This is a genomic window from Herbaspirillum sp. GW821-FHT09A12, assembly GCF_059418325.1.
Map to the genome: position 1 here is coordinate 1 of NZ_JBWKPR010000018.1, position 56110 is coordinate 56110.

At 64.7% G+C, this 56110-nt stretch carries 53 protein-coding genes (1 of these 53 cut by a window edge); 28 read left to right on the top strand and 25 right to left on the bottom strand.

Annotated elements, in window-relative coordinates; all coding sequences use genetic code 11:
• Window positions 1–175 precede the first annotated feature (175 nt).
• Entirely contained in the window at window positions 176–2638 is a 2463-nt protein-coding gene (locus tag AC07N6_RS23115; protein ID WP_494783519.1) for an acyl-CoA dehydrogenase, read from the bottom strand.
• 347 nt (window positions 2639–2985) lie between these two features.
• Here AC07N6_RS23115 and ypfJ point away from each other — a divergent pair, with 347 nt between their 5' ends.
• The 12 genes from ypfJ to AC07N6_RS23175 all read left to right on the top strand — a co-directional run bounded on the left by ypfJ (window position 2986) and on the right by AC07N6_RS23175 (window position 11485).
• Window positions 2986–3873 (top strand): KPN_02809 family neutral zinc metallopeptidase, encoded by an 888-nt coding sequence (ypfJ, locus tag AC07N6_RS23120; RefSeq protein WP_494783520.1) that lies wholly within the window; start codon window positions 2986–2988, stop codon window positions 3871–3873.
• Between the two features lie 19 nt (window positions 3874–3892).
• Window positions 3893–4177 (top strand): hypothetical protein, encoded by a 285-nt coding sequence (locus AC07N6_RS23125; RefSeq protein WP_494783521.1) that lies wholly within the window; start codon window positions 3893–3895, stop codon window positions 4175–4177.
• A 24-nt stretch (window positions 4178–4201) separates the two neighbouring features.
• Complete coding sequence (locus AC07N6_RS23130; RefSeq protein WP_494783522.1) at window positions 4202–4423, top strand: RNA-binding S4 domain-containing protein; 222 nt, start codon at window positions 4202–4204, stop codon at window positions 4421–4423.
• 2 nt (window positions 4424–4425) lie between these two features.
• Window positions 4426–5049 carry a DUF924 family protein gene (locus tag AC07N6_RS23135; RefSeq protein WP_494783523.1) on the top strand — a complete coding sequence of 208 codons (624 nt, stop codon included), beginning with the start codon at window positions 4426–4428 and terminating at the stop codon, window positions 5047–5049.
• Window positions 5050–5166: 117 nt separating this feature from the next.
• Window positions 5167–5688 carry a type IV pilus modification protein PilV gene (gene pilV, locus AC07N6_RS23140; protein WP_494783524.1) on the top strand — a complete coding sequence of 174 codons (522 nt, stop codon included), beginning with the start codon at window positions 5167–5169 and terminating at the stop codon, window positions 5686–5688.
• A gap of 9 nt (window positions 5689–5697) precedes the next feature.
• Window positions 5698–6600 (top strand): PilW family protein, encoded by a 903-nt coding sequence (locus tag AC07N6_RS23145; protein WP_494783525.1) that lies wholly within the window; start codon window positions 5698–5700, stop codon window positions 6598–6600.
• A complete protein-coding gene (locus AC07N6_RS23150; protein ID WP_494783526.1) occupies window positions 6597–7193 on the top strand; it encodes a pilus assembly PilX family protein in 597 nt (198 codons plus the stop codon). Before AC07N6_RS23145 ends, AC07N6_RS23150 begins: the two co-directional genes overlap by 4 nt.
• 12 nt (window positions 7194–7205) lie before the next feature.
• Complete coding sequence (locus AC07N6_RS23155) at window positions 7206–7646, top strand: type IV pilin protein (RefSeq protein ID WP_494783527.1); 441 nt, start codon at window positions 7206–7208, stop codon at window positions 7644–7646.
• A 4-nt stretch (window positions 7647–7650) separates the two neighbouring features.
• Window positions 7651–8118 (top strand): GspH/FimT family pseudopilin, encoded by a 468-nt coding sequence (locus AC07N6_RS23160; protein ID WP_494783528.1) that lies wholly within the window; start codon window positions 7651–7653, stop codon window positions 8116–8118.
• A gap of 145 nt (window positions 8119–8263) precedes the next feature.
• Window positions 8264–9385: a bifunctional diaminohydroxyphosphoribosylaminopyrimidine deaminase/5-amino-6-(5-phosphoribosylamino)uracil reductase RibD gene (ribD, locus tag AC07N6_RS23165; RefSeq protein WP_494783529.1), complete on the top strand. Its 1122-nt coding sequence runs from the start codon at window positions 8264–8266 to the stop codon at window positions 9383–9385.
• Between the two features lie 39 nt (window positions 9386–9424).
• The gene (locus tag AC07N6_RS23170) at window positions 9425–10036 is read left to right on the top strand and encodes a riboflavin synthase (protein ID WP_494783530.1); all 612 of its coding nucleotides are present in this window, start codon (window positions 9425–9427) and stop codon (window positions 10034–10036) included.
• 159 nt (window positions 10037–10195) lie between these two features.
• Complete coding sequence (locus AC07N6_RS23175; RefSeq protein ID WP_494783531.1) at window positions 10196–11485, top strand: O-acetylhomoserine aminocarboxypropyltransferase/cysteine synthase family protein; 1290 nt, start codon at window positions 10196–10198, stop codon at window positions 11483–11485.
• Between the two features lie 61 nt (window positions 11486–11546).
• Here the strand turns inward: AC07N6_RS23175 and AC07N6_RS23180 are convergent, their stop codons facing one another.
• The 4 genes from AC07N6_RS23180 to AC07N6_RS23195 form a co-directional block, all read right to left on the bottom strand.
• A complete protein-coding gene (locus tag AC07N6_RS23180) occupies window positions 11547–12641 on the bottom strand; it encodes an LLM class flavin-dependent oxidoreductase (RefSeq protein ID WP_494783532.1) in 1095 nt (364 codons plus the stop codon).
• Between the two features lie 30 nt (window positions 12642–12671).
• Window positions 12672–13682, bottom strand: a complete 1011-nt coding sequence (locus tag AC07N6_RS23185; RefSeq protein ID WP_494783533.1) for an NrtA/SsuA/CpmA family ABC transporter substrate-binding protein — start codon at window positions 13680–13682, stop codon at window positions 12672–12674.
• Between the two features lie 90 nt (window positions 13683–13772).
• The gene (locus AC07N6_RS23190; protein ID WP_494783534.1) at window positions 13773–14513 is read right to left on the bottom strand and encodes an ABC transporter ATP-binding protein; all 741 of its coding nucleotides are present in this window, start codon (window positions 14511–14513) and stop codon (window positions 13773–13775) included.
• Window positions 14513–15376 carry an ABC transporter permease subunit gene (locus AC07N6_RS23195; RefSeq protein WP_494783535.1) on the bottom strand — a complete coding sequence of 288 codons (864 nt, stop codon included), beginning with the start codon at window positions 15374–15376 and terminating at the stop codon, window positions 14513–14515. Before AC07N6_RS23195 ends, AC07N6_RS23190 begins: the two co-directional genes overlap by 1 nt.
• A gap of 188 nt (window positions 15377–15564) precedes the next feature.
• Between AC07N6_RS23195 and AC07N6_RS23200 the strand changes: the two genes are divergently transcribed.
• Entirely contained in the window at window positions 15565–16467 is a 903-nt protein-coding gene (locus AC07N6_RS23200) for a LysR family transcriptional regulator (protein ID WP_494783536.1), read from the top strand.
• A gap of 94 nt (window positions 16468–16561) precedes the next feature.
• On the opposite strand, the gene AC07N6_RS23205 is transcribed toward AC07N6_RS23200, so the two are convergent.
• The 5 genes from AC07N6_RS23205 to AC07N6_RS23225 form a co-directional block, all read right to left on the bottom strand.
• The gene (locus AC07N6_RS23205) at window positions 16562–17683 is read right to left on the bottom strand and encodes a porin (RefSeq protein ID WP_494783537.1); all 1122 of its coding nucleotides are present in this window, start codon (window positions 17681–17683) and stop codon (window positions 16562–16564) included.
• A gap of 163 nt (window positions 17684–17846) precedes the next feature.
• Window positions 17847–18374, bottom strand: a complete 528-nt coding sequence (locus AC07N6_RS23210; protein WP_494783538.1) for a hypothetical protein — start codon at window positions 18372–18374, stop codon at window positions 17847–17849.
• A gap of 234 nt (window positions 18375–18608) precedes the next feature.
• Complete coding sequence (ligK, locus tag AC07N6_RS23215; RefSeq protein ID WP_494783586.1) at window positions 18609–19292, bottom strand: 4-carboxy-4-hydroxy-2-oxoadipate aldolase/oxaloacetate decarboxylase; 684 nt, start codon at window positions 19290–19292, stop codon at window positions 18609–18611.
• 17 nt (window positions 19293–19309) lie between these two features.
• Window positions 19310–20335, bottom strand: a complete 1026-nt coding sequence (locus AC07N6_RS23220) for an amidohydrolase family protein (protein ID WP_494783587.1) — start codon at window positions 20333–20335, stop codon at window positions 19310–19312.
• An 8-nt stretch (window positions 20336–20343) separates the two neighbouring features.
• Window positions 20344–21483: a 4-oxalomesaconate tautomerase gene (locus tag AC07N6_RS23225; protein ID WP_494783539.1), complete on the bottom strand. Its 1140-nt coding sequence runs from the start codon at window positions 21481–21483 to the stop codon at window positions 20344–20346.
• A gap of 136 nt (window positions 21484–21619) precedes the next feature.
• On the opposite strand from AC07N6_RS23225, the gene AC07N6_RS23230 reads away from it, so the two are divergent.
• The 3 genes from AC07N6_RS23230 (at window position 21620) to AC07N6_RS23240 (ending at window position 25727) form a co-directional block, all read left to right on the top strand.
• Window positions 21620–22825, top strand: coding sequence for a LysR family transcriptional regulator (locus AC07N6_RS23230; RefSeq protein ID WP_494783540.1), 1206 nt, complete (start codon window positions 21620–21622; stop codon window positions 22823–22825).
• A gap of 223 nt (window positions 22826–23048) precedes the next feature.
• A complete protein-coding gene (locus AC07N6_RS23235; RefSeq protein WP_494783541.1) occupies window positions 23049–24377 on the top strand; it encodes an MFS transporter in 1329 nt (442 codons plus the stop codon).
• A gap of 18 nt (window positions 24378–24395) precedes the next feature.
• Window positions 24396–25727 carry a gallate dioxygenase gene (locus tag AC07N6_RS23240; protein ID WP_494783542.1) on the top strand — a complete coding sequence of 444 codons (1332 nt, stop codon included), beginning with the start codon at window positions 24396–24398 and terminating at the stop codon, window positions 25725–25727.
• An 81-nt stretch (window positions 25728–25808) separates the two neighbouring features.
• On the opposite strand, the gene AC07N6_RS23245 is transcribed toward AC07N6_RS23240, so the two are convergent.
• Complete coding sequence (locus tag AC07N6_RS23245; RefSeq protein WP_494783543.1) at window positions 25809–26849, bottom strand: Lnb N-terminal periplasmic domain-containing protein; 1041 nt, start codon at window positions 26847–26849, stop codon at window positions 25809–25811.
• Between the two features lie 166 nt (window positions 26850–27015).
• On the opposite strand from AC07N6_RS23245, the gene AC07N6_RS23250 reads away from it, so the two are divergent.
• Window positions 27016–27360 carry a DUF3088 domain-containing protein gene (locus AC07N6_RS23250; protein WP_494783544.1) on the top strand — a complete coding sequence of 115 codons (345 nt, stop codon included), beginning with the start codon at window positions 27016–27018 and terminating at the stop codon, window positions 27358–27360.
• A 19-nt stretch (window positions 27361–27379) separates the two neighbouring features.
• Window positions 27380–28723, top strand: a complete 1344-nt coding sequence (locus AC07N6_RS23255; RefSeq protein ID WP_494783545.1) for an LLM class flavin-dependent oxidoreductase — start codon at window positions 27380–27382, stop codon at window positions 28721–28723.
• 28 nt (window positions 28724–28751) lie between these two features.
• Here AC07N6_RS23255 and AC07N6_RS23260 read toward each other — a convergent pair whose 3' ends face one another.
• From AC07N6_RS23260 to AC07N6_RS23270, 3 genes are all read right to left on the bottom strand, one after another.
• Entirely contained in the window at window positions 28752–29573 is an 822-nt protein-coding gene (locus AC07N6_RS23260; RefSeq protein WP_494783546.1) for a MetQ/NlpA family ABC transporter substrate-binding protein, read from the bottom strand.
• A gap of 125 nt (window positions 29574–29698) precedes the next feature.
• Window positions 29699–30904, bottom strand: coding sequence for an acyl-CoA dehydrogenase family protein (locus AC07N6_RS23265; protein WP_494783547.1), 1206 nt, complete (start codon window positions 30902–30904; stop codon window positions 29699–29701).
• 92 nt (window positions 30905–30996) lie between these two features.
• Window positions 30997–31908, bottom strand: coding sequence for a LysR substrate-binding domain-containing protein (locus tag AC07N6_RS23270; RefSeq protein WP_494783548.1), 912 nt, complete (start codon window positions 31906–31908; stop codon window positions 30997–30999).
• A 123-nt stretch (window positions 31909–32031) separates the two neighbouring features.
• On the opposite strand from AC07N6_RS23270, the gene AC07N6_RS23275 reads away from it, so the two are divergent.
• Entirely contained in the window at window positions 32032–32511 is a 480-nt protein-coding gene (locus AC07N6_RS23275) for a GlcG/HbpS family heme-binding protein (protein ID WP_494783549.1), read from the top strand.
• Window positions 32512–32562: 51 nt separating this feature from the next.
• Window positions 32563–34137 carry an MFS transporter gene (locus AC07N6_RS23280; protein WP_494783550.1) on the top strand — a complete coding sequence of 525 codons (1575 nt, stop codon included), beginning with the start codon at window positions 32563–32565 and terminating at the stop codon, window positions 34135–34137.
• Here the strand turns inward: AC07N6_RS23280 and AC07N6_RS23285 are convergent.
• A complete protein-coding gene (locus AC07N6_RS23285; protein ID WP_494783551.1) occupies window positions 34064–34951 on the bottom strand; it encodes an NAD-dependent protein deacetylase in 888 nt (295 codons plus the stop codon). The two genes, AC07N6_RS23280 and AC07N6_RS23285, sit on opposite strands and share 74 nt — an antisense overlap.
• 238 nt (window positions 34952–35189) lie before the next feature.
• Here AC07N6_RS23285 and AC07N6_RS23290 point away from each other — a divergent pair, with 238 nt between their 5' ends.
• Window positions 35190–36905 carry a DUF3300 domain-containing protein gene (locus AC07N6_RS23290; RefSeq protein WP_494783552.1) on the top strand — a complete coding sequence of 572 codons (1716 nt, stop codon included), beginning with the start codon at window positions 35190–35192 and terminating at the stop codon, window positions 36903–36905.
• Between the two features lie 103 nt (window positions 36906–37008).
• On the opposite strand, the gene AC07N6_RS23295 is transcribed toward AC07N6_RS23290, so the two are convergent.
• Complete coding sequence (locus AC07N6_RS23295) at window positions 37009–37935, bottom strand: LysR family transcriptional regulator (RefSeq protein ID WP_494783553.1); 927 nt, start codon at window positions 37933–37935, stop codon at window positions 37009–37011.
• A 390-nt stretch (window positions 37936–38325) separates the two neighbouring features.
• Here AC07N6_RS23295 and AC07N6_RS23300 point away from each other — a divergent pair, with 390 nt between their 5' ends.
• Entirely contained in the window at window positions 38326–39174 is an 849-nt protein-coding gene (locus AC07N6_RS23300; RefSeq protein WP_494783554.1) for an alpha/beta fold hydrolase, read from the top strand.
• A gap of 27 nt (window positions 39175–39201) precedes the next feature.
• Window positions 39202–40215 carry a TRAP transporter substrate-binding protein gene (locus AC07N6_RS23305; RefSeq protein ID WP_494786288.1) on the top strand — a complete coding sequence of 338 codons (1014 nt, stop codon included), beginning with the start codon at window positions 39202–39204 and terminating at the stop codon, window positions 40213–40215.
• A 173-nt stretch (window positions 40216–40388) separates the two neighbouring features.
• Here AC07N6_RS23305 and AC07N6_RS23310 read toward each other — a convergent pair whose 3' ends face one another.
• Together AC07N6_RS23310 and AC07N6_RS23315 are read right to left on the bottom strand one after the other, a co-directional pair.
• Window positions 40389–41534 (bottom strand): MFS transporter, encoded by a 1146-nt coding sequence (locus AC07N6_RS23310; RefSeq protein ID WP_494783588.1) that lies wholly within the window; start codon window positions 41532–41534, stop codon window positions 40389–40391.
• A gap of 11 nt (window positions 41535–41545) precedes the next feature.
• A complete protein-coding gene (locus AC07N6_RS23315; protein WP_494783589.1) occupies window positions 41546–42736 on the bottom strand; it encodes a serine hydrolase domain-containing protein in 1191 nt (396 codons plus the stop codon).
• Window positions 42737–42863: 127 nt separating this feature from the next.
• Here AC07N6_RS23315 and AC07N6_RS23320 point away from each other — a divergent pair, with 127 nt between their 5' ends.
• Window positions 42864–43757, top strand: a complete 894-nt coding sequence (locus AC07N6_RS23320; RefSeq protein WP_494783556.1) for a LysR family transcriptional regulator — start codon at window positions 42864–42866, stop codon at window positions 43755–43757.
• Between the two features lie 267 nt (window positions 43758–44024).
• On the top strand, window positions 44025–45341 hold the full coding sequence (locus AC07N6_RS23325) for an aspartate carbamoyltransferase (protein ID WP_494783557.1): 1317 nt from the start codon (window positions 44025–44027) through the stop codon (window positions 45339–45341).
• Window positions 45342–45417: 76 nt separating this feature from the next.
• Here the strand turns inward: AC07N6_RS23325 and AC07N6_RS23330 are convergent, their stop codons facing one another.
• The 4 genes from AC07N6_RS23330 to AC07N6_RS23345 all read right to left on the bottom strand — a co-directional run bounded on the left by AC07N6_RS23330 (window position 45418) and on the right by AC07N6_RS23345 (window position 49595).
• Window positions 45418–46611 carry an acetyl-CoA C-acyltransferase gene (locus AC07N6_RS23330; protein ID WP_494783558.1) on the bottom strand — a complete coding sequence of 398 codons (1194 nt, stop codon included), beginning with the start codon at window positions 46609–46611 and terminating at the stop codon, window positions 45418–45420.
• Window positions 46612–46674: 63 nt separating this feature from the next.
• The gene (locus tag AC07N6_RS23335; protein WP_494783559.1) at window positions 46675–47439 is read right to left on the bottom strand and encodes an SDR family NAD(P)-dependent oxidoreductase; all 765 of its coding nucleotides are present in this window, start codon (window positions 47437–47439) and stop codon (window positions 46675–46677) included.
• Between the two features lie 21 nt (window positions 47440–47460).
• Window positions 47461–48810: an MFS transporter gene (locus AC07N6_RS23340; RefSeq protein ID WP_494783560.1), complete on the bottom strand. Its 1350-nt coding sequence runs from the start codon at window positions 48808–48810 to the stop codon at window positions 47461–47463.
• 62 nt (window positions 48811–48872) lie between these two features.
• Window positions 48873–49595 (bottom strand): nitroreductase, encoded by a 723-nt coding sequence (locus AC07N6_RS23345; protein ID WP_494783561.1) that lies wholly within the window; start codon window positions 49593–49595, stop codon window positions 48873–48875.
• A 276-nt stretch (window positions 49596–49871) separates the two neighbouring features.
• Here AC07N6_RS23345 and AC07N6_RS23350 point away from each other — a divergent pair, with 276 nt between their 5' ends.
• Window positions 49872–51527, top strand: coding sequence for an acyl-CoA synthetase (locus AC07N6_RS23350; RefSeq protein ID WP_494783562.1), 1656 nt, complete (start codon window positions 49872–49874; stop codon window positions 51525–51527).
• A gap of 61 nt (window positions 51528–51588) precedes the next feature.
• Here the strand turns inward: AC07N6_RS23350 and AC07N6_RS23355 are convergent, their stop codons facing one another.
• On the bottom strand, window positions 51589–52281 hold the full coding sequence (locus AC07N6_RS23355) for a Crp/Fnr family transcriptional regulator (RefSeq protein WP_494783563.1): 693 nt from the start codon (window positions 52279–52281) through the stop codon (window positions 51589–51591).
• 194 nt (window positions 52282–52475) lie between these two features.
• Here AC07N6_RS23355 and AC07N6_RS23360 point away from each other — a divergent pair, with 194 nt between their 5' ends.
• Window positions 52476–53123: a LysE family translocator gene (locus AC07N6_RS23360; protein WP_494783564.1), complete on the top strand. Its 648-nt coding sequence runs from the start codon at window positions 52476–52478 to the stop codon at window positions 53121–53123.
• Window positions 53124–53154: 31 nt separating this feature from the next.
• On the opposite strand, the gene curA is transcribed toward AC07N6_RS23360, so the two are convergent.
• Together curA and AC07N6_RS23370 are read right to left on the bottom strand one after the other, a co-directional pair.
• Window positions 53155–54186 carry an NADPH-dependent curcumin/dihydrocurcumin reductase gene (gene curA / locus AC07N6_RS23365; protein WP_494783565.1) on the bottom strand — a complete coding sequence of 344 codons (1032 nt, stop codon included), beginning with the start codon at window positions 54184–54186 and terminating at the stop codon, window positions 53155–53157.
• A gap of 75 nt (window positions 54187–54261) precedes the next feature.
• A complete protein-coding gene (locus AC07N6_RS23370) occupies window positions 54262–55545 on the bottom strand; it encodes an MFS transporter (protein WP_494783566.1) in 1284 nt (427 codons plus the stop codon).
• A gap of 124 nt (window positions 55546–55669) precedes the next feature.
• On the opposite strand from AC07N6_RS23370, the gene AC07N6_RS23375 reads away from it, so the two are divergent.
• Window positions 55670–56110, top strand: partial view of an AraC family transcriptional regulator gene (locus AC07N6_RS23375; protein ID WP_494783567.1) — the start only. 552 nt of this gene lie beyond the right edge of the window; only the first 441 of its 993 coding nucleotides appear in the window; it begins with the start codon at window positions 55670–55672; its stop codon lies off the right edge, out of view.

Below are 56110 nucleotides of genomic sequence, written 5' to 3' on the forward strand. Positions count from 1 at the left end.
CTGGGCGGTAGCGGTCGCCTTCTTTTGCTTACTTTTCTTGGCGAGACAAGAAAAGTGAGCGGCTGCCGGGCCGCCCCGGCGCTCCCCTCCGACCGGAGAAAGATAAGCATAGAGCCAGTCCATCTGCACGAAGCAAGATCAAACTACCCAACCAATCAACAAACAAACACCCTCATCAAGGCAACCGCCCCAATATCTCATTACGATCCAAATCCGCAGAAAAATCATCCACCTGCACACTCAAATCACCCTCACGAGCAAACTCATCCAACGCCGCCTTCTCCTGCTCGCTGATAAACCCACGCTCAAGCGCAACCGCATTCCAGCCCATCAACTCAATCAAGCTCTGCGGCATGGCCGGCAACTCCCCATCCTTGACCACCTGCTTCAAGCGCTGCTCAAGCTGCTGCACTACCGGCGTCAGCGCAAACGCCCTCTCGCCGCAAGCCAGCGGATCGTCGCCCCGCGGCAGATACGCATCCGAAACCAGCCGGTCCCGGCTCGCCCCCGGCTTCTGCATGGCCCTGGCCACCAGCGTCCCCAAGGCATCCGACGGCTTGCGGTAAATCAGCCCGATCGGGAAGATCGCCAGCCGCAAGCCGAAAGCCACCCACGGATTGGGAAAGTTATGCAGCACGTCGACGATCGCCTCCTGCGCCCGATGCAAGGCATCCTGCACCGACCATTCGACATAGGGCAAGTCGTCTTCCTGCCGCCCTTCATCCTCATAGCGCTTGAGCGTAGCCGAGACAAGATAAAGCTGCGACAGCACATCCCCCAGCCGACCCGAAATGCGCTCGCGGAACTTGAGCGACCCGCCCAGCACCGCCATGCCGGCATCGGCCAGCAAGGCGAACGCCGACGACAGGTGGACCACGGAGCGGTAATAGCGCCGGGTCTGGCGCGCCGCGTACCCGGTCGACGGCAACAGCCAGCCGCAACTGATGCCGCCGACGAAAGCGCGCGCCTTGTTGGCGGCGACGAAGGACAGGTGCGAGAACAGCAGCTTGTCGAACTCCTGCACGGCCCGTTCATGGTTGTCGTCCGCCGCCACCGCCATCTCCTTGAGCACATAGGGATGGCAACGGATCGCCCCCTGGCCGAAAATGATCAGGCAGCGCGTCAGGATGTTGGCGCCTTCGACCGTGATGGCGATGGGGATCTGCTGGTACGCGCGCGCCAGGAAGTTGCCCGGCCCCATGCAGATGCCCTTGCCGCCGATCACGTCCATGCCGTCGTTGACGATGATGCGGCCGCGTTCGGTCACGTGGTATTTGGAGATGGCCGAAATCACCGACGGCTTCTCCCCCGCATCCACTGCCGAGGCCGAGAGCCGGCGCGTGGCGTCGATCATGTACAGGTGGCCGCCCATGCGCGCCAATGCCTCCTGCACGCCCTCGAACTTGCCGATCTCGATCTTGAACTGGCGGCGCATCGCGGCATAGGCGCTGGTGCCGCGCACCGCCAGCTTGGAAAAGCCGACGCTGGAAGATGGCAGCGAAATTGCCCGGCCCGCCGCCAGGCATTCCATCAGCATGCGCCAGCCGCGGCCGACCTGGACGATGCCGCCGATCACCCATTCCATGGGAATGAACACATCGCTGCCCTGCGTCGGGCCGTTCTGGAATACCGCATTCAACGGCCAGTGGCGGCGACCGATCACCACGCCCGGATGGCGGGCGGGAATCAGCGCGCAAGTAATGCCCGGTTCGGGGTTGTCGCCCAGCAGGCCGTCCGGATCGCGCGCGCGAAAGGCCAGCCCCAGCACGGTCGCCACCGGCGCCAGCGTAATGTAGCGCTTGCTCCAGCTCACCCTGAAGCCGAGCGTCTCGCGGCCTTCGTGCATGCCTTTGCAAACGATGCCGATATCGGGAATGGCGGCGGCGTCCGAGCCCGCATACGGGCTGGTCAGCGCGAAACACGGGATTTCCTGGCCGGTCGCCAGGCGCGGCAGGTAATGGTTCTTTTGCGCCTCGGTGCCGTAATGCAGCAATAGTTCGGCCGGCCCCAGCGAATTGGGCACCATCACCGAGATCGCCGCCGCCGAACTGCGCGAGGCCAGCTTCATCACTACCTGCGAATGCATGTAGGCGGAGAACTGCTTGCCGCCGTATTGCCTGGGGATGATCATCCCGAGAAAACCCTTGTCCTTAATGAATTGCCAGGCCTCGGGCGGGATGTCCTGGTGCTTCACGGTGCTGTCCCAGTCGCTCACCATGGCGCACAGGCGCTCGACCTCATCGTCCATGAAGGCTTGCTCTTCGGCCGTCAAGCGCGGCGGCGGGATTTCGAACAGGCGGCGCCAGTCCGGCTTGCCGGAAAACAGCTCGGCATCCCACCACACCGTGCCGGCTTCGATGGCATCGCGCTCGGTGGACGACATGCCGGGCATGATCTTGCGGAAGGCATCCAATGCCGGACGACTGATCAGCGCCTGGCGCACCGAAACCATCGCCACCAGCACGGTCGGGGTGAACAGCAGGATCGCCAGCAACACCATCACCGGCAGTTCGACGCCGGCCAGGGAACCGCCCAGCCAGATCCAGACAGCCTCGGCCAGCAGCCACATCCATGCATTGGCGCGCGCCATCATCAATACCAGGCAGCCGGCCAGCAGAATGATGAGCCATAAGATCATGTCAAGCCTCCAGTTCTGTTTATTGTTCGAATATTGTTCGAAAGGCGGCAGCACGGCTGCAACACCATACCAATCGCATACCCATCGCCGATTGCACGCTGCTTTATAGTCCCACCAAATTGCCTTGCTGGAAAGATTTTCTGTTTTTACCCTGCAACATACCGCGCCGCATCGGGCCTGGGCAATCGGACACCATCGCCACCGCGCCGTCAGACAAAACCGACAAGACGGCGCGGGATCGCAACGCATCCCGCCAAGTTCAGCCGCGCGGCCGCGCCGTCCATTACAATCCCTGCATTGCATGCAAACGCGGCACAGGAACGAACAAGATAGAAAAAGGAAACATCATGAAATGGGACGGCAACCGCGAAAGCGACAACGTTGAAGACCGCCGCGGCGATGGCGGCGGCGGTGGAGGCGGCCTGCCTTTCGGCGGCCGCTCGATCGGGCTGGGCACGGTGGCGGTGGCGCTGGTGGCATCCTATTTCCTCGGCATCAACCCGCTGACGATGCTGGATATGCTCTCCGGAGGCAGCGGCCAGGCGCCGCTGCAACAACAGCAGCAGGCGCCGGCCCACAAACCGCCGCCGGAAGACCAGATGGCGCGCTTCGTCTCGACCGTGCTGGCCGATACCGAAGACACCTGGGGGCCGTTGTTCGCCGCCAGCGGCAAGCAATATGTCCGTCCCAAGCTGGTGCTGTTCTCCGGCCGTACAGCGACCGCCTGCGGCACCGGCCAGACCGCCACCGGCCCCTTCTACTGCCCGGGCGACCAGAAGGTCTACATCGACCTGTCCTTCTATGAGCTGATGAAGCAGCGCTTCAAGGTCTCGGGCAACTTCGCCCAGGCCTATGTCATCGCGCACGAGGTCGGCCACCACGTACAGCACCTGCTGGGCATTTCCGACAAGGTCGACGCCGCCCGCCGCAATGCGACGGAAAAACAGGCCAACGCCATGTCGGTGCGACTGGAACTGCAGGCCGACTGCTTCGCCGGCGTCTGGGCCTACCACGCCAACCAGGCGCGCCACATCATCGAAGACGGCGACATCGAGGAAGCCCTCAACGCCGCCTCGGCCATCGGCGACGATGCCCTGCAGCGCCAGGCGCGCGGCGAAGTCGTGCCGGACTCCTTTACCCACGGCACCTCGGCCCAACGCGTGGCATGGTTCAAGCGCGGCATCACCGAAGGCCAGGTCAGCGCCTGCAACACCTTCGCCGCGAAGCAACTTTAAAAAAACAGGCAAACACCCCATGTCCAACCACCTCAACCAGAGCCTCGACGCCATGCGCGCCGCACTGCGCCAATTGCAGGACGGCGAGATCGGCATCGCCGCCCTGTGCGCCGCCTGGCGCGCCCAGAGCGCCGTGCTGGCGGCACTGCCGCCGCGCTACGAACAAGTCGCCGAAGACCTGCTCGGCCGCCTCGAAGCCGGCAGCCTGTTTACCGAAGAAAGCTGCTCGTTCAGCCAGCACGACCTGATCGACAGCCTCAACACCTGGCTTGATAAAGCTACCCATACTCTGGCGCCGGCCTGATGCTGCGCCGCTGAAAGAATCACCATGCAAAAAATCACCTTCCCGCTGCAAGGCCATCCCCATGTGGAACTGAACCAGCTGCTGAAACTGTGCGGCCTGTGCGACAGCGGCGGCGCCGGCAAGCAACTGGTGGCCGATGGCCGCGTCAAGGTCAACGGCAAACCCGAGTCGCGCAAGACCTGCAAGATCACCGCCGGCCAGAAAGTGGCGCTGGGCGACGTCCAGATCAGCGTGATCGAAGCATGAGCATGGACGCGACATCGCAACAACAGGCCGAAGCCGTCCTCGACTTCTGGTTCGGCCCCGGTTTTGCGCAGGCCCCCGCCGCCGAAGTCGCCGCACGCCAGAAAGCGCTCTGGTGGAGCAAGAATCCCGACATCGACGCCGACTGCCGCAACCGTTTCGAACCGCTGCTCCAGGATGCCGCCGCCAACCGGCTGGCCGGCTGGGCTGACGCGCCGCGCTCGATGCTGGCGCTGCTCGTGCTGCTGGACCAGTTTCCCCGCAACATCTACCGCGATACCGCGCAGGCATTCGCCTTCGATGCACTGGCGCGCCAGCACAGCCACCTGGCGCTGGCGATGGGACTGGACCAGCAGTTGCCGGCCATCGCCCGCGTATTCGCCTATCTGCCGCTGGAACATTCGGAAGACATCGACGACCAGCAATACGCGCTGGAGCTGTTTCGCACGCTGGCCAAACAGGCCGACGCAACCGACCGGAAAACCTTCGACGGCTTCGCCGACTATGCGAAACGTCACCATCAGGTGATCGAACGCTTCGGCCGCTTCCCGCACCGGAACAAGCTGCTCGGGCGCGCCTCCAGCGCCGAGGAAAGCGCCTTCCTGCAACAGCCCGGTTCCTCGTTCTGAAATTCGACCCGGCCAATGAAGTAGTTCGATAGCGCCGCAAAAATAAGCGCCTTCCATGCGAAGGCGCTTTTTCTTTCCCTACACTCGCCGCTTGCCCTGTCCTTCCGCAATCCGGCCATGCCCAACCGCTCCTCCGGCTTCACGATGATAGAAGTGCTGGTCGCCCTGCTGGTCATCGGCACCGGCGCGCTGGCCATGCTCATGCTGCAATTGCATGCCTTGCGCAGCAGCCGCGACAACGGCCTGCAGGCCCGGGCCGCGATCATGGCCGCCGAACTGGCCGAACTGCGGGCGGCGCACCGCGCGGTTGCGGCCGACAGCGCCGATCCCTACCTGTTCGCGTTCGATGCCGCGAAAAACCCTCCGTCCACCAGCGCCGATTGCGCGTCCTCACCGTGCGACGCCGCCGGCTTCGCCCACGCCGCCATCGCCGACTGGCACGCAAGGCTGGCGCGCGATTTTCCCGCCGCCCGCGCCACGGTCTGCCGCGATAGCGGCGCCGGCACGCCACCCGACTGGCGCTGCGACGGCAACCCGGCGTCGCCGGTGATGCTCAAGCTGGGCTGGCGCCGTGCCGATTCGGCAGCCGGCAACACGCCCGACGCCGCGCCGCTGATGCAACTTTTCATCGGCCGCTGACACACCGCCATGAAGACGCCCCAACACCATCGCCAACATGGCCTGACACTGGTCGAAATGATGGCGGCATTGGCGGTCGGCCTGCTGGTCATATTGGCCGCCACGGCACTGCTGCACAATGCGCGCGCCGCGTACCAGGACATCGACGACGCCGGCCGCGTGCAGGAAACCGGGCGCATGGCGCTGGCGCACCTGGCCGACGCCGTGCGCCAGGCCAACCACCTGCCGTGGGAAACGGCACTGGCAATGGAAAAACCGCCGGCACTGGCGCCGGGCCTGCGCGGCATCGACAACAGTAGCCAGGCCAACCGGCTCGATCCCGCGCAAGGCAATTTCAGCGCCGGCGCCGGCAACGGCTTCAACCGAAGCGACATCCTGATGCTGGGCTTTTTCGGCGCGCCGGCCCATGCCGCCGGCAGCATCGCCAACTGCAGCGGCGCTAGCGTACCGAACGGCCCGCTGGAAGAACGCGCGCGCAGTTGGGCCATCTACTACATCGCGCCGGGGACCGGCAACGAGCCCGAACTGCGCTGCCGCTATCAGGGCAAGTCCGGCGCCTGGACCTCGGATGCGCTCGCGCGCGGCGTGGAAGCGATGCAGTTGCGCTATGCCGTGGACAGTGACGGCGACGGCCGCCCCGACCGCTGGCTCGACGCTTCCGCCATCGACGCCGCGCTATGGCAGCGCGTGGTGCTGGTACGCATCGCCCTGCTGGTGCGCGGCAACCAGCGGCGTCCCTCCACGCCCGGCGCGCCGGCGCGCAGCTACGATCTGTTCCTCACCGATTCCGGCGATGCCGGCTACCGGTTTGTAGAAAAGGAAGGCGACCGGCGCCTGCGCGCGGTCTTTCAAACCACGGTGTTGCTGCGCAACACCGCCTCGATTCCACCGCTTCCGACGCTTCCGCCATGAACTTCCCGCCATCGCGCCAGCGCGGCGCCACGCTGATGATTGCGCTGATCATGCTGGCCGTGATCCTGCTGCTGGGCATCGCCTCGGCATCATTGCTGATGCTGGACGAACGCGCGGCGAGCAACCACCGCGCCCATGAGCAGGCGCGGATGGCGGCGCAGGCGGCGCTGGACGATGCTTGCGAAGACATCCGGCGCGGCATACGCATCGAAGCGGCGCATGCCTTCCCCGCCAAACACGGCTGCCATACCGACCGCGAAAGACTGGGGCTATGTTTGGGCAGCGCGCAAGCCGCCGGATGGAAATCCGCGCAATTGGCCGGCGCTGAAGAGGGTTCTGCCATCTATGGCCAATTCACCGGAAACCGGCCGCCAGCCCCCGGAGATGGGCTGCAAGCGCCGCGTTACCTGATCGAACTTGTCGCCGGCCCAACCGCCACGCCACCCGCCACTGCCGCCTACCGGCTCAGCGCCATCGGTTTCGGCCGCGACGGCGCGCAGGCGCTGCTGCAAAGCATCGTCCTGCGGCGCGTCGATGCCGCGGGCGTGGCTCAGTGCATGCCGCTCGGATGGCGTGCACTGCCTGCCGCATGAAAGGAACACACGATGATGACATCCCGCACACAACACGGCTTCACCCTGATCGAGCTGACAGTGGCGCTCGCCATTGTCGGCATCCTCGCCACGCTGGGCTGGAGCGGCTACAGCCAGCACCTCCTCAAGACCCGGCGCGCCGAAGGGCGTGCCGCGGTATTGCAGGTATTGCTGCAGCAGGAACGACAATTCTCCTACCGCCACAGTTACCACGCCTTCGTCCCCGGCACGCAGGAAACGGAATTCAAATGGCACTCGGGCGAACGGCCGGAAACCAGCGCCTACAGCATCTCCGCGCAAGCCTGCGACGGCGAGGACCTGCACAGCTGCGTGCGCGTGACGGCCACGCCCGGCGGCGCGCTGGTCAACCCCGCCTACCGCGATGAGCGATGCGGCGCGCTCTACGCCGACAGCCGCGGCCGGCGCGGCGCCGACGGCAATGACTGCTGGTGAGGCCATGCGCCCGAACAACGTCATCCGCGGCTTCACCCTGGTCGAACTGATGGCGGTGCTGCTGATCGCCAGCGTGTTGCTGGCAGCGGGCGTGCCGGCGCTGCAGAATTTCATTGCCGAGCAACAGCTGATCGGCGCCGCCAATGCCTTCTTCCACGGCGCCAGCCTGACCCGTACCGAAGCCCTGCGCCACGGCCGCCGCGCCGACATGACGCCGGCCGACGGCCGCGACTGGAAAAGCGGCTGGCGCATCGAAGTCGGCAAACGCGAGGTGACGACCCACTCCGCGCTGCCGCCCGGCATCGCCGTGACCTATACCCGGGGCGGCGAAACGGTGGCTTTCCAGCCGAACGGACAACCGGGCACCAGAGGCAGCTGGCATTTCAGCGCCGCCGGCATGACGCGGGTGGTGGTCATCAACTTCCTCGGCCGCGTGCGCGTCTGCAATCCCGCCAGGGACAATAGCTGCTAGTTGCACGGCTGGCCGAGCCATGCATTCGCGCCGGCCGCGCCTGGGGCGCCAAGCCCGGACGGGAGCGGAAAGCGGCCGCAAAGCCGTGTATATTGACGGGCATCCGGCGCGCGCCCGGCCGCGCCCATCCTCACACGGCGACACCATGACCCAGACAGAAGACCCGCTCTACCAATTCGACGTCGGCAACGACCAACAAGCCATGGCGCTGGCGCTGATCCAGGCCGGTTTCGGCATGCTCAACACCACCCCCAATCCGCGCGTGGGCTGCGTGATCGTCAAGCAGCGCCGCGTCATCGGCGCCGGCTTCACCCAGCCGCCCGGCGGCAACCACGCCGAGATCCAGGCCCTGGCCGATGCCGCCGCGCGCGGCCAGGATGTGCAAGGTTCCACCGTCTACGTCACGCTGGAACCCTGCAGCCACTTCGGCCGCACCCCGCCTTGCGCCGATGCGCTGGTGCGCGCCGGCGTGGCCCGCGTGGTGGCCGCCATCGCCGACCCCAATCCGCTGGTGGCCGGCCAGGGCCTGGCCAGATTGCAGGCCGCAGGCATCGACGTCACCTGCGGGCTCCTGGAAGAAGAAGCGCAGGAAATCAACATCGGCTTCCTGGCCCGGATGCGCACCGGCAAACCTTGGGTACGCATGAAAAGCGCCGCCAGCCTGGATGGCAAGACCGCCCTGCACAATGGCCTGAGCCAGTGGATCACCAGCCAGGCCGCGCGCGACGACGGTCACGTCTGGCGCGCCCGCGCCTGCGCCATCATGGCCGGCATCGGCACCATCGCCAAGGATGACACCCAGCTCACCGTTCGCGCCATCGACACGCCGCGCCAGCCGCGCCGCATCGTGGTCGACAGCAAGCTCGCCGTCTCGCCGCAGGCGCGCGTGATCCAGGGCGGCGGCACCTGGATCTTCACCGCCGCCGACGACAAGGAAAAAACCGCCATGCTGGAAAGCCAGGGCGCCGAAGTCATCGTGCTGCCCAACGCCGAGGGCAAGGTCGACCTGCCCGCGCTGGTGCGCGAACTCGGCCGGCGCCAGATCAATGAATTGCATGTGGAAGCGGGTTCCAAGCTCAACGCTGCGCTGATCCGCGCCGGCTGCGTCGACGAACTGCTGCTCTACCTCGCGCCCAGCCTCCTGGGCGAAGGCCGCAACATGTTCGACCTGCCGCCGCTAGAAGACCTGTCCGGCAAGATCGACCTGAACTTCTACGAGGTCAAGCAGATCGGTCCGGATTTGCGTATCCTTGCACGGTTCAATTAATTTCCCGGCCCAGCCCGGCGTTCTTACAGAGGCTGCAACATGTTTACAGGTATCGTCGCCGCCATCGGCAAAATCACCTCCGTCCAACCGCTCGCCGCCGGCCCCGATGCCGGCGTGCGCCTGACCGTCGATGCCGGCGCCCTGTCGATGGACGACGTCGGCCTGGGCGACTCGATCGCCTTGAACGGCGCCTGCATGACCGTGGTGGAAAAAAGCGCCAGCGGCTTCACCGTCGACGTCTCGCGCGAAAGCCTGAACCTCACCGCCGGCCTCGATGCCCCCGGCGAAGTCAACCTGGAAAAAGCCCTGACCCTGGCCGAACGCCTGGGCGGCCATCTGGTCTCCGGCCACGTCGACGGCCTGGGCCGGGTCCACTCCTTCGAACCGGTCGGCGAATCGCGCGAACTGATCGTCGACGCGCCGAAAGCGCTGGGCAAATACCTGGCCTACAAGGGTTCGATCGTGGTCAATGGCGTCTCGCTGACGGTCAACCGCGTCGAAGACCTGACCGATGCCTGCCGCTTCTCGATCAACCTGATCCCGCACACGGTGGAAGTGACCACCTTGAAACACCTGAAGGCGGGCAGCAAGGTGAATCTGGAGATTGACCTGATTGCGCGCTATGTCGAGCGCATGCTCAGCGCCAAATAAACAGGTTGTACCGGGCAGCAAACGACGGTCGGGATCTCCCGGCCGTTTTTCTTTCCCCGTGTATATCGATATGCGAAATCATTCCTTCGCTGCCGCTGCCTCGCGCGCTACGGTCTTCATGCAATACCTTCCCTCACAGACCGACAAGCGAGACACACCATGGCAGACACCCCCAACTGGAAATTCGAAACCCTCTCCGTCCACGCCGGCTATACGCCCGACCCGACTACCCGCGCGGTGGCGGTGCCGATCTACCAGACCGTAGCATTCGCTTTCGACGACACCCAGCATGGCGCCGACCTGTTCGACCTGAAGGTGCAAGGCAATATCTACTCGCGCATCATGAACCCGACCCAGGACGTGCTGGAGAAGCGCCTGGCGGCATTGGAAGGCGGCATCGCGGCGCTGGCCGTAGCCTCGGGCCAGGCTGCCGTCACCTATGCGATCCAGACCATCGCCGAAGCCGGCGACAATATCGTTTCGGCCTCCACGCTGTATGGCGGCACCTACAACCTGCTGGCCCACACGCTGCCGCAATTCGGGATCGAGACCCGCTTCGCCGATCCGCGCCAGCCGGCCTCGTTCGAACCGCTCATCGATGCGCGCACCAAGGCCGTCTTTATCGAATCGATCGGCAACCCGCTGGGCAACATCACCGATATCGCCGCCGTGGCCGAGATCGCGCACCGCCACGGCGTGCCGCTGATCGTCGACAACACGGTCGCCACACCCTACCTGCTGCGCCCCTTCGAGCACGGCGCCGACATCGTGGTGCATTCGCTGACCAAATACCTGGGCGGCCACGGCACCACGCTGGGCGGCGCCATCGTGGACTCCGGCAAGTTCCCGTGGGCCAGGCACAAGGAACGCTTCAAGCGCCTCAACGAACCGGACGTGAGCTACCACGGCGTGGTCTATACCGAAGCCTTGGGTGAAGCGGCCTATATCGGCCGCGCGCGCGTGGTGCCGCTGCGCAATACCGGCGCCGCCCTGTCGCCCTTCAACAGCTTCCAGATCCTGCAGGGCATCGAAACGCTGGCGCTGCGCCTGGAGCGGATCACCGCCAATACGCTGGCCGTGGCGCAATACCTCAAGCGCCACCCCAAGGTGCGCTGGGTCAACTACGCCGGACTGGAAGACCATCCCGACCATGCGCTGGCGCGCAAGTACTTCAACGGCAAGGCGTCCGGCGTGCTCACCTTCGGCGTGGCCAATGGCCGCGAAGGCGGCGCACGCTTCCAGGATGCGCTGAAATTGTTCACCCGTCTGGTCAACATCGGCGATGCCAAGTCGCTGGCCACCCACCCGGCCTCCACCACGCACCGGCAACTGTCGCCGGCAGAACTGGAAAAAGCCGGCGTCACCGAAGATACGGTACGGCTGTCGGTCGGCATCGAACACATCGACGACCTGCTGGCCGACCTCAAACAGGCGCTGGAATCGGCCTGAAACAAGACGGCCGGCGCTGCGCCAAAGGCGCATGCCGGCCGCATCCCTTCAGCCAAGGCAGTCAGGCCGCCTTTTTCTTCCCAATCCGCTGCGCCACCAGCTCCCGCGTACGGGGGATCAGCTCGCGCCCGTAATCGATCGCGTCTTCCAGCGGGTCAAAGCCGCGGATGAGGAAATTGGCCACGCCCAGGTCGTAGTAATCCAGCAGCGCTTCGGCCACCTGTTCCGGCGTGCCGACCAGCGCGGTGGAGTTGTAGCGGGCGCCGGTTTCCTTGGCGATCGCGGTCCAGAGGCGCTTATCCACGCGGGCGCCCTTGTCGGCCGCGGCCAACAGGCGGCGCGCGCCTTCGCTTTGTTGCGGGCCGGTATAGGCCGGGTGCAGCTTGGCGTTTCCGGCGCGCAGGCGGCGGGTTTCTGCGAGGATGCTTTCGGCGCGCGCCCAGGCCTTTTCCTCTGTATCGGCCAGGATCGGGCGGAACGACACCGAGAAGGCGATCTCGCGTCCGTGGCGCGCCGCCTCGGCGCGCACGCGGCCGGTCAGGTCGCGCACCTGGTCGAGCGATTCGCCCCACAGCGCGTAGATGTCGGCATGCCGGCCGGCCACGGGAATGGCCGCATCCGAGGCGCCGCCGAAGAAGATCGGGATGTGCGGCTTTTGCACCGGCTTGACTTCCGAGAATGCCTGCTCGAAACGGTAATGCGCGCCCTGATGGTCGAACGGCTTCTCTTCAGTCCATACCCGGCGCAGGATCTCCAGGTACTCGTCGGTGCGCGCATAGCGCTGGTCGTGGTCGAGGTAGTCGCCGTCGCGCCGCTGCTCGGCATCCGAACCGCCGGAGATGATGTGCACGCCCAGCCGCCCGCCGCTGAACTGGTCGAGCGTGGCAAGCTGGCGCGCGGCCAGCGTGGGCGCGACGAAGCCGGGGCGATGCGCCAGCATCAGCTTGATGCGGCTGGTGGCGGCGGCCGCCTGGGCGATGGTCAGGATGGCGTCCGGCCCGGTCGAATGGTAGGGCACCAGCACGCGGTCGAAACCGGCGTCCTCATGCGCCCTGGCAAAGCGCAGCAGGTAGTCGTGATCGATCGCGGGGCCGGTCGAGGGATGGATTTCCGAGTTCTTGTGGCTGGTGATCATGCCGATGAAATCGACGCTCATGATGTGCCTTTCGGTAGATGATGCGGGTTCTCAGACGTTGACGATGTAGTCGGTGACTTTCACTTTTTGCGGCAGGATCTTGCGCTCCGAGAGCCAGTCCGCCGCGCCCTGGAAGGTGGCGATGAATTTGGCGTCGCCGGCGCCGTGGAACTCCCAGCGGCGCTGCAGCCGGATCAGCGAATCGCGCACGGCGTCGGAATAGCCGGCGTCCTTCTGCACCAGCGTTTCCGCCTCCTTGGTGTTGTTCGTGATCCACTCCCCTTCGGCACGGTAGGCGGCGTTGACGGCGCGCACGATGTCGCCGTTCTCTTCGGCGAACTTGCGGTGCGTGACGTAGGAATTGAAGTCGATCAGGAAGTCGAGGTCGCGCCCTTCGAAGAACACGTCATGCGCCTTGTATTCCACGCGCGCGATGTCCACGCCCGGGCTCCACATCGACCAGGCGTCGACCTTGCCCTGCGAGAATGCCGGGCCGGCATCGGGCGGGTTGAGATAGACGAACTTCACCTTGCTGCGGTCGATGCCATGTTTCTCCAGCGCCGCCACCAGCAGGAACTCTCCCAGGCCGGAACGGTTCACCGCCACGCTCTTGCCCACCAGGTCGGCGACCTTGTCGATGCCGGAACCGTCGCGCGCGATGATGGCGGTGCTGCGCGGTTCGACCACGGCGAACTGCGTAAACACCAGCGGCGATCCGGCGATCATCGCCGCCAGCGCCGGCGTGGTGCTGCCGCCGAAACCGAAATCGGCGCTGCCGCCGGTGACCGCCTGCAGCGACGGCGCATGGTTGGGGAACGGGCCGATCCATTGCACCTTGATGCCGTCCCTGGCCAGGATCTTTTCAAATTCGCCGCGGGTGCGGGCGATGCCGGGCAAGCCGCCCTTGCCCCATGCCAGGCGCACGGTATCGGTATTGCGCGACTTGCCCGCGGCGGCCAGCGCCGTGCCGGCAAGGCCGGCGGCGCCAAGCGCGGCGCCGGCGAAGGCGGCCTGGATCAAGTTGCGTCGTTGAAAATTGGCAGGCTTGTCGTGTTCGCTCATGATGAATGCTTGGTTGAGAAATGAAAGGAAAAAGAAGGCCCATGCCGCCGCTCGAGCGGCGACACGAAAACGCCCGGCCGGGAAATGCGTTCAGGCTTCGGCCGCCACCCCCAGCTCGGCCAGCAACTGCGCGCGCAAGGCCTCGGCGGCCGGATGCGAACGGTTGTGCGCGGCCTGCGGCGCGACCGTGTAGTCGCTGGCGATGGCGCCGTCGCGCATGACCAGGATGCGGTCGGCCAGCACGATGGCTTCGTCGACATCGTGCGTGACCAGCAGCACGCCGGGCCGGTGGCGCGCCAGCAATTGGCGCACCAGCGCATGCATGCGGATGCGCGTCAGCGCGTCGAGCGCGGCGAAGGGTTCATCCAGCAACAGCAGGCGCGGTTCGCGCACCAGCGCGCGGGCCAGCGCCACGCGTTGCGCCTGGCCGCCGGACAGGTTGCGCGGCCAGTCGTCGATGCGCGCGCCCAGGCCCACTTCTTCCAGCGCCGCCTTGGCCAGCGGCTTGCCGGCCTGGTCGTCCAGCCCCAGCGCGACGTTGCGCCACAGCGGATCCCACGGCACCAGGCGCGGTTCCTGGAACACCACCGCCGGTTGCGCCGGGCCGTCGATGCGCCCGCCGTCGGTGGCATCCAGCCCGGCCAGCGCACGCAGCAGCGTGGTCTTGCCGCAACCGCTTTCGCCGAGCAGGGCGACGAACTCGCCGCGCGCGATGCGCAGGTTCAGGCCCTTGATCACGCTACGCTCGCCATAACGACGCTGCAGGCCGCTGACGCTGACGGCGGTTTCCTCGAAACCTGCCGGATGCATGGTATGGGTGGGGAGCGTCATCATCGGCCGCCCTTGGCGTAGTTGGGATGCCAGGCCAGCAGCCGGCGCTCCAGCGCCCGCGCGATGCCGTCCGAGACGACGCCGATGCCGGCATAGATGACGATGGTCAGCACGATCACATCGGTCTGCAGGAACTCGCGCGCATCCATGGCCAGGGAACCGATGCCGACATTGGTGGCGATGGTTTCGGCGATCACCAGCGCCAGCCAGGCCACCGCCAGCGCATAGCGCACGCCGGCCAGGATCGACGGCAAGGCGCCGGGCAGGATGATGCGGCGGATCAGCGCCCAGTCCGACAAACCCATGACGCGGCCCAGCTCGACCAGCTTGGGGTCGACCTGGCGGATGCCGAGCACGGTATTGATATAGATCGGGAACAGCACGCCCAGCGACACCAGGAACACCTTGCCGCCCTCATCCACCCCGAACCACACGATCACCAGCGGCAACGCCGCCAGGAAGGGAACGGCGCGCACCATCTGCACGCTGCGGTCGAACAGCGCTTCGGCCAGGCGCGAAAAACCGACCAGGGTGCCCAGGGCGAAACCGATGCCGCCGCCGATGACAAAGCCGGAGACGGCCCGCAGCAGGCTGGCGGCGAGATCGCTCAGCAGACGGCCCTGGCCGACCAGGTTCCAGGCGGTGACGGCAACCTTGCTGGGCGCAGGCAATACCTGGGGCGACAAAAAACCGAGGCGGGCGAAAATTTCCCACGCCACCAGCGCGACCACCGGCGCCAGCCATGAAATGGCCAGCAGCGCATTTGGATCCGCCAGCCGCGATGGGCGCGCCGCGCTTGTCGACGGCGGCGGCCCGGCCGCTGCCGCCTTGGGCAAGGACAGGCGATTGACCACTTCTGGCATGGGTGCTTCCTCCACATTGGCTGGCGGCGAAGTGCCGCGATGTGGAAAATCCTAAACAAATTTCATGCATTATTTAAATAATGATTTCGATCTAACATATCCAATAAACATATTTGTGCAATACCTGCTGGCAGCGCAAGCTAATGCCAAAAACCGCCATGCCGGAAAAATGGAGAACGCATCAGCCGATGAAAACCGATGACCTCGAAGCCTTCGTGACGGTAGTGCGCTGCCAGTCGATCAGCCGCGCCGCGCAGCAGCTGGGCATCGCCCAGCCCTTGCTGAGCCGGCGCCTGCAGGGGCTGGAAAGCACCTTGGGCATCGCCCTGTTCGACCGCCAGAGCAAACCGGTGCGGGCCACCGCGGCCGGGCTGCGGCTGGCCGAGCAATGCCGCAACGTGTTGCATGAAGTGGATGTGCTGCGCGACATGGCGGCCGCCGACCTGCCGCCCAACGGCAACCTGCGCCTGGGCGTGACGCAAGGCATCGGCGAACTGGTGCTGGGTTCGCTGCTGGGGGAACTGCGCCAGGCCTGGCCGCAACTGCAGCCGCAAGTGAGCACCGGCTGGGGAGCCGCGCTGCTCGAACGGGTCGAGCGCGGCGAACTGGATGCGGCGGTGGTGCTGCAAGGGAGCGGCAAGCTGATGCCCGCCAACGTGGAGGCGCGGCTCCTGCACCGTAGCGAGGTGGCGATCCTGGGCCGCCGCGGCGACTGGCCGCGCAAACGCTACGCGCTGGCCGACTGCGCCGGCGCCGGCTGGGTGCTCAATCCCGACGGCTGCGGCTTTCGCGCCACGCTGGCGCGCGCGCTGGCAAGCCTGGGATTGCCGCTGCAAGTGAAACTGGATACCTATGCCAGGGAGCTGCAACTGCAAAGCGCGGCCGACGGCGTCGGCCTGTGCCTCTTGCCGCAACCGCTGTATGCCGGCAGCAGCCATGCCGGACGGCTGGCTGAACTGAAGCTGAGCGACTTCCGTCCGCAAGCTGAAGCCTGGCTGGTCCACCGCAAAAGCGCGGCGCACCTGCTGGCCCCCATCGAACGCATCGCGCAATCGGTGCAACAGGCGCTGCGCCAGCCCGGCGCCGCCTGAATGGCCGCATGCGCCCACCCGCGGCGGCCGGCAAACTGAACCGGCAATCGCGGACGGGCATCATGCCCTCCCCTCGCGGGGAGGCCTCAAGACATCAGAAAGTATGGCGGATGCCGACCTGCACGCCGGTCTCGCTGGCGCCGGCGTCCGGGCTCAACGCCTGGCTGGCGGTGAAGCTGGCGCCGGTCATCTTGTAGGCGGCCGTGTTCTCGTTGATCAGGCGCGAGGCCACGGCATACAGGCGGGTGCGCTTGGACAGGTCGTAGTTCACGATCAGGCTGAACTGCTTGGCGTTGTTTTTGTAGCTGGAACTGTCCTGGATGTAACCGCCGCCGGCGCCGATGGTGGTCCGCGCGCCGATACGGTAATCGGCCGACAGGCTGTAGGTATTGTGGTAATTGCCCGGCGTGTTGCCGACCACGCTGCCGGTCGGATCGTACTTGCCGGCCGGGTTGGTCAGCGCGTTGCCGGTAGTGGCGGAAATGACTTCATTGGTGCGGAAGAAAGCCAGGTAGAACTTGCCCGCGCCGTAGTCGTAATTACCGCCCAGCATGAACTGTTTCACGCTATTGGTGTTGGTGGCATTGTTGGCGTTCAGGTAGGCGCTGCCGACATACAGCGGACCTTGCTGGGTCTGGAAGCCGATCTGGTACACCGCGTTGGACGGTGTGCTGCCGGTGCGCTCGCCCACCGAGTAATGCAGCTCGATGTTGGAATTGGCGAACTTGGGCGAGATGTAGCTGATGTCGTTGTCCACTCGCGCCAGCCAGTTGGAGAAGTTGTTGTAGGCCGAGCCGTAAGTGGCGGCGCCGAACGCGTCCATGTTGCCTGCGTAGAGGAACATCGGCGTATTCTGCCGGCCTGCGCGCACCTCGCCGAAACCGCCGCCCAGGCCGACCCACGACTGGCGGTCGAAGAAACGGTAGCTGTTCTGCAAGCCGCCGGTGCTGGGATCGAAGCCGGTCTCCAGGTTGAACGTGGCGCGGTAGCCGCCGCCCAGGTCCTCGCTGCCCTTGAAACCGAGCCGGCTGGTCATCTCGCCGTTGTTGCCCATGGCCCAGAGCGAAGTGTTCTTGCCGCCGACGGTGCTCTTCTGGTAGCCGGTGTAGACGTCCAGCACGCCGTAGATGGTGACCGAACTCTGGGCGAATGCCGCCGGCGCGGCCGCCAGCAGCAGCGTCGCGGGCAACAGTTTGATCTTGGTATTGGACTTCATCGGACCTCCTCCTTAAGGTGTATGGATCTATGTAGATGTTGTAGATGCTGCGGGTTAAAACCTTGCTTGCCGCGCTGAAAAAGGCCAAGCCGCTCCCCTCCGCCATATCCGGCGGATATTTGTCAGGCTCGCAGCTCGGATGCCGGATGCCGGATGCCGGCGCTCAGGCCTGCCGTTCGAAGTGCTTCTTGACGATCAGCGCCAGCGGAACGGTAAAGAAAATGTGCGACATGAAGCCGCCGATGATCACGCCGGGGTCGTAGTAGTTGGGATGGTTGTCGGAGGCGATCATGATCGCCACATGCATGACGATCCAGGCCACCACCGCATAGAACAGCGCGATGAAGGTCGCCTCATAGCCCTTGCGGCGGAAGTACGGCCAGATCGCCGCGAACAGCACGCCCCAGACGATTGTGAAAAAGAAGTGGATGCCGGTGCCGACGAAGTAAGCGACCAGGCCCAGTGCCTCCTGCACGTCCTTGCCGAACACCAGCCCGGTGGCATTGCGCGGGATGCCGGCCAATGGCATCAGGTGCTGGGCGCCGACCCAGACCAGCGCTTCGTAGATCCAGATGATGATGCCGCCGCTCAGGCCGCCGATGATGCCGGCCCGGATCATTGCTCCCCGATCCTTCCAGCCGGCCGGCGACGATGCCGCGCCCAGGGCGGCGGTGCTATGTGTGGTTTGCATGGTGTCTTCCTTTCACTCCTTGGATTGGCGATATGCACGGATGGCCGTGCATTCTTTTTCTGCTTGTTCTTATTGCTTTTTGCTTATTGCTTTTTTCTTGTTGCGCTTGCGCGTTCTTGTTGCCGTGGCTTTTTTATCTTTTTCCGTGTCTGGCCTGCTGCCATCGCCTGCGGCGACGGCGCCTCCTTTCCTCATCCTCACGGCCGCCGCAAAAGCGCCGGCCGTGCCGGCCATTCAGTCGATGTATGTCAGCCCGGCCGCTTCCAGCGGTCCGCGCATGTCGTACATATCCAGGCCAAGCACGCCGGCGGCCAGCTTCGCGCGCTTCTCGCCTTCCAGGTCTTCGCGTTTTTGCGCGGCCTGCGCCACGCGCGCGGCGTCCGATGCCGGCACCGCCACCACGCCGTCGTCATCGGCCACCACCACATCGCCCGGATTGACCAGGGCGCCGGCGCAAACCACCGGGATGTTGACCGAGCCCGGCGTCGCCTTGATCGTGCCCTTGGCGCTGATGGCGCGGCTCCACACCGGAAAGCCCATTTCCTTGAGCACCTTCACGTCGCGCACGCCGGCATCGATCACCAATGCCCTGGCGCCGCGCGCCATGAAGCTGGTCGCCAGCAGGTCGCCGAAGTAGCCGTCGGTGCATTCGGCGGTGATGGCGGCCACCACGATGTCGCCCGGCCGGATCTGCTCGGCCGCCACATGCAGCATCCAGTTGTCGCCCGGATGCAGCAGCACGGTCACGGCGGTGCCGGCCACCGTCGCGCCCGGCCAGATCGGGCGCATGTAAGGTTTCAGCAGGCCGGTACGGCCCTGCGCCTCGTGCACGGTGGCCACGCCGAATTTCCCGAGGTGCTCCACCACGCCGGCATCGGCGCGTTCAATATTGCGCTTGACGATGCCCAGTTGATTGATCAGGGGTGTGCTCATGTTTACCGTCCTTGGCTCTTGAGTGTGGCATCCAGTCGCGGATACACGCGGCGCGCATTGCCTTCGAAGATCTTGCCGCGTTCCTCGTCGCTCAACGCCGCCGCCTGGATGTAGCGTTTGGTGTCGTCGTAGTAATGCCCCGTCTCCGGATCGATGCCGCGCACCGCGCCGATCATCTCGGAAGCGAACAGCACGTTGTCCACCGGAATCACCTTGGTCAGCAAGTCGATGCCCGGCTGGTGGTACACGCAGGTGTCGAAGAAGATGTTGTTGAGCAGGTGATCCTTCAGCAACGGCTTCTTCATCTCCTGCGCCAGTCCGCGGAAACGCCCCCAGTGGTAAGGCACCGCCCCGCCACCGTGCGGGATCAGGAACTTCAGCGTCGGGAAGTCCTTGAACAGGTCGCTGGTCAGGCATTGCATGAAGGCGGTGGTGTCGGCGTTCAGGTAGTGCGCGCCGGTGGTGTGGAAGCAGGCGTTGCAACTGGTGCTGACGTGGATCATCGCCGGCACTTCCAGCTCCACCATCTTCTCGTACAGCGGGTACCAGGACTTGTCGGACAGCGGCGGCGAACTCCAGTGGCCGCCGGACGGGTCCGGGTTCAGGTTGACGCCGACAAAGCCGTATTCCTTGACGCACTTCTCCAGCTCGGCGATCGAGGTGCGGATGTCCGCGCCCGGCGACTGCGGCAGCATGGCCGCGCCGATGAAGTGCTGCGGGAACAGTTGCGCCACCCGGTGGCAGAGTTCATTGCAGATCGCCGCCCAGGTCTGGCTGGTCTCCAGGTCGCCGATGTGGTGCGCCATGAAGCTGGCGCGCGGCGAGAAGATGGTCAGGTCGGCGCCGCGCTCCTTCATCAGGCGCAACTGGTTGCCTTCGATCGATTCGCGCAGTTCGTCGTCGCTGATCTTGAGCTCGGACGGCCTGGGCCCCAGCGCCGGCGTCTTCAGGTTGGCGATCTGCCGGTTGCGCCAGTCTTCCAGCGCCTTGGGCGCCGTCGTGTAGTGGCCGTGGCAATCGATGATCAGGGGATCTCTCATGGTTCTTTCTCGTTGAAGATGGCAGCGGGGAGCAGCACTTCCCCGCGCATGATGGGACGCGCCGTGCGCAGCAGCGCGGCGCGGATGATCTTTTGCTGATCGTGGGCGTCGAGCTCCAGCTCGACGCTGAATTCGCCGCTCGGATGCTCCACCGAGACCATGCGCTGCAGGCCGCCGCCGGCTTGCGCCAGGCCTTGCGCGACAGAACCTTCCAGCACGCAGGCCGTGGCCACGGTCACCGCCGCCAGCACGCCGATGGCCTCGTGGCAAACGTGCGGGATGAAGCAGCGGGTGGAGATGGCGCCGCCGGCCGCCGGCGCCGATAACAGGCACATCTTGGGATAGTTCTTCGCCGCCACGTCGCCCAGGCCCATCAGCGGGCCGGCAACCAGGCGCAAGGCTTCCAGCTTGTGCTTCAGATCCTGGTTGCCGTTGAGTTCGGCAACGCTTTCGCGGCCGCTGATGCCGAAATCGGCGGCACGCGCCAGCACCATGGGCATGCCGTTGTCGATCAGCGTGACGCACACCGACTGCGCAGCGCCGTCGGACGTGGAAAACGCAACCTGGTCCAGTAGGCGGCCGCTGGGCAGCATGGCCGCACAGACCGAACCGGCGGTGTCGAGAAAATTGATCTTCACCGGCGCCGCACTGCCCGGCACGCCGTCGATGCGGGTGTCGCCGCCGTAGCGCAGATGGCCGCCCGGCGTCTGCACCGTCACCTCGCATTGCATGCCGGTGTTGAGCGTGAGGATGCGGGCGCTGGTAACCGGGTCTTGCGCCGCCACCAGACCGCGCTCGATGGCGAACGGCAGCACCGCCGCCAGCATGTTGCCGCAATTGGGCGTGGTATCGACCTGGTCGGAATCGGGCTGCAACTGGGCGAACAGGAAATCCAGGTCGACGCCCGGCACGGCGCTGCGGCTGACGATGGCGGCCTTGCTGGTCAATGGATGGGCGCCGCCCAGGCCGTCGATCTGGCGGCGGTCGGGCGAACCCAGCGCGGCCAGCAAGGCCCGGTCGCGGCCCGCGGTATCGGCCGGCAGGTCGCCGGCGAGGAAGAACGGCCCGCGCGAGGTGCCGCCACGCATCAGGGTGCAGGGAATGGAAAGCAAGTCCTGGCTGGAAGGGGTTGGCACGCTCTTTACCTTTGCAAATCGTTGCGTCTGTTCAGGGCACCACTATGAGTGAGTAGCCGCTGCGCTTGGTTGCGTTGTATCCTCTCCTCTGTTCTAATTTTCTAATCGAAGTGGTTTTACAACATCGGTCCGGCTGATGCCCCTGCTCAATCTCCGCCACCTGCACGTGTTCAACGTGGTCGCCACCACCGGCGGCGTGCGCCGCTCGTCGGACACGCTGCTGCGTGCTTCCTCGGCGGTGGCGCGCTCGGTGGCGGCGCTGGAACAGAGCCTGGATGTCCGGTTGTTCGAACGCAAGGGTCGCGGCATGCTGCTCACGGCCGCCGGCGAGGCGGTCAAGCTGCGCGTGGAGCGCATCGAGGCCGAACTGCGCGAGGTGCGCGACGACGCGCTGCGCCTGCGCGAGCGCACCGGCAGCCAGGTCGCCAGCCTGGACGCGCTGTTCAACGAACGCCGCCTGCAAGCCACCACGCTGCTGGCCGAAACCCATCACATGCCCAGCGTGGCGCGGCTGATGGAGGTATCGCCATCGGCGGTCAGCCAGGCTATTTCCATGCTGGAAGGGATCTTGGGCCAGCCGCTGTTTTTCCGCACCGCCCACGGCATGCTGCCGACCGACGCCGGCCGCCGCTGGACCGAGCGTTTCGAACGCGCCCTGGCCGAGCTGCGCCATATCCCGGAAGACATCGCCGCGCTGGCCGGTATCGTGCAAGGCACGGTGACCGTCGGCGCGCTGCCGCTGGCGCGTTCGCAACTCTTGCCGGCGGCAGTCGCCGGAGTGCTGGAAAAACACCCGCGGCTGCAGATCCGCTCATTGGAAAGCCCCTATGAAGAGCTGGCGGCCGGACTGATGAGCGGCCGCATCGACTTCATCGTCGGCGCGCTGCGCGCCTTCTCCAGCGACACCTTCGACATGCGTCCGCTGATCGCCGACAGCGCCGCGCTGATCGCGCGCGTGGGGCATCCCTTGTCGCAGCGCAAAAAACTGACGCTGGGCGACCTCGACGGCTATCCCTGGGTGCTGTCGCGCGCCGGCACCCCGCTGCGCGACTCGATCGAACAATTCTTCCGCGACAGCAACTGGGAAGTGCCGCGCCCGGCGGTGGAAACCGGCGACCTGGCGCTGTTGCGCGGCCTGCTGGTGTCCAGCGACATGCTGACCGTGATCTCGGCCCACCAGTTGCACCACGAAATCGTCACCGGACAGCTGACCGCCCTGCCCTTCGCCATGCATGGCATGGAGCGCACCATCGGCATCATGCAAAGAAAAGGCGCACACCTCTCGCCCGGCGCGCGTGCGCTGCAGCAGGAAATCGAAGCCGCGGCCAGCTTCTGGGAATAAGGGCGCCGGCCCCTGGATCGGCTCCTCTCCGCATCCCTAAAAATCCACCGCAATTAGAAAATGGCAACGCCCAGCCAGCCGAAAGCAATACTCGACGACGCCCTCGGTCTTACACTTCTTTCATTGTCGAGGCAGGCCATTTGCACTTCGGCAAGCATTTCCGACGCCGCGCCCGCATCAGCGGCGCTGTCGCGTATAAATTCATATCTATATCGGAGACTTAATGAATACAGCACAATCGCTGGACGTGCGGGCACATATCAACGGGCGCAAGATGTCCGGTTACCAATGGCTGCTGCTCGTCCTCTGTTTTTTGATCGTGGCCACCGACGGCATGGATGTCGCCATCATGGGCTTTTTAGCGCCCGACATCACCAGGGAATGGGGCATTTCGCGCGCCGCGTTCGGCGTGGTGATGAGCGCCGCGCCGCTCGGGCTTGCCATCGGCGCGCTGCTGGTGGGCCCGCTGTCGGACCGCTACGGCCGCAAGAAGCTGCTCATGCTGGCTGTCGCCTGGTTCGGCGTGTTCAGCTTGCTGTGCGCCACCGCGCATGATGTGGTGACGCTGTCGGCGCTGCGCTTTCTGACCGGCCTGGGCCTGGGCGCGGCAATGCCCAACGCCACCACGCTGCTGTCCGAATACGTGCCGGAACGCTCGCGCAGCACGCTGCTGGCGATCATGTTCACCGGCTTCAACCTGGGTTCCGCGCTGGTCGGCTTCATCGCCGCCGCGCTGCTGCCGCACTACGGCTGGCGCGCGGTGCTGGTGGCCGGCGGCATCATCCCGCTGGTGTGCCTGCCGTTCTACCTGTGGCTGGTGCCGGAGTCGGCGCGCTTCCTGGTGGTGAGGAACTTCCCATCCGAGCGCATCGCAAAAACCCTGGCCAAGGTCTGCGGCGGCCAGTTCGCGCCGGGCCAGGCATTCACCATCAGCGAACCGCAGGTCAAGGGCTCGCAGCCGGGCAAGGTGCTGCTGTCGGCTAATTATCGCAAGACCACGCTGTCGCTGTGGGGCACTTATTTCATGGGCTTGCTGGTGATTTACCTGCTGTCGGGCTGGCTGCCGACGCTGATCAAGGATGCCGGCCTGCCGATCGAGAAAGCCGCCAGCATCACCGCCCTGTTCCAACTGGGCGGCACCGTCGGCGCGCTGGTGGTAGGCTACCTGATGGACCGCTGGTCGCCCAGCCGGGCGATCGCCGCGGCCTATGTGTCGGGCGCGGTGTTCATCCTGCTGCTGGCATCGGGCAGCGTGCAGTCGGGCATGTTCGCGGCGTATGTGCTGCTGGCGGGCTTTTGCATGAGCGGCGCGCAGACCGGCATGAACGCGTTCGCCCCCTCCTGCTACCCGACCCCGGTGCGCGCCACCGGCGTATCGTGGATGCTGGGCGTGGGCCGTTTCGGCAGCATCCTCGGCTCCTTCGCCGGCGGCTTGCTGCTCTCGCTGGGCTGGAGCTTCGGTTCGGTGATCGCCATCCTGGCGGTGCCCGCTACCCTGGCCGCGCTCATCATCGTCTTCATCCAACTCGGTCAACGTACCGCCACCGCATAAGCAACAGGAACCGCAGTCATGGCAAACATCGTAGGCGCTATCGCATCGTCGCACACTCCCACCATCGGCTTCGCATTGGATGCCGGCAAACAGCATGACCAGGTCTGGGCGCCGATCTTCAAGGCCTACGAGCCGGTGCAAAAGTGGCTCAAGGAAAAGCAGCCCGACGTCATGCTGGTGGTCTACAACGACCATGTGACGTCATTCTTCTTCGACCACTACTCCGCCTTCGCGCTGGGCGTGGGCAATGAGTACAGGGTAGCCGACGAAGGCGGCGGCGCGCGCAAGCTGCCGCCGGTGGGCGGCCACGCGGCGCTGGCGCGCCACATCGGCACTTCGCTCATGGCCGACGAGTTCGACATGTCGTTCTTCCAGGAGAAGGCGCTCGACCACGGCTGCTTCTCGCCGCTGTCGATGCTGTGGGAACACGAACCAGGCTGGCCCGGCAAGATCATCCCGCTGCAGGTCGGCGTGCTGCAGTTCCCGATCCCGACCGCGCGCCGCTGTTTCAAGCTGGGCCAGGCATTGCGCCGCGCCATTGAAAGCTATCCGGAAGACCTCAACGTAGTGCTGGTCGCGACCGGCGGCCTGTCGCACCAGGTGCACGGCGAACGCGCCGGCTTCAACAACACGCCGTGGGACCACCAGTTCCTCGACCTGTTCGAAAAAGATCCGGAAGCCCTGGTCAACCTCACCCACGCCGAGCTGGCCACGCGCGGCGGGCTGGAAAGTGCGGAAGTGGTGATGTGGCTGGTGATGCGCGGCGCCATGCCGGCCGGCATCAATTGCCTGCATCGCGAGTACTACCTGCCTTCCATGACCGGCATCGCGGTGGCGGTGTACGAACCGTCGACCGCGACCGACGCCGCCATGCAGGCGCGCCGGGGCGAGCAGCAACGCGCGCATATGGCGCAACAACTCGACGGCATCGAGAAACTGGCCGGCACCTATCCGTTCACGCTGCAGACCAGCAACGAGCGTTACCGCATCAACCGCTACCTTTACCAGTTGATTCAGCCGGCCTTCCGTGAACGTTTCCTGGCCGATGCCGAGGCGACTTACGACGAGGCGCAACTGAGCGACGAAGAACGCGGCATGATCAATCGCCGCGACTGGCAGGCGATGATCCGCTACGGCGTGATCTTCTTCCTGCTGGAAAAGCTGGGCGCGGTGGTCGGCGTGTCCAACCTGCACATCTATGCCGCCATGCGCGGCCAGTCGCTGGCGGATTTCCAGCAGACCCGCAACGCGCCCGGCGCGCTGTATTCGGTGGCCGACAGCGCCACCGACCGCGCCGCCGACTGGGACCAGCAAGCCGCGCCGACGCCCGGCAAGACCGGCACCCAATAACCATTGAGCAGCCCATGCCCGGCACAGGCAGGCATGGATCGCCCGGAGACGGCAACGTCCCCGGGCTTTTTTCATCGCGCATCAGCGCAATTCGGACTCCGCCACGCCCGGCACGCCCTGCCGGATGGCCTTCGAATAATCCGCATCCGGCGCCGCCGCCAGCGCACGCTGCGTGATGCGGCCTGCGGCCTTCAGTTCATCGAAGGAGCGGCCCGGCGCCAGGCCGCCGTGGTCGTAGGCATATTGCGCAAAATATCCCGACAGCAGCAGCCGGTAATCCAGCGGCAGCGAGGGCGACAGCCGGCGCGCCAGTGCGAACACGATGGTGGTGCAATTGCTGGTGAGCGTATTGTAGAAACGGGGCTCTTGCTGCAACTGGGCGGCCCGCTCCAGGTAACCGAGGAAGACCTTGCGCAACTGCTCCGGCGCCAGCCGCAGCCGGTACAGGTAGACGTCTTCGCCGCGCGCATTGGTGCGGGTACGGATGATGTCGCTCTCGTCGGCCGCCACGATCACTGTTTCAAACCGGCGGAAGAAGCCGCCGATGGCGGAAAAGCTCTCGCCCCGCTCTTTGCGGATCTCCAGCGAGAACACCAGTCGCCGGCCGTCGTCGAAACCGAACGACACCAGCGTGTGCGCGATCGCCGGCCCCATCCAGTAAGACAGGAGCAGATCGGCCGAGACCAGGTGCGCCAGGTCGTAACGGCGGGTCTCCCAACGCACGTCGTAATCGGTTTCGCTGCGCCAGCGGAAGTTGCGCACATTGGCCAGCGTCACCTGATCGCCCTGCACTTGCGGCTCCAGCATGCGCGCGACATCGTCGGCCCAGATCCGCTCATGCGATGGCCGGATGCCATGCCACCATGCCAACAGCGCCACCGCGCACAGCAGGAACGCCGCCAGGCTCCAGCGCCAACCGGCGCCAGTCACGCCGACCAGGGAAACCAATGCCGCCAGCGCCAGCAACGACCACGCGGCAATCGCCGCGCCGCGCGCCCACGGCGGCGCCGGCAGCTGGAACCACAAGGCGCACGCGCCCCATGCGGCCAGGCCGGCCAGCACGCAAACCGCCAGCAGCAACAAGGGCCAGCGCAGCCACAGGAAGGAAGTCAGGAACGCCATCGGAAAATCGCATTCGTCAAGAAATGGGAAAAAGCGGGGGGCGGTTCACCCCCTGCGCCAAGCGGCATTGTAGCTGCCGCATACGTATATGTTTATGCGGATTTATTCGTGGCCGGCGCCGGGGCCGCGGCACAGAATCTTCCGATTGCCATCCCGAGGAAACGCCATGAGCCGCGACCTGTTGCTATTGCTTGAACACGGTTTCACCGATCCCGCCCATCCGGGCGAACGTTTCATCTGCCCCGACGGTGCGCCCATCGAAGGCTTGCTGGCCGGCGACCCGGAGCGCGCGGCGCAACTGGACATCAAGCGCCTGCCTTTTCCGCGGCCGCGCGCCGCAGTGGTGGCGGCGCTGGACGCGCAACACCAGAGCCTGCCGGTGCTGATCCTGGGCGACCGGCTGCCGCCGCCGGACGATGCGCAAAGCCTCGACGGCAAGCGCTTCGTCACCGATACGCGCCGCATCCTCGACCTGCTGGCGCAGCGCCACGGCTTCCCGCGCGTGCATTGAGGCGACGCCAGGTTCCCCGATGAGCGCGCCCCCTCGCCAGTTGCACCTGAACGTCAATATCCTGCATTCCGGGTTCATCCCCTCGGCATGGCGCCTGCCCGATGCCGACCCGCTGGCCTTCATCGATGCCGCCCACTACGTGAAGGTGGCACAGATCGCCGAAGCCGCCAAGTTCGATGCGGTGTTCCTGGCCGACAATGCTGCCATCATCGAACAGATCGACTTCCGGCCGATCACCGCGCTGGAGCCCACGGTATTGCTGGCCACCGTGGCCGCCGCCACCACCCGTATCGGCGTCATCGGCACCGCCTCCACCAGCTACAACGAGCCCTACAACATCGCGCGCCGCTTCGCCACGCTGGACCATGTCAGCGGCGGCCGCGCCGGCTGGAATATCGTCACCACCGCCGATGCCGGTTCGGCGCGCAACTTCGGCCTCGATGCCACGCCCGACCATGCCGGCCGCTACGCGCGCGCCGATGAATTCACCGAGGTGGTCAAGGCGCTATGGAACAGCTGGGACGACCACGCAGTCATCGGCGACAAGCAAAGCGGCCGCTTCATCGATGAGACCAGGGTCAAGCCGATCGCCCACCGTGGCCGGCACTTCAGCGTGCAAGGCCCGCTCAACCTGCCGCGCACGCCGCAGGGCCAGCCGGTGCTGGTGCAAGCCGGCGGTTCCGGCGACGGCCGCGAGCTGGCCGCGCGCCACGCCGAAGCCGTGTTCTCGGCCGCGCACACCCTGGAAGAGTCGCTGGCCTACAGCCGCGCCATCAACGAACGCGCCGCCGCACTGGGACGAGGCCCGCACGCGGTCAAGATCCTGCCCGGCCTGGCCACCATCATCGGCGCCACCGAAGCCGAGGCCCTGCGCCGGCGCGACGAGCTGATCGACATGATCCCCTGGAGCTACAGCCTCAAGCGCCTGGCGGGCACCCTCGGCATCCCGGCCGAACGCCTGCACCTCGACCAGCCGCTGCCCGCCGGCCTGGCCTTGCCGGCGGGCGGCAATGGCAACCACACCTTCTTCCACGCCACGCTGTCGCTGGCGCAAGGCCGGCGGCACACCGTGCGCGACCTGATCCGCGCCCTCTGCGGCGGCGGCGGACACCGCGTGCTGGTGGGCACGCCTGAACAGATTGCCGATGAGATCGAAGCGTGGTTCAAGGCCGGCGCGGCCGACGGCTTCAACCTGATGCCGGACGCCTTGCCAGGCGGCCTGCAGGATTTCACCGATGGCGTGGTGCCGATCCTGCAGCAGCGCGGATTGTTCCGCAGGGAATATGCGGGGCGCACCTTGCGGGAGCATTTCGGGTTGGCCCGCCCCGGCACCGACGCAAGCCGGCGCGCACGGGTTGCCTGAGGCGCGGCGGCCGAATCCGACAGGGCAATCAGTTGCGCTTGCCGACGGTAGTGAAGTAATCCGGCAAGGTAAATCCATCATAAAAACGATCTCCCCGGATCGCCTTCTGGAAATTCTCCGAACGGTAAGCCTCCGCCAGATCCCGCGCATAGGCATCGGACTGGCGCGTCTTCTTCACCGCCACCACGTTGATATACGGCGGCTTCATGTCTTCCAGGGCGAACGCATCCGACAGCTTCAGCTTGGCGAAGATGGCGAAGTTGCCCTGGACCGCGGCGAAATCGGCATCGTCCAGCGCCCGCGGCCCCTGGGCATTCTCCAGCGGCACCAGCTTCAACCCCACCTTGTTTTCCACCACATCGAGTTCGGTCACATCGACCGGCTTGTTCTCGCGGATACGGATCCAGCCCAGCCGCTGCAAGATCCACAAGGCCCGCTGCAGGTTGACCGGGTCGTTGGGCACGGCCACCGTAAAGCCTTTCTTGAGGTTGTTGAGATCCTTGTGCTTCCTGGAATACAGGCCCATCGGCGGCGTAGGCACCTGGACGATGCCGACCAGGTCGGTCTTGTTGCGCTCGTTGTAGGAATCGAGAAAGACCGTGTGCTGCATCACGTTGGCGTCGATGTCGCCCTTGAAGACGGCGCTGTTGGCTTCCAGGCCGGTGGTGAATTCGTAGAAGCGGATCTTGTAGCCCTTTTTCTCCAGCTCCGGCTGCACGCCCAGCTTGAATTCGTCGATATAAGGGCCGGGCACGAAGCCGATCTTCAGTTCGCGCTCCTGTGGCGCGGCATAGGCGAGGCTGATGGCAAAAGCAGGCAACAGCAGCAAGGAGAAAATTCGTTTCAGCATGGTCGATATCGCTTCCGGCAGAGTGGTGGAAAAATGAAAAAACGCTGCCGAAAGTGTATTGACCGTGCCGCTTCAATTGAACGAACGAATCCGCATGAGGATATTTGCTGGCTGTCTGGCGAGGATCAGACGTAGCCGTTGCCGAAACGCTCGTCATGCGGCCGGCCGTTGAGGTGGTAGTTGCCGATGGCCGCCTCGCGCTGGATCGCCGGATTGTGCGAAGCCAGCGTGCGCGCGTTGCGCCAGTGGCGGTCCAGCCGGCGGGTTTCGCTGGTGGCCGAGGCGCCGCCCACTTCGAACAGCAAGGTGGTGGCTTCCAGCACCTGGCCGATGACGATCTGCTGCGCTTCGAAGGTCTTGATGTCGAGCGCGTCGTAATCCTCGGTGGCGACCGTACCGGCGCGGCGCGCGGCATGCAGCGCATCCTGTTCGCGCGCCACGGCCAGCGTCAGTTGTTCGGCCGACCATGCCAGGCTGGCCAGGCGGCCGATGACACGCTGCACCAGCGGATTCTCGCGCGGGCTGGAGTTGCCCGGCACGCCGAAGGTGCGGGTACGCGGCCGGGTGAATGCCAGCGCATCGCGCAGCGCGGCGCGCGCGATGCCCGACAGCGCGGCCAGGTGGAACGTCTGGTAGAAGGAGGTGATGATGGTGTTGCGGCGCGGCTGCGACACATGGTAACGGTCCAGCACCTGGGCATCGTCGACCAGCACGTTGTGCAAACGCGTGGTGCCGCTGCCGGTCAGGCGTTGCCCGAAGCCGTCCCAGTCGTCGACCCGTTCGACCCCTGGCGCGTCGGTGGGCACCAGCACATTGAAATCGGACTCATGGTCGTGCGCGCGCACCAGCACCCAGTCGGCATACAGGGTGCCGGTGGAATAGTACTTCTCGCCGTTGAGGCGCCAGTGGCCGTTGCCGTCCTTTTCCAGCAGCACCGAATTGCCGGTGGCGGCATTGCGCTCGGACGCGGCCGCGCCGAAGGTCTTGCCGCTGCCGATCACATCCAGCCAGCGGCGCGTGTCGGCGTCGTCCTTGCGCTCCAGCAGCAGCTCGGTGAAACCGGCGTTCACGCGCAGGATCTGCGGCAGGTTGGATTCGGCCTCGCCCAGGCGGATCAGCAGGTAAAAGTAATCCTCCAGGCTCACGCCGGCCCCACCGTGCGCGACCGGCACCCGCAGCGCAGAAAATCCCGCTTCCTTCAACTGCCGCACTTCCTCGAACGGCAGGCGGCGCTCGGTTTCACGGGCGATGCTGTCTTGCGCGATCAGCGCAAACAGGTCGGAAAAGCGTTGATGCAGCGCGTGAGCGGATGCGTTGGCGGATGTGCTCATGATGTCCTCGGATGGTAGATCCCGACGATTATCTGGCAGCCAACCCATCCTGCCGAAGGAAGGAAAACGGATATCGATATGCGGCCGCGGAGTCAGCCTGCGGCCACCGCCGGCACCACCAGCGGCACGCTCTTGCGGATGGCCGCAACCATGTTCTTTACCGCCGGCGAACGTTCGAAGCGGCGAAACACCGCGGCCACCTCGGAGCCGATGGCCGCGCCCGCCAACGGCCGGTAAACCACATTGGGCAAGTCCACCACCTGGGTCAGCACGCCCGGCACCACCGCCACGCCGGCGCCCACCGAAACTTCGGCCAGCACCGCCAGCAGGCTGCCGGGCCGGCTCTCGCTGCGCGGTGCGAAGCTGCCGCGGCGGCAGACCTCATGCGTGCCCAGTTCCTGCTCGGGCAGGATAAAGGCTTCGCCCGCCAGCGACCTGGCCTTGACCGCCTTCCCCGCCGCGGTCGAGCGCGCCAGCGCGTGGTCGGCCGGCAGCGCCAGGCAAAAGCGGTCGCGCAGCAGTACATGCGTTTGCAGCGACGGCGCCAGCGCCAGCGGCATGCGCACGAAAGCGACGTCGACGCGCCCCTCTTCCAGCGCCTCGGACAAACGGTGCATCGGCCACTCCCGCGCCTGCACCTCGGCGTCGGGCCACTGGCGGCGAAAGGCGCTGATCTGTTGCTGCAGGATGCCGCCGAACACCGCCGAACCGACATAGCCGATCTCCACCCGGCCCAGCTCGCCGCGTCCGGCGCGGCGGCCGACATGCAAGGCTTGCTCGAATTGCGCCAGCACGCCGCGCGCCTCCTCGGCAAAGGCTTCGCCGGCGGAAGTGAGCGCCACCGACCGTTTGGTGCGCACGAACAGCTGCACCTGCAGCTTGCGTTCCATTTCATGGATCTGCACGCTCAGGGTGGGCGTGGCAATGCCGAGCATTTCCGCCGCACGGGTGAAATGCAGCTGCTCCGCCACGGTCAGGAAGTAACGCAGATGGCGCAGTTCCATGGCACACCTCCTTCTTTGAATTAGGTATTGGCTAATTAATTTCAAAAACTTATGTATTGAACTGAATTATAGGCACTGATTGAATGGATAGCTCCCTCTCCATCCTTTATCAAGGAACACGATATGTTCAAGAACACGCTTTCCCTCGCCATCGGCGCCGCCGCGCTGGCCGCCGCACAACTGGCCGGCGCCGCCAGCCTGCCGGTGCAGCCGGTGCTGACGCTGGCCGCGGCGCAGCAAGTGATGTCAGCCGCGCAAGCCAAGGCACAGGCCGAGAACTGGCCGTGCGTGATTTCGGTGGTCGATGCCGCCGGCCTGCCGCTGGCGCTGGTGCGCATGGACAACGCGGCGGTACCGGCCGGCGTCGACATCGCACCGGGCAAGGCGCGCACGGCGGCACTGTTCCGCCGTCCCAGCGGCGCGCTGGAAGATGCGATCAACGGCAACCGGCCGGCCGTGGCGACCGCGCGCGGCTTCGTGCTGATGCGCGGCGGCTTGCCGCTGGTGGCTGACGGCCAGATTGTCGGCGCCATCGGCGTATCGGCCGACACGCCGCAGCACGATGAAGAAATTGCCAGGGCCGGCGCGGCTGCACTGAAATAAGAGCCCGAACGGGCGCCAATCGCCATCGACAAGGAGCGAAGAGGAGACACCATGCGCACCCTGTTTTCAAGCGCCGCCGGACGGATATTGCTCAGCGGCTCGCTGGGCTGCGCCATGACGGTGCTGGACACCAACGTGGTCGGCATCATCCTGCCGACCATCGCACGCGAACTGGGCGCCTCCTTCGCCGATATCGAATGGGTGGTGAGCGCCTACGTGCTGTGCTTCGCCGCCCTGCTGCTGCCGGCCGGTTCGGTGGCCGACCGTTATGGCCGCAAGCGCATCTTCCTGTGCGGCATCGCGGCGTTCGCCCTGGCCTCGCTGGCCTGCGCGCTGGCGCCTTCGGCACAGGCGCTGTATGTGGCGCGCGCGGCGCAAGGCGTCAGCGCGGCGTTGCTGCTGGCGCCGGCGCTGGCCATCATCGGCCATGCCTTCCACGACGCGGCGGCGCGCGCCCATGCCTGGGCCGTGTGGGGCGGCATCATGGGACTGGCCATGGTGCTCTCGCCGCTGGCCGGCGGCGCCATCAATGCGCTCTTGGGCTGGCGCTGGGCCTTCGCCATCAATATCCCGATCTGCCTGTTGCTGGGCGTGGCGGTGCTGCGCCATATCCCGGAGTCGCGCAATCCGTCCGTGCGCCCGCTGGACCTGCCGGGCATCCTGTCTTTCTCCAGCGCTATCTTCATGCTGACCTGGGCCCTGATCACCGGGCCCGAGTACGGCTGGGGCAGCGTTGCTTTCGCCGTCCGCGCCGCGGGCGGCGTTTTTTTATTCGCCTCGTTCGTCGCCCTCCAGCGCAAGGGAGCGCATCCCATGCTGGACTTGTCGCTGTTCCGTTCGACCGGATTCATCGGCGCGGTGGCGGCGATGTTCGCCTATGCGGCATCGGCGCAGGTGATGGCGTCGTTGCTGCCGCTGTTCCTGCAGAATGCGCGCGGCATGCAGGCCGGCGCGGCGGGGTTGGCCATGCTGCCGTTCGCGCTGGCCATGCTGCTGTTGCCGCAAGTCGGACGGCGCCTGGCGCGCACCTGGCCTGCGGCGCGCATCCTGCTGCTGGGGCTATGCATCGTGGCCTTGGGCAACCTGCTCATGGCGCTGGCCGCGCATGCGGGCAGCGGCGCGCTCACCGTGATCGGCATGGCAGTGCTGGGCAGCGGCGGCGGACTGCTCAATGGCGAAACGCAAAAGGCCATCATGGGCAACGTGCCGCGCGAACGTGCCGGCATGGCCTCGGGCATCAGCACCACGTCGCGCTTCACTGGCGTACTGGCCGGATTCACGGGGCTGGGAGCGGTCCTGGCGGAAGGCGCGCGGCATGCCATGGCGCGCGCGCTGGCAGCGCTCGGCACCAACGGCAACAACGGCGCACATGCCGGTGAATTCATCGCGCGCGCCATGGCGGGCGACTTCGACGGCGCGGCACGGCTCTATCCGCAACAGCGCGAGGCTGCCGTCGCCATCGCGCGGCAGGCCTACCGGCTTGGTTTCTCGCATGTGTTCATGGCGGCGGCGCTGCTGGCGCTGTGCGCGGCCGGCATCGTGGCCTGGTCGCTCAGGCGCGCCGCCCTTCCAGCACCAGCGACGCCAGCCGCGGCAGAACCGATTCGGCAGACGCCGCGATCTTGAAGCTCAACAACGGGTCGGCGCGCGTGAGGCCGCGATTGATGGCCGCCACCGGTTTTCCCGCTTGCGCCGCCATGCGGGCAAAACGAAATCCCGACAGCACCATCAGCGACGATCCGACCACCAGCATGGCATCGCAAGCATGCGCCGCCTGCTCCGCTTCGGCGTTGCGCGCGGCGGGCACGCCGTCGCCGAAGAACACCACATCCGGCTGCAGCATGCCGCCGCACAGATCGCAGGATGGCACATGGAAATCGGCATCGGCGTGCGGTTCCAGCTGGGCGTCGCCATCCGGCAAGGCGACGGCTTGGGCATCGGCCAGCGCGGGGTTGAACCGCTCCAGTTCGACCTGTATCCGGGCCCGCTCATACCGGGCGCCGCAAGACAGGCAGCGCACCGCGTGGATGCTGCCATGCAGTTCCATCACCCGGCGGCTGCCGGCCTGCTGGTGCAAGCCGTCGACGTTTTGCGTCAGCACCGCAGCCACCCGCCCCGCCGCCTCCAGTTGCGCGATGGCGCGGTGCGCGGCATTGGGCCGGGCTTGCGCCAGGCGCGGCCAACCCAGCATGCTGCGCGCCCAATAGCGCTTGCGCGCCGCTTCGGAGGCGCGGAATTCCGCGCCCTGGATCGGCAAGCGGCCGCGGCGCACGCCGTCTTCATCGCGGTAGTCGGGAATGCCGGAAGCGGTGCTGATGCCGGCGCCGGTCAGCACCAGTACGTTATTGCTGGCCAGCAGCAGGCGCGCCAGCGCCGCCAGTCCATCCCCGCTGGCGCTGACTGTATCGGCGAGCGTTGCCGCTGGCGGTGAATCGTTCATGGATGGGAGCCCGGCTTGTGGTGGAAACAGCGTGCAGCGTAAGCCATTTTCGCAAGTCTTGCCGCCCGCGACAGCTTTAACCGACCACCCTGTTCAGGCTATTGTCAGCTACCCGTTACAGCCTGTAACGCCTGTAACAACCGCAGCGTCAACTCGGCATTCGTGGAGGCCGTTGGAAAAAAATCGGGCAAGGCTCGCAGCGCGTGCCCGCCCTTATTACAGCCAACAGGAACACAACATGACAGCTGATAAAAACCGGTTCACCACCCTGGTGTCCTCCTCGCTCATCATCAGCCTGCTCGCTCTTGCAGGTTGCAACAAAACCAACACCCCCGCCGACACGCCGCCCAACACAGCGGCAGCGGCTCCGACCACGCCGCCCTATACGCCGCCGACCGCCGACCAGTTGTCGCAGATGGTGGCGCCGATCGCCCTGTTCCCCGACAAGCTGGTGGCCCAGGTGCTGGCCGGCGCGACCTATCCCGACCAGATCAGCTCCGCCAACCAGTGGCTGGCGCAAAATCCCTCGCTCAAAGGCGCCGCATTGCAAAATGCGGCAAACCAGCAGCCCTGGGATGTCAGCGTCAAATCGCTGACCGCATTCCCCTCGGTGCTGAACCAGATGGCCGGCAACATCCAGTGGACCACCGCGCTCGGCGAAGCCTATGTGAACGATCCCGGCGATGTGATGAACGCCATCCAGGCGATGCGCTTGCGCGCGCAGCAGTCCGGCAACCTGAAGAACTCTCAACAATTGAGAATCACCTCGGTCGCGCGCGCGGCGCCGCCGCCGAATTACGCCAGCGCGCCCGGCGAGCCGCCGGTCTATGCCGGACCGGCAGTGATACCGCCGCCGCCGCAAACGATCGTGATCGAACCGGCGCAGCCCGATACGGTGTATGTGCCGAGCTATAACCCGGCCGTGGTCTACGGCGGCGCGGTTCCGGTGTATCCCGGCTATGTCTATCATCCGCCGGTCTACAGCACCGGCGATGTGGTGGCCACCGGCGTCCTGTCGTTCGGCGTCGGCATTCTGGTCGGCGCCGCCATCAGCAATCACGACAGCTGGGGCTGGCATTCGTGGGGCATGAACTGGGGCGGGCCCGGCCCCGGCTCGGGCGGCGGCCCAAATTATGGCGGCGGCCCCGGCGGCGGCTGGCATCGCCCGGCGGTGGTCTACAACAACACGACTTATGTTTCGAAGTCGACCACCGTCATCAACCATATCGACAACCACAACAACAACTCTCGCACGGTCAACAACTACGGTACGACCAATAACAACAACGGCACCATCAACAACACCAGCATCAGCAACAGCAACAACAACAGCAGCCGCCCGAGCTTCAACGCGGCCACGCCGAACGCCAACGCGCACATGCAAACCGCGCCGGCCGGCCCCATGACGATGCCGCATTTCGCCGCCGGCGATACGCGTCCCGGCGCGCGTCCGGCCAACGTCCCGCAAGCGCAGCACGGCGCCGGCAACGCGCCCACGCCGCCTCACGCCAATGGACACGGACCTGAAATGACGCCGCACGCCGCCGCCGCGCAAAGACCGAATGCCGGCCCGGCGCAACATCCGGGCGCCATGGAGAACCGCCAGCAGAACGCCGAACGGCCGCCTCAGCCCGACACGCGTCCGTCCGCTCCGCCGCCGGGCGCAGCACGCCAGGAACATGCGGCAGCCAGAGAGAACCTGCAGGCGCATCAGAATCCGCCCCCCTCCGCACGGCCACAGGCGCCGGCGCCCCACGCGCAAGCCCCGCAAGTGCATGCCCAGCCGGCGGAACAACCCAGGCCGCAAGCCCAGCCGCATGTTCAGCCGCATGACCAGCCACATCCGCAACCACATGTGCCGCAGCCACACCCGCAAGAGCACGCCCAACAGCATCCGCAAGAACATCCGCATCCGGCTAAAAAAGAAGAGCGCAGGGAAGAGAAAAGGGAATGAAGACAGGCCAGGCGATCGGTTTCGCCTGGCTTGCCGTCGCGCATGACGTCAGTGATGACGACGGAACGCCGGCGGCATTGTCCCTCTGCCCTCTATCTCCCGGTCATTTCAGCCAGGTCATCTGTGCCGTCTTGCCATCGAGATAGCCTGCGTTGGCGTCGGCGACTTCCCGCGTGTAGTCCCACAACGCCCGGATGCGCGCCAGCTCACGCCGTTCCGGAGGGGCCACCAGCCACAGCGAACGCGTGATGTCCACCTTATGCGGCAACACGGGGACGAGATTGTCGGTCACGTTGGCCAGGAAGCACGGGAGGATGGCAAGCCCAAGACCTGCTTTCACGGCCTGCGCCTGCGCCACGACGCTGGTACTGCGCAGGCATCGCTTGAGCGATGCCCCCCATTTATGCAGATGGAATTGCTGCGGCGAGAAAAGCAGGTCGTCGACGAAGTCGATCCAAAGATGATCCTGAAAATCCTCCGTGCGCCTGATCCGGGGATGACGCGCCAGGTACTCGGGAGTCGCATAGGGAAGCAATCTGTATTCCCCCAGCTTCCTGGTCACAAAATTGTTGGTGCTTGGCCGGTCGAGCGCCACTGAAGTATCCACTTCCCTTTTCGAAATATTCAGTGACCTGGGCAGCGGCAGCACATCCATGGCGATGCCCGGATGACGCTGGCAGAAATTGGAAAGATGGGGCATCAGGAAGAAAGTCCCGAAAGCCTCCGTGGCGCCAATCCGGATCTCGCCGCTGAGCTCCATCCGGTCGCCCCCGGCCGCCTGGGACTCCATGACCGAGAAGGTGCTTTCAAGCTTTTCCGCATGCTCGAAGAGATGATGGCCGGCCGTCGTCAAACGCAGCCCCTGGGCGCTACGGTCGAAGAGCTTTGAACCGACGTCCTTTTCGAGCTGCCTGATCCGGCGCGAGATCGTCGACTGGCTCATCTTCAGCAGGTGGGCCGCCTCCACTCCCGACTGGGTGCGTGCCGCGGCAAGGAATATCCTGAAATTATCCCAATCGAAGTTGCTCATTCCGGTCTCCCTCGGCTATTCATATTTGCATAACCCAGTTTCATTTTCGTCTGTAGCAAATGCCAAATTTGCAAACTAAGATGATTATCACTTTTCAGGAAAAAGCAGCAAGCGGATTAATACCGAAAGCTGCACCAATGATTTTCATCAGGAGACGACATTGAGCATCAGCATCAGCCTCGGCCATGCGGCCATCCGCCATTCGCCGTAAACCATTTCCCGCGGACGACGCGCCAGTCGTCCTCCATCGCTGCAGCCCGATTCAACGCCAACGCGCATCCAGCCCGATGGCGCGGGCGGCTGCCGCCCCGACGGACAGGGCTGCCGGCCGATGCCCGATGGCCGCCAGATCGATGGCCGAATTCCTTACCCCTCTTTTACGGAGCCCCTGTGACAACAGTTACACATCATTTTGCCGACCTGGATGACGTCAGCCTCCACTACCTTGCTGCCGGAAGCGGCTTCCCCGTGGTCTTGTTGCATGGCATTCCCCAGACCTCCTACGAGTGGCGGCACGTCATCCCTCATCTGGCTCAAGATTACCGGGTCATTGCCCCCGATCTGCGCGGGCTGGGCGACTCGTCCAGGCCTGCTTCGGGTTACGACAAGAAAACGGTATCGAACGACGTATGGCGCCTGCTTGAGTCGCTTGGCATCGACAGTTTCCATCTGGTCGGGCATGACTGGGGCGGGCCGACGGCCTTCTCACTGGCCGCCCAGCATCGCGACGCCGTCAAGACGCTCGCCATTCTCGACGTCGCCATCCCGGGAGACGGCGCCGACTTTTCGCAAGGTGGGCGGCGCTGGCACCACGCCCTCTTCCGCACCCCGGATCTGCCGGAGGCCCTGTTCCAGGACCGGGAGCGCCTGATCATCGATTGGCTCTTCGATCACTACGGCCACCGGCCGAACTGCATCGGCGATGAGGATCGCAAGGAATACATGCGCACCTACGCCAAACCTGGGGCCATGCGGGCGATGTATTCCTTCTACCGCGCGCTGCCGCAAGATGCCGCCGACAACCGGCTGATGCTGCAAAGGGATGGAAAACTGAAAATGCCGGTACTCGCGCTGGGAGGCGCCAAAGGATTCGGCCGGGCCATGGAGACCATGGAATCCCTCCAGAGAGTCGCCGAGGATGTCCGGGGCGGGCTGGTTCCCGACTCCGGACATTGGGTAACGGAAGAGCAGCCCGAGTTTATCGCCAGGGAACTCCTGAAGTTCTTCAGCGAGAAGTAGGCCAAAGAGAAAACCGAGGAGACAAGCATGAATACCAACCGACGCAAACTGATGATCACCGCCGCCAGCGCGGCCGGCGCCTGCATCGCATTGCCCTCCCTAGCTTGGGGGCAAGCGCAGTTCAAGATGAAATGCGCCAACATCATGCCGGCCGACCATCCACTCAATGTGCGCCTGACCGAGGCCAGCGCCAGGATCAAGGAGCAGACCAACGGCCAGGTCGACATCGCCGTCTTCCCGTTCAGCCAGTTGGGCACGGACGCGGACATGTTGTCGCAGGTACGGGCGGGCGCGATCGATATCTTCGTCCAGTCCGGGCTCATCCTGGGCTCGCTGGTGCCGGTGGCGGCGATCAACGGCATCGGTTTCGCATTTTCCGACTATGCCAAGGTGTGGCAGGCGATGGACGGCCCCTTGGGCAACCACATCCGGGCCGCCTTCCTGAAGTCGAACCTGATCGCGTTCGACAAGATGTGGGACAACGGCTTCCGGCAGGCACTGTCTACCGGAAAGCCGATCCGTACTCCGGACGACCTGAAGGCCTTCAAGATCCGGGTGCCCCCGAGCCCGCTCTGGACCTCGCTTTTCAAGTCTCTGGGCGCGGCGCCGGTGTCCATTCCGTGGGCGGAAACATACTCCGCGCTGCAAACCCGGATGGCGGACGGCATTGAAAACGCGCTGGCGACCATCTACTTCTCCAAGATGTATGAGATCTCCAAGCATGTCTCTTACACCAATCACATGTGGGATGGGTTCTGGACGGTTGCCAACAGAAAGTCATTGGAATCGCTGCCGGCATCGGCGCGGGACATCGTTGTCAGGGAAATCAACGATGCGGCGGTCAAGGAGAGGGTCGATGTCGAGAAGCTCAATGGGGCGCTGGTCACGCAGCTGGCGCAGAAAGGGGTCCAGTTCACCCAGGTCGACCGCGCACCGTTCCAGGAAAAACTGCGCCAGTCCGGCTTCTATACCGAGTGGAAACGCCGCATGGGCGATGAAGCATGGTCCTTGCTCGAAGCGACCACAGGCAAGCTGGCCTGACTAACCGACCTAACCGACCTAAGCACCAGCGTTCTTTGCGTGCGGGCATGGCGGAAACCATGCCCGGTTTTAAACCAGCCCTTCTTCTTGCTGCGCTGTCTGATGACTTCCGCTTTCAACCGGAAAAGGCCGTTCAGGCCATCGCCCTTGCGTTACTACCCGCCCCCTCTCTCTCATTGGGTTGCGGCGAAACCGTGATGCCTGGCAGACCACACCAGCACTACTGCGGCACTCAACAGCAGCAGTATCGCAGGAGAGAATGCCTCGGCGCCAAAGCGATCCAGCAAGGCGCCTCCGATGACGCCGCCCCCTGCGATTGCCAGGTTCCAGGCCGTCACCAGCATCGATTGCGCAACGTCTGCCGCGTCACCCGCGGTTCTTGCAAGAGCGGTCTGGAACAGCGTCGCCGCGCCGCCGAATGCCAGGCCCCAAACTGCCGTCCCCGAATACAGGATGACCGGTGCGCCGGACACGATTGCGAATGCAACTGCGGCAAGCCCGAACGACACCACGCTGGTCAGCGTCAGCATCCGCAGATGCGTATCGATGAATGCTCCCACAATCCAGATACCCAGGACTGAGCTTGCCCCAAACACCAGCAACACCAAACCGATCTGGTCAGCCATGCCCAGCGCGGCGAGAAACGGCGAGATAAAGGTGTAGAGAATGTTGTGGGCGAGCACGAACAGCAACACCACGAGCAACACCGGGCGCACCTCCGCCATGACCAGCACTCGCAGCAGCGGCAGACGACTTGTCGACGCCTGCCCGGGGAAATCGGGAACCTTCATCCGTACCCATGCCATCAGCAGCAGGGCGAGCATGCTCATGGCGCCAAAGCACATGCGCCAGCCGACCAGATTGCCCAGGAAGGTGCCAGCGGGCACGCCAAGCGACAATGCCAGCGGCGTCCCCACCATCGCAATGGCGATCGCCCGTCCCTTCTTGTGGGGCGGCACCATGCGCGCGGCGTAGCCCGCCAGCAATGCCCACAGCAGCCCGGCCGCCATGCCAGCCAGCAGGCGCGCCGCCATGGTCAGCAGGTAGCTGTGCGAGAAAGCCGTTACCGTATTGGCGATGGCGAAGCCGGCGACGGCCGATAGCAGCAATGGACGGCGTCGCATGCCCTGAGTGGCGGCCGTCAATGGAATGGCGGCCACCAGCGAGCCGATGGCGTAGACCGTGACCAGTTGGCCAGCCAGCGCTGCGGAGATGTCCAGGCCGGCGCCGATCTGCGGCAACAGGCCGGCCGGCAGGGCCTCGGTCAGGATCGTGATGAACCCCGCCAACGCCAGGGCCGCAAGCGATCCGATCGGCATGCGCTCAGTATTCAAGATGCGCACCGATTCGTCTCCAGCGAACGATAGACGGCATCGCGAAGATCGGTCACAAAACGTCCCGACATGCCTTCGTAAAGGGTATTGGTGAACGCGACCACGCTCAGCTTCTGTACCCGGTCCACGAACCAGGCATGGCCGTAGGCGCCGCCCCAGCGCCAGGTACCGTTCGATTCCGGCGAAGCAGCCAATGTCCGGTCGCGCAAGATGGAAAACCCCAGGCCAAAGCCGAATCCAGGCGCATTCGGCAATTCCTGGCCGCGGGTCTGGTCCTGCGCCATCTCGGCAATCAGTTCGCCGGGCAGCAACGGGGCGCCACCTTGGCGCAAGGTCTCAAGAAGGCGCAGGAAGTCGGGGGCCGTCCCCGCCATGCCGGCGCCGCCCGAAGGAAAGGCCCGCGCATCGAAGATGCGCGCCGGACTGTAGGCAATGCCAACCGCACCATCGAATGGCGACACTGTCTCGCCCTCTCCCAGCCGGTGCGGCACGGGGGCATCATTGACGTAGGCAGTGGCGACGCGTTTCGGGTCGCGCGCGGTAAAGCCGGTATCCGGCATCCCCAACGGGCCGGTCACCAACTGCGCGACAGCCTCCCCCAGCGGCCCGCCATAAACCCGCTCGATCAAGGCCCCCAGTATGTCAATGGCCAGCGAATAACCCCAGCCTGTGCCCGGCGCATACTGCAGCGGCACGCTGGCGATCCGGCGCAGGTTCTCTGCGAGGCCGATACCGGCGGCATCCATGCCATCGGATACCCCTGCCCGTGCATAGGGCCCGGCGCCGTCATTTTCTAAAAAGCGATAACCCAAGCCCGCCGTATGGCTCAGCAGTTGCCGGGGCGTGATCCGCGCCGGAGCGCCATCAGGCAGTCGCGGCTGAAACTCGGGCAGCCAGCGCTCGATGCTGCCGTCAAGATCGATCCTGCCTTGCGCAACCAACGCCAGTGCCGCTACCGAAACGATCGGCTTGCTGACGGAGGCCAGCCGGAAGACGGCGTCGAGCGTCATTGGACGGCCCAGTTCGCGGTCAGCCAGACCGGCCGCCTGCTGGTGGATCAATTCACCGTCGCGTGCCACCAGCACGACGGCGCCCACCAGGCGTTGGGCCTTGATGGTGTGCTCGACCAGCGCATCGATATGGCGCAACGAAGGGGTGGCCGAAGTCTGGCGATGAAGGTGAGGCATGGGATTCGTCACGACAAGTCCTTGATTCAATGGGCAAGAACGTGAGAATAGGCATCAGACAACCAAAGAAAAAGTAGTCTATAGTTCCTCCTTATAAGGAACAAAGTGTCCGCAATTGGAATACAAGATGGATAGTCTCAATGGTTTCGTGGTGTTTGTGCAGGTGGCCGACACCCGCAGCTTCGTCGCCGCCGGCAGGCTGCTGGGCGTTTCCGCTTCTGCCGTGGGCAAGAGCGTGGCAAGGCTGGAAGAGAAGTTGGGCGTGCGGCTATTTCACCGAAGCACGCGCAGCATCACCCTCACGGCCGAAGGCGCCCTGTTCCTGGAGCGCAGCCGCCGTATCCTGGGCGAGATCGAGGCAGCGGAACTGGAGCTGTCCGAGACGCGGCAGGCGCCGAAAGGCAAGCTTCGCATCAGCCTGCCCCTGGTCAGTTCGCTGGTCATGCCGGCACTCAGCGCTTTCATGCGCCGCTACCCGGAAGTCGAATTGGACGTGGATTTCTCGGACCGGCTGGTCGATGTGATCGAAGAAGGTTTCGATGTGGTGATGCGTACCGGCGAGCCGGCCGACTCCCGGCTGATGTCGCGCGTCCTTGGCAATTATCATCTGCAACTCGTCGCCGCTCCCGGCTACCTCAAGCAACGCCCGGCACCGAAGGTTCCCGCCGATCTGGCTCACCACGCTTGCCTGCAGCACAAGTTCCCCTCCACCGGCAAGTTGGAACCATGGCCCTTCAAACGCAATGAAGACATGCTGCAATGGGAGCTGCCCGCTTCGATGGTGTGCAACACCTCAGCCGCCTTGATGGATCTCGCCCTGGATGGCCTGGGTATCGCGTGCTTGCCCGACTTCATGGTTCGCCGGGCCATCGCGCGCGGCAAACTGGTGCCCGTGCTCGAACGCCATATCCAGCATTGCGGCACGTTCCGATTGCTGTGGCCGTCCAGCAAGAATCTCGCGCCAAAGCTGCGCGTATTCATTGACTTCATGGCTGAGTCACTCTTCCCCAAAGCAGCTTAGGCCGTTGTTCGATTGCCGTTGTTTTTCATGCGCCATGGCACCCTGAGCTTACGCTGACTAACGTCTTGTGCCAGCGGGTGTCCCCACTTCCACTTATGGACGCCCAACCAAAGAAGCCACCCGGCTTGAGCGGCCAGGAGCAGGGCTTGCACAAGGAGGGCAATTGCCTTTTTCTGCATGGGGTCGTCCGATGAGACATTGGCAAACAAAACTACACAATGAGTATATTTATTGATTTAATTACTCAATGCGCATATTATTTCCCGCATGAATACGCCACAACAAGTGTTTTTACGCGACGCAATGCGTATATTAAATATGACGCGGGAATCCTTTTCCCAGCGCATCGGCTGCACCAAGCGCGCCCTGGACGCCTGGCTCTTGCCCGATGAATCGAGCGAATTCCGCGCCATGCCCGAGATGGCGCGGCGCTTCATCTCGGAAATCCTGGCGGCAAGCGACCTCCGCGCTGTACACGACGACCTCGCGCCAGCAACGCCACCGGGCAAGGAGGCGCCGCCGCGCGATTTCGGCCGTCTGAGCCACTTGCTGTCGGTGGAGCAATTCAGTCGCGATTCCACCGAGCGCCTGTTCGCACTCGCGGATGCCATGCAGCCCATCGCGCGACGGCGCAAGGTCACACGCGTGCTGGAAGGCGCGGTGCTGGCCAACCTGTTCTTCGAGGCCAGCACGCGCACCCGCCTCAGCTTCGCGTCTGCCTTCATGCGCCTGGGCGGTTCGGTGTGCGATACCACCGGCTTCACTTATTCATCGATGGCCAAGGGCGAATCCATCCGCGACACCAGCCGCACCGTCAGCGGCTACGCCGACGTGGTGGTGGTGCGCCATCCCGAGCAGGGATCGGTCGCGCAGTTCGCCGCCGCCACCCATGTCCCGGTGATCAACGGCGGCGACGGCGCGGGTGAACACCCGACCCAGGCGCTCATCGACCTGTACACGGTGCAGCGCGAGTTTTCCCGGCTGGACAAGCTGATCGACGGCGCCCATATCGTCATCACCGGCGACCTCAAGTACGGGCGCACCGCCCATTCGCTGATCCAGCTGCTCTCGCTGTACCGGCGCATGCGTTTCACGCTGGTGTCACCGCCGTCGCTGGAAATGCCCGAGGAAATCACCCGCCTGATCGCCTTGCGCGGCCATGACCTGGAGATATCGGATTCGCTGGAACGCGCACTGCCGGGCGCCGACGTGGTTTACACCACCCGCATCCAACGCGAGCGCCTCACTGGCGAGACCATCGACGGCTTCCTGTCCGCCTTCGAGATCAACAAGAAGGTGATTGATCGATACTGCAAGAAGGACGTGATCGTTATGCATCCCTTGCCGCGCGACAGCCGGCCCGGCGCCTACGATCTCAGCACCGACCTCGATGGCGACCCGCGCCTGGCCATCTTCCGCCAGACCGACAACGGCGTGCCGGTGCGCATGGCCATTTTTGCCGCCATCCTCGGCGTTGAGGGCATGGTGCAACGCTCTCTCCATGATGCAATGTGGGCTGTCCCGCAGACGTTGGGCCCCGACGATATGCTGGCCGAAGATCCGTTGGGGGCCGTGGCGCGATAGGAACAAGGGACGCATTCAAGCCGGGCCGTATTTGACGAGCGCTTGCTCAACCGCCCGGCCGATATCGCGCCGGCGCTCACAGCATCTCCAGCGCCATGGCAGTGGCTTCGCCGCCGCCGATACACAGGCTGGCGATCCCCTTCTTGCCGCCGGACTTCCTCAGCGCGCCGAGCAGGGTGACCAGGATGCGGGCGCCGGATGCGCCGATCGGATGTCCCAGGGCGCAAGCCCCGCCGTGGACGTTCACCCGTTCAAGATCAAGGCCAAGATCGAACGCTGCCGCCATCGGCACCACCGCAAACGCCTCGTTGATCTCGAACAGATCGATCTGGCCGGCGCCAAGGCCTGTCTTCTGGAACAGTTTTTTCATGGCGCCCACCGGCGCCGATGGGAAGTTTGCCGGAGTGCCGGCGTAGGCGGCATGGCCGATGATCCGGGCGACAGGTTCCAGCCCGAGCCGTTCCGCCACGGACGCGCGCGCCAGCACCAGCGCCGCGGCTCCGTCGGAAATCGACGACGAATTCGCCGCAGTGACGGTGCCGCCAGGCTTGAAGGCAGGCTTGAGGGACGGCACACGCTCCAGGTTCACGGCGAAGGGTCCCTCGTCTTTTTCCACGACGACGGCGCCTTTCTTTCCCTCGACCTTGATGGGCGCGATTTCCCAATCGAAACTCCCGTCCAGGCTGGCGTTCTTTGCACGGATGGTGGAACGGATGCTGTAGGCGTCCTGGTCTTCCCGCGAGAAGCGGTAACTTTCCGCACACTCCTCGGCAAAGCATCCCATCAGGCGGCCCCGGTTCTCGTCCGAGTAGGCATCTTCCAGTCCGTCCAGGAACATGTGATCGAGCAGCCTGTCGTGCCCCAGCCGATAGCCGCGGCGCGCTTTCGGCAACAGGTAGGGCGCGTTGCTCATCGACTCCATACCGCCCGCCACGACGATGGATGAGCTGCCCGCCAAAATGCTGTCGTGACCGAGCATGACGGACAGCATGGCCGAACCGCAGACCTTATGGATGGTGGCGCAGGCGACGCTGTCAGGCAGCCCCGCCCGCAACGCGGCCTGACGCGCCGGCGCTTGCCCCAGGCCGGCTTGCAGGACGCAACCCATCAGGGCCTGTTCGACCAGTTCCGGATCGATGCGCGATCGGGCAACCGCGGCTTCGATGGCGTAGCCGCCGAGCTGCGGACCGGACAGGTCGGCGAAAGCCCCCTGGAAGCTCCCCATGGGAGTCCGGGCGGCGGAAACGATGACGATTGGATCGTGTGACATTGCTTGCTCCTGGCAACGGGCAAAGGGTGGGAAAAAGTGAAAGCAAGATGGGCTATCGGGACATTACCTGGCGGCCATTCGCAGAGCGCCATCCACGCGGATGACTTCGCCGTTCAGATAGCGGTTTTCCAGAACGTGCATCACCAGCGAAGAAAATTCGGCCGGCTTGCCCAGGCGCGGCGGGAAAGGGACGGTCTTCCCGAGCGATTCGAGGACTTCGTCCGGCATCTCCAGCATCATCGGCGTCTCAAAGATGCCCGGCGCGATTGTCACCACCCGGATGCCATATTTGGCCAGGTCGCGCGCCAGCGGCAAGGTCATGGCAACGACGCCGCCTTTTGACGCCGCATAGGCGGCTTGCCCCATCTGGCCATCGAAGGCGGCCACCGACGCGGTATTGACAATGACCCCGCGCTCGCCGGATTCACCAGGGTCGTTTTCACGCATTGCCTGGGCGGCAAAGCGCGCCATATTGAATGTGCCGACCAGATTGATGTCCAGGGCGCGTACAAAGCTGTCCAGGCGGTGCGGCCCTGACTTGCCCAACAGCTTTTCGGCCGGCGCGATGCCGGCGCAGTTGATGAGGCCCGCCACCTCCCCCATCGAGCGCGCGACCGCAAACGCTTGCGCTGCGCTAGTTTCGTCCCGCACGTCGGTTTGAACGAACCTGGCATGACCGCCCAGCGCTGATTCCGCCTTTTGGCCGGCGACCGGATTGACATCGGCCAAGACCACCTGGCCGCCAGCGGCAACCAGCGCCCTCGCCGTAGCCGCCCCCAATCCGGATGCGCCTCCGGTCACGACATACACGCCTGCCTTGATTCCCATTGCTGCTCCTTTGCTTCTTTCTTATGAAACGGTTTGCGCGTTCGGCGATGGCTTTGCCACGGAGCGGTCGCCGGCAAGATCGTGGTTAATGAGCATGACTGCGACGGCGCCGATCAGGCCGGCCACGGCAATGCCGAAGAAGTTCTGCTCCAGGGGAAGCTGCAGGGAGACCAGGAAACCGATCAGCACAGGCGCAATAATGGCCCCGAGCCGGCCGACCCCGGATGCGAAGCCGACACCGGTAGAGCGGATGGCCACGGGATAGAACTCGCCGGCATAGGCGTACGCCAGCAGCTGGGTGCCCAGCGTGGATGCGCCGACGACGAAGACAACCGCGAACAACAGCCAGGTTTCCTTGGTATAGCCCATCAGCGTGAGCGATACGGCGCCCACCACGTAGAACGCCACCAGGACATGCTTGATGTTGAACTTGTCGCCAAGCCAGCCGCCGCCCACCGCGCCCACCATTGCCCCGAAATTGAAGACCAGGACGAAGTTAAGCGCGGAGCCCAGGCTATAGCCGGCCATGGCCATGAGCTTGGTCAACCAGGAACTGAGGGAATAGACCATGAAGAGGCCTGTGAAATAAGCGAGCCAGATCATCAGGGTGCTGAAGCCGCGGCCGTTGGCAAACAGCATCTTCACCGGCGCATTTGCCACTCGTTCAGCGGCGGGCAGCACAAACTCCTCGTTGCCGGACAATCCGAGGCCGGGGTCGATCTTGCGAACGATTTCCGCGAGCTTGTCTTGGCGCCCCTTGCGATGCAGCGTGGCCATCGATTCAGGCATGGTCTTCAGGATGAAGGGAATCAGCAGGACAGGCAGACCTGCCACCAGGAACACCGACTGCCAACCGTACGCCTCGATCAGCTGTTTTCCGGTGAGGGCGACCAGCACGCCGCCGACCGAATACCCGGCGAAAACGATGGTCACCAGACGCGCACGGACTTTCACCGGCGAGAATTCGCCCATCTGCGCGGTGACCACCGGCAGAACGCCGCCAATCCCCAAACCCGCCAGGAAGCGAAGCACGCTGAAGGTAATGGGGTCCTGCGCGAGCCCCGCCGCCGCCGTGAAGACGCTGAAGGTAGCGACCCCGACGGCCAGCATCAATGGGCGCCCGATCTTGTCTGCCAGCGTGCCGAAGAACATCGCGCCGAACATCATGCCGAACAGCGCGGAACTTGCCATGAAGCCGGCCTTGGAGGCGTCGACGCCCATCTCCTTCATGATTGACGGCAGGGCCGCGCCGACGACCGCCAGATCATAGCCGTCGAGGACAAGAATCAGCACGCCCCAGAACAGAATGAGCCTGTGAAACCGGTTGAATTTGGCGCCATTGGCCACCTTGATTACATCGATTTGTTGCATGTCATCCTCCTTATTTTTTGTAGGTGCTGCTTGAGGTGCTGCTTGAGGTGCTATTTGAGGTGCTACTTGCTATAGAACTTCGTGAATGAAGCGACGCCTTCCCGTTTCGTGATCAACGTGTTTTCGATTTTTTCCTTATCTGCGTAACCGAGGCTCATGCCCACGATGAACATCTCCGTCGACGGAATATCCAGTTCCGCGCCAATGATCTTGTGATACTTCATGAACGCGGCCTGGGGGCAGGTATCCAGCCCATGGGCGCGGGCAACCACCATGACGTTCTGCATGAACATGCCGAGGTCCAGCAGGCTTCCCTGTTGCATGACGCGATTGACGGTGAAAAACAGGCCGACCGGGGCATCGAAGAACGCATAGTTCCGGCCGTGCTGCAGGTGCATGCGCTCCTTGTCGCCCTTCTGGATATCGAGCAGGCCATACAGGTTCCATCCGACTTCTCGCCTTCTGTCGATATAAGGAGATATCCAATCCGTCGGGTAGTACTCCCACTCATCCTTATGCCGGGCGGCCAACGCGGGGTTGTCGTCCACTTCGCGGATGGCGGCGCACAGCCTTTCCTTGGCGGCGCCGCTCACCACGTACACATGCCAGGGCTGGAGGTTCACGCCGGTCGCGGCAAACCGGGCCACGTCCAATATTTTTTCAATCGTCTCTCTTGGCACCGCAGCGGGAAGAAAGGCGCGGATGCTGCGCCGCGTTGCGATGGCCCATTCGACGGCTTCACGCAACGATTCTTCGTTCATCGGGGGAGGTCCATCTCGGTCCATCTTCATCTCCTGTGTGTTTTTAATTCGCCGATGACCGTTCGGCGTAGTGACGGAGATTAGAGGCGATGATGGATGCGTGCTGTCCTGTTCAAGACATTGTCCTGTGCAAGACAGTTAATGCAGAGAAGCGGCAAATGAAGCGCAATGTCTTGTTCAGGACAGTCTTGCGCCGTCGTCCGCACCTACAGTAGCTCCTGAGGCAGGGGCGCTCCTGCGTTTGGAACAAGCGCAGAAATCGCCGCATCCAATAAATCTAAATAATTCAGGAGACATCAGATGCAAAATTCCATCTATGGGAAAGGGCTTTCCCGTACGCCGGCCAATCACTTGCCATTGACGCCGTTACATTTCCTCGACCGCAGCGCCGAGCAATATCCCGACCGGATTGCCATAGTGCACGGCAGCTTTCAGCAAACCTGGCGCGAAACGCGCCTGCGCTGCCGCCGTCTGGCCAGCGCACTGGTCAAGCGCGGCATACAGGCAGGCGATACCGTCTCGATCCTGACGCCCAATACGCCGGCCATGCTGGAGGCCCACTTCGGCATACCGCTTAGCGGAGCGGTTTTGAACAGCATTAACTGCAGGCTGGATCCGGACGGCGTCCGATTCATCCTTGAGCATGGCGAATGCAAAATTCTGCTGGTCGATCGCGAGTTCGCGGAGCTGGTTGCGCAGGCGGTGACGGATCTTCCCGGCCAGCCGCTGATCGTCGACATCAACGACCTGGAGGCGCCTCCCGGCAATGCGATCGGGGCACTGGACTACGAGGCCTTGTTGGCGGAAGGAGACCCCGATTTCCCCGGGGTATGGCCGACGGACGAATGGGATGCCATCGCCCTGAATTACACCTCCGGGACGACATCCGATCCGAAGGGCGTCGTCCCCAGCCACCGCGGCACGTATGTGATGAGCATGCTGCAGCTGACCGACTGGGGCATGCCGCGCAACCCGACCTACCTGTGGACGCTGCCCATGTTCCACGCCAACGGCTGGTGCTTTACCTGGGCAATCACCGCCGCCGCGGGCACGCATGTATGCCTGCGCAAAGTCACCGCGAAGAACATATTCGACGCCATTGCCGAGCATGGCGTCGATCATTTCTGTGCCGCGCCTATCGTGCTGGCCTCCATCGCCAGCGCGCCCGCATCGGAAAAACGGCCGCTGCCGCGCACCGTCCGCATTCGGACGGCGGGCTCGCCGCCGCCGGCGGCGGTACTCAAGGCGGTGCTGGCGCTGGGCTTTGAAGTGGAGCACGTCTACGGCATCACCGAGGCTTCCGGCACCCCGGTGAGCTGCTACATCGATCCCGCATGGTCGACGCTGGACAAGGATGAGCAATCGCGCCTGATGGCGCGGCAAGGCAATCGCTCCGCCGCGCTCGAGGCCTTGATGGTGGCCGATCCGGAGACGCTCGAACCGGTGCCGTTCGATGGCCGTACGCAAGGCGAATTGCTCCTCAAGGGCAACATCGTCATGAAGGGCTACCTGAAGAACGAGGAAGCCACGGAGAACGCCTTTGCGGGAGGCTGGTTCCACACGGGCGATGTCGCCGTGGTTCATCCGGACGGCTATGTCCAGATCACCGATCGCGCGAAGGATGTGATCATCTCGGGGGGCGAAAATATTTCCTCGGTTGAAGTGGAGGACATTCTGCACCGCCATCCGGCGGTCCTGATCGCTGCGGTCGTATCCCAGCCAGACGCCAAATGGGGCGAAACGCCGTGCGCCTTTATCGAGCTCAAGGAGGGCGTCCAGAAGCCGACGGAAGAAGAGATGATCGAATTCTGCAGGGCGCGCCTGGCTCGCTTCAAATGTCCGAAACGCGTAGTGTTCTGTTCGCTTCCCAAGACCGGAACCGGCAAGATCCAGAAGTTCAAGCTACGAGAGCAAGTCGGCAGCAAAACGGCCATCACTGAATTGGCCAAGGCCTGATGATGAAACGGCGCCACACAGGCGCCGTTTCATTTGCATGGGACGATGGTGCGCCCCCGCATCACTCGTCCTGGCGCGCAAACTCCCGCAGCCGGGGGAGGTCGAGGATGACGACGGAGCCGTATTCCACGGCCAGCATCTTTGCGTCCGCCAGTTCACGCAAAGCCCGGTTGGTGTTTTGACGAGACAGGCCGGAAAGACGCCCGATCTCCTCTTGGGATAACCGCAGCGTCGTCTCGGTCGATGGATACAGTTGGGGATTGAACAGTTCCGAAAGACAAAATGCAACGCGTGCGGGCGCTTCACGCAGTCGCCGGTTCTCGATAAGGGCCACGTAATAGCCGCAACGCCAGTTCAGCTGGTCGATCACGAAACGGCTGAAAGAAGTGCTCTCCGCCAGCAACCATTCGAATGTCATGCGCGGCACAAAGGCCAACTTGCTGTCCCGGATGGCCACTATCGAGTAGGGGCGCGGTTCATTTTTCAGCACCGCGCCTTCGCCAAACCAGGCGCCGCCCGGGACGCCGGCGAAGGTGGTGGACCTGCCATCGGGCGAAACCGTATCCACCTTGATCATTCCCTCGATGAGGCCAAACCAGTGGTCTGCCAGGCTCCCGCGAGGGAAGATGATGGCCCCGCTAGGATAGGCCCGTTCGTAAATATCCTGGCGCAGGCGATCCATCTGGCCGGCGGTCAAGGCGGCCGGCCAGCGCGACTTTTCCAGGAAGGCGGTAAGTTCGGGAGACAGCGACATTCGGCGCATGATCCATTGCAAAAGATATACGGCAGTATGCATCAAGACACACCGTCATGAATGGGGCATTTGTGCTGCGTTGCGATAGCGGGCGCCGCCGTTTTCGGCAGCCCGACAGCCATCCGTGCGAAAGCACGCGGCTTGCCGACTGCTGATAGAATCTCCACTCCTTCCCTGCCCCAAAGACCCGCCAAGTGGACGCCCTATTCTTTATCCCCGTCGCCATCATGCTGGCGCTGGTTCCCGGCCCGAATAATTTCTGCGCGTTGAACAACGGCATCCGGCACGGCATCGGGGCGGCCTTGCTGGCGACATTCGGCCGGGTGGCCGCATTCGCCATTTTCCTGACGGTTTCCGCCGTCGGCCTGGGCGCCATGCTGCTGGCCTCGGAGACGGCGTTTACGGCGGTCAAGTGGGTGGGCGCCGTCTACCTGTTCTATCTCGGCTGGCGCGCCTGGCGCAGCCGCGAATTCCAGGGGCTGGAACTGGCCGACGGTACGGCCTCATCGGCTGCCGCGGGAAAAACCGGCCAGGCGCATAAAGGCGTGCGGGCGCTGGCCATGCAGGAATTCCTGCTCGGCATTACCAATCCCAAGGCCATCATGCTGTTCGCGGCGATCTTCCCGCAATTCATCGACCAGTCCCGGCCGGCGGCGCACCAGTTCCTGGTGCTGGGATCGATCTACCTGGGCGCCGAATTCGTTTCCAGCACCGTCTACGCCGCTTGCGGCAAACAGATCCGCCATTTCATCCGCACCTCGCGCGGCGTGGCGCGCCTGAACAAGGCCACCGGCGGCTTCTTCATCGGCGCCGGCGCATTGCTGCTGGCGGCGCGCCAATAAGGCCCCGCCCAGGATCTGCCAAGAATCTGTTTCACTCCCCGGCCACACGCACCACCAGCTTGCCGAAATTGCGGCCCTGCTGCAAACCGATGAAAGCGGCGGGCGCGTTCTCCAATCCGTCGACGATATCTTCACGCAGCTTCACCTTGCCGGCGGCATGCCATGCCAGCATGTCCCGGCGGAAGGCATCGAAGCGCGTGGCGTAGTGGTCGAGGATGATGAAGCCCTGCATGCGGATGCGCCTGGCCAGCAGGGTTGCCATCCATCCCGGCAAGCGGTCCGGGCCGGCCACCGTCTTTTCGTTGTAGTGCGCGATGAAACCACAGACCGGCACGCGCGCATTAAGGTTGAGCAACGGATGCACGGCATCGAACACCGCTCCGCCGATGCTTTCGAAATACACATCGATGCCGTCCGCGCAGGCGGCCGCGAGCTGCTGCGCAAACTGCGGATCGCGATGGTCGAGGCAAACGTCGAAACCGAGCTCTTCCACCGCATGGCGGCATTTGTCAGGGCCGCCGGCGATGCCCACCACGCGCGCACCCTTGAGTTTGGCGATCTGGCCCGCCACCGCCCCGACGGCGCCGGTGGCGGCGCCGACCACCACCGTTTCGCCCGGCTTGGGTTCGCCGATATCCAGCAAGCCGACATAGGCCGTGAACCCCGGCATGCCGAGTCCGCCCAGCGCCAGCGAAGGCTGCCCAAGATCGCCCACGGGCATCAGGTCGTTGCCGTCGGAGATCGCATAGTCCTGCCACCCGGCGTTGCCGACCACCAGCTCGCCGGCCTTGAAACGCGGATGGCACGATTCGATGATCCGGCTGACCGTGCCGCCGACCATGGTCGCGCCCAAGGGCATGGGGTCGGCATAGCCCGGCCCGACTTCTTCCATCAGGTTGCGCATGTAGGGATCGAGCGAGAGCCATAGCGTGCGCAGCAGCACCTGCCCTTCCTGCGGCGCCGGAAGCGGGGCTTGCTCCAGGCGGAAATCGGCGGGCACCGGCACGCCGCGCGGACGGGCCGCCAGGACGATACGGCGGTTGACGGAAAGATCGGTTGGCATGATATGCGTGTCGGTCATCTGTGAAAGATCATCTGAGAAAGAAAATGTGGCGGTCGATGCCGGCTTCATGCGCTTTCATGCGCTTTCAATACGCGCCGGACGCGGGCCGTAGCGCAATGTCAGCAAGGTGCCCAGCATGATCGTAATGGCCGCGAAGATCGGGCCGCCCAGCGCGCCGACCTGGTCGACCAGGATGCCGCCGCCGATGGCGCCGCTGGCGATGGCGATCTGGAAGGCCGCCACCAGCAAGCCGCCCGCGCCTTCCGCCTGGTCCGGCGCGGCGCGCACGATCCAGGTCTGGAAACCGACCGGGAAGGCGCCGAAGGCAAAGCCCCACAGCGCGATCGACACCGCCGCCACCGTGGACGAGGCGCCGGCCACCCACAGCGCGATGGCCAGCACGGTAATCAACGCCCCGCCGAACACGATGGCATGGCGCTCGCTGCGTTCGGCGATGAAGGCGCCGGCGAAGTTGCCGAAGAAACCGCCGATGCCATAACCCAGCAGCACCGCCGAAATGGTGGCCACCGACAGGTGCGTGATGTGTTCCATCAGCGGACGGATATAGGTGAACCCGGCGAAGTGGCCCGAGATCACCAGCAGCACGGCCAGCAAGGCGACCCGCACATGGGAACGGCCCAGCAGCTCGAACAGCACCTTCAGGTTCGGGTTGTCCTTGGGCGGCAGCTTGGGGATGGCGAAGATCTGCACGGCCAGGGTCGCCACGCTCACGATGCCGGCGGCGACGAAGGCGCTGCGCCAGCCCCACAGGTTGCCCATATAGGCGCCGATGGGAGCGGCGCAAACGGTCGCCACGGACACGCCGGTAAGGATCAGGGACATGGCGCGGGCGAACACGTTTTCCGGCACCAGGCGCATCGCCAGCGCGGCGGCCATTGACCAGAAGCCGCCCAGCGCCACGCCCAGCATCACGCGGGAGACCAGCAGCACCGGAAGGTTGCTGGCGGTCGCGGCCAGCACGTTGGACAGCACCAGCAGCATGCTCAAGACCAGCACCACCCGCTTGCGGTCGAAGTTGCGCGTGAGCACCGGGATCGTCGGCGCGGCAATCGCGCCCACGATCGCCGTGGCGGTCACGGCCTGGCCGGCGGCGCCGTCGGACACCCCAAGGTCGGTGGACATGGCGGTCAACAGGCTGGCCGGCAGGAATTCGGCGGTCACCAGGCCGAACACGCCCAGCGCCAGGCTGGCAATGCCGAGCCAGTTGGCGCGGCCGGCCGCGCCAGTGTCGGCGTCAGGCAAACCGGCCGGAGTGGCCGGAGTGGCCGGAGTGACCGGTGTGCCCCCAGTGCCCGCATATTGCGAGTCGGGGCATTCGATGCAGATGGATTCAGGCATAACGGATCTCAACGTAGTGTGAAGACTGCAGTTTATGGGGAAGGTCCTGGACTTTCCATGTCATTAACGTCTATTCTCATGACTATTCGTCCAAGACCAACAAACCTGAGCAAGAGGCGCCAAAATGGCCGACAAAGACATCCCCGATACCCTGACCGACATCCTCCTGGGCCTGCGCCTGGACGGGGTGGAATATGGCCGCTGCGTGACGCGCGAACCCTGGGCGGTGGCGTTTCCGCCCAGGCCCGAGGCCACTTTCCATTTCGTCGCGCAAGGCAATTGCTGGATGCGCACGCAAACCACCGACTGGATGCCCCTGCATGCCGGCGACGCCTTGCTGTTGCCGCGCAGCACCTTCCATGTGATGGCCAGTTCGCCGGAAGTGCCGTCCGTGGATATCGATACACTGGCGCGCAAGGTGCTGTCGGAGAATCTCTACCTGGTCAATGACGTGGGCTATTCCAGCTCCTGCGCGCGTGCCGCCGGGACTGCGGCGGCCGTGGAGAGCGCCGCCCCTGAGGCCGAACCGTCGCACATATTGTTCACCGGCACGATGCGCTTCAAC

What these genes read in the sequence shown, in the direction of transcription:
- AC07N6_RS23280 (WP_494783550.1), top strand. Translation starts at nt 32,563, where the DNA reads ATGCGCACCCTGTTTTCAAGCGCCGCCGGACGGATATTGCTCAGCGGC.
- AC07N6_RS23175 (WP_494783531.1), top strand. Translation starts at nt 10,196, where the DNA reads ATGGCAGACACCCCCAACTGGAAATTCGAAACCCTCTCCGTCCACGCC.
- AC07N6_RS23150 (WP_494783526.1), top strand. Translation starts at nt 6,597, where the DNA reads ATGAACTTCCCGCCATCGCGCCAGCGCGGCGCCACGCTGATGATTGCG.
- AC07N6_RS23370 (WP_494783566.1), bottom strand. Translation starts at nt 55,545, where the DNA reads ATGCCTGAATCCATCTGCATCGAATGCCCCGACTCGCAATATGCGGGC.
- AC07N6_RS23305 (WP_494786288.1), top strand. Translation starts at nt 39,202, where the DNA reads ATGAATACCAACCGACGCAAACTGATGATCACCGCCGCCAGCGCGGCC.
- AC07N6_RS23255 (WP_494783545.1), top strand. Translation starts at nt 27,380, where the DNA reads ATGAGCGCGCCCCCTCGCCAGTTGCACCTGAACGTCAATATCCTGCAT.
- pilV (WP_494783524.1), top strand. Translation starts at nt 5,167, where the DNA reads ATGCCCAACCGCTCCTCCGGCTTCACGATGATAGAAGTGCTGGTCGCC.
- AC07N6_RS23200 (WP_494783536.1), top strand. Translation starts at nt 15,565, where the DNA reads ATGAAAACCGATGACCTCGAAGCCTTCGTGACGGTAGTGCGCTGCCAG.
- AC07N6_RS23295 (WP_494783553.1), bottom strand. Translation starts at nt 37,935, where the DNA reads ATGAGCAACTTCGATTGGGATAATTTCAGGATATTCCTTGCCGCGGCA.
- AC07N6_RS23310 (WP_494783588.1), bottom strand. Translation starts at nt 41,534, where the DNA reads ATGCCGATCGGATCGCTTGCGGCCCTGGCGTTGGCGGGGTTCATCACG.
- AC07N6_RS23275 (WP_494783549.1), top strand. Translation starts at nt 32,032, where the DNA reads ATGTTCAAGAACACGCTTTCCCTCGCCATCGGCGCCGCCGCGCTGGCC.
- AC07N6_RS23115 (WP_494783519.1), bottom strand. Translation starts at nt 2,638, where the DNA reads ATGATCTTATGGCTCATCATTCTGCTGGCCGGCTGCCTGGTATTGATG.
- AC07N6_RS23210 (WP_494783538.1), bottom strand. Translation starts at nt 18,374, where the DNA reads ATGCAAACCACACATAGCACCGCCGCCCTGGGCGCGGCATCGTCGCCG.
- AC07N6_RS23355 (WP_494783563.1), bottom strand. Translation starts at nt 52,281, where the DNA reads ATGTCGCTGTCTCCCGAACTTACCGCCTTCCTGGAAAAGTCGCGCTGG.
- AC07N6_RS23205 (WP_494783537.1), bottom strand. Translation starts at nt 17,683, where the DNA reads ATGAAGTCCAATACCAAGATCAAACTGTTGCCCGCGACGCTGCTGCTG.
- ypfJ (WP_494783520.1), top strand. Translation starts at nt 2,986, where the DNA reads ATGAAATGGGACGGCAACCGCGAAAGCGACAACGTTGAAGACCGCCGC.
- AC07N6_RS23250 (WP_494783544.1), top strand. Translation starts at nt 27,016, where the DNA reads ATGAGCCGCGACCTGTTGCTATTGCTTGAACACGGTTTCACCGATCCC.
- AC07N6_RS23350 (WP_494783562.1), top strand. Translation starts at nt 49,872, where the DNA reads ATGCAAAATTCCATCTATGGGAAAGGGCTTTCCCGTACGCCGGCCAAT.
- AC07N6_RS23265 (WP_494783547.1), bottom strand. Translation starts at nt 30,904, where the DNA reads ATGAGCACATCCGCCAACGCATCCGCTCACGCGCTGCATCAACGCTTT.
- AC07N6_RS23345 (WP_494783561.1), bottom strand. Translation starts at nt 49,595, where the DNA reads ATGGACCGAGATGGACCTCCCCCGATGAACGAAGAATCGTTGCGTGAA.
- AC07N6_RS23260 (WP_494783546.1), bottom strand. Translation starts at nt 29,573, where the DNA reads ATGCTGAAACGAATTTTCTCCTTGCTGCTGTTGCCTGCTTTTGCCATC.
- AC07N6_RS23245 (WP_494783543.1), bottom strand. Translation starts at nt 26,849, where the DNA reads ATGGCGTTCCTGACTTCCTTCCTGTGGCTGCGCTGGCCCTTGTTGCTG.
- AC07N6_RS23185 (WP_494783533.1), bottom strand. Translation starts at nt 13,682, where the DNA reads ATGAGCGAACACGACAAGCCTGCCAATTTTCAACGACGCAACTTGATC.
- AC07N6_RS23155 (WP_494783527.1), top strand. Translation starts at nt 7,206, where the DNA reads ATGATGACATCCCGCACACAACACGGCTTCACCCTGATCGAGCTGACA.
- AC07N6_RS23325 (WP_494783557.1), top strand. Translation starts at nt 44,025, where the DNA reads ATGAATACGCCACAACAAGTGTTTTTACGCGACGCAATGCGTATATTA.
- AC07N6_RS23230 (WP_494783540.1), top strand. Translation starts at nt 21,620, where the DNA reads ATGCCCCTGCTCAATCTCCGCCACCTGCACGTGTTCAACGTGGTCGCC.
- AC07N6_RS23335 (WP_494783559.1), bottom strand. Translation starts at nt 47,439, where the DNA reads ATGGGAATCAAGGCAGGCGTGTATGTCGTGACCGGAGGCGCATCCGGA.
- AC07N6_RS23340 (WP_494783560.1), bottom strand. Translation starts at nt 48,810, where the DNA reads ATGCAACAAATCGATGTAATCAAGGTGGCCAATGGCGCCAAATTCAAC.
- AC07N6_RS23285 (WP_494783551.1), bottom strand. Translation starts at nt 34,951, where the DNA reads ATGAACGATTCACCGCCAGCGGCAACGCTCGCCGATACAGTCAGCGCC.
- AC07N6_RS23190 (WP_494783534.1), bottom strand. Translation starts at nt 14,513, where the DNA reads ATGACGCTCCCCACCCATACCATGCATCCGGCAGGTTTCGAGGAAACC.
- ribD (WP_494783529.1), top strand. Translation starts at nt 8,264, where the DNA reads ATGACCCAGACAGAAGACCCGCTCTACCAATTCGACGTCGGCAACGAC.
- AC07N6_RS23135 (WP_494783523.1), top strand. Translation starts at nt 4,426, where the DNA reads ATGGACGCGACATCGCAACAACAGGCCGAAGCCGTCCTCGACTTCTGG.
- AC07N6_RS23145 (WP_494783525.1), top strand. Translation starts at nt 5,698, where the DNA reads ATGAAGACGCCCCAACACCATCGCCAACATGGCCTGACACTGGTCGAA.
- AC07N6_RS23125 (WP_494783521.1), top strand. Translation starts at nt 3,893, where the DNA reads ATGTCCAACCACCTCAACCAGAGCCTCGACGCCATGCGCGCCGCACTG.
- AC07N6_RS23130 (WP_494783522.1), top strand. Translation starts at nt 4,202, where the DNA reads ATGCAAAAAATCACCTTCCCGCTGCAAGGCCATCCCCATGTGGAACTG.
- curA (WP_494783565.1), bottom strand. Translation starts at nt 54,186, where the DNA reads ATGCCAACCGATCTTTCCGTCAACCGCCGTATCGTCCTGGCGGCCCGT.
- AC07N6_RS23270 (WP_494783548.1), bottom strand. Translation starts at nt 31,908, where the DNA reads ATGGAACTGCGCCATCTGCGTTACTTCCTGACCGTGGCGGAGCAGCTG.
- AC07N6_RS23315 (WP_494783589.1), bottom strand. Translation starts at nt 42,736, where the DNA reads ATGCCTCACCTTCATCGCCAGACTTCGGCCACCCCTTCGTTGCGCCAT.
- AC07N6_RS23235 (WP_494783541.1), top strand. Translation starts at nt 23,049, where the DNA reads ATGAATACAGCACAATCGCTGGACGTGCGGGCACATATCAACGGGCGC.
- AC07N6_RS23240 (WP_494783542.1), top strand. Translation starts at nt 24,396, where the DNA reads ATGGCAAACATCGTAGGCGCTATCGCATCGTCGCACACTCCCACCATC.
- AC07N6_RS23160 (WP_494783528.1), top strand. Translation starts at nt 7,651, where the DNA reads ATGCGCCCGAACAACGTCATCCGCGGCTTCACCCTGGTCGAACTGATG.
- AC07N6_RS23330 (WP_494783558.1), bottom strand. Translation starts at nt 46,611, where the DNA reads ATGTCACACGATCCAATCGTCATCGTTTCCGCCGCCCGGACTCCCATG.
- AC07N6_RS23180 (WP_494783532.1), bottom strand. Translation starts at nt 12,641, where the DNA reads ATGAGCGTCGATTTCATCGGCATGATCACCAGCCACAAGAACTCGGAA.
- AC07N6_RS23320 (WP_494783556.1), top strand. Translation starts at nt 42,864, where the DNA reads ATGGATAGTCTCAATGGTTTCGTGGTGTTTGTGCAGGTGGCCGACACC.
- AC07N6_RS23170 (WP_494783530.1), top strand. Translation starts at nt 9,425, where the DNA reads ATGTTTACAGGTATCGTCGCCGCCATCGGCAAAATCACCTCCGTCCAA.
- AC07N6_RS23195 (WP_494783535.1), bottom strand. Translation starts at nt 15,376, where the DNA reads ATGCCAGAAGTGGTCAATCGCCTGTCCTTGCCCAAGGCGGCAGCGGCC.
- AC07N6_RS23290 (WP_494783552.1), top strand. Translation starts at nt 35,190, where the DNA reads ATGACAGCTGATAAAAACCGGTTCACCACCCTGGTGTCCTCCTCGCTC.